The sequence below is a fragment of the uncultured Allofournierella sp. genome (assembly GCA_944382705.1).
In the GTDB taxonomy this organism is placed as follows: Bacteria; Bacillota; Clostridia; order Oscillospirales; family Ruminococcaceae; genus Allofournierella.
Genome location: CALWNE010000009.1, coordinates 1 through 56190, shown reverse-complemented (window position 1 = coordinate 56190; position 56190 = coordinate 1). Strand labels below are relative to the sequence as shown.

Below are 56190 nucleotides of genomic sequence, written 5' to 3'. Positions count from 1 at the left end.
CCAAGGCTGGTAAGATCGAGTACCGTCTGGACAAGCAGAACATCATCCATGTGCCCGTAGGCAAGGCCAGCTTCGGCGCTGAGAAGCTGGAGGAGAACGTTCGCACTCTGATGGAAGCCATCGTAAAGGCAAAGCCTGCCGCTGCGAAGGGCCAGTACATCAAGAGCGCTACCGTGGCTACCACCATGGGCCCCGGCATCAAGATGAACGGCGCTAAGTTCGGCGGCTAATTCTTGAAAGCCATACAGCGTTTTTGCTGAATTTGTCTAATAACCCGGCTCTGCTTTGGCAGGGCCGGGTTTTAGTATATTAGGTAGCGGAATAGCCGGAGCTGATTTTTTGCAAAGGCTGGTTCCAATTGTGCAGCTATGGGATAGAGTATGAAAGAGAGAACGCAGGATGGCAGAGTTTGACCATGCGTTGCGGAAGCATCTGGACCAACTGCACACCACAAAGCTGGGCGCAGAAAGGGCAAAAACAAATTAATCCCTGGACGGCGACCATGTGGCAGAATGATGCAAAAACAAATGACGCTGCCCCCAAACGATTCTTGCAAGGCGGGCTAAAAACTGGTATGCCCAAACAAAAGAGTGCATGATTGCCGTGAACGCCCACAGCTATCCCATCATTACAGCACACCGAGGCAAATAAACAGGGAATGCAATAAAAATAATTTGAAAAACCAAAAAAAGTTGCAAAAAATCCTTGACTTAACCCCTTAATACATGATACAATACTCTTGCTGTTTTTAAGACAGCAGGTGCTCATTGATTTAGCATAAGAGGCCAAGCCGCCCGCCTGCCGAGAAGCTGCATGAATCTACAACTGTGTATTTTTATGCCCCTTTTTCGGTATGCGCCGGGAAAGGGGCTTTTTACTGCAAGTAGAAATTACGAAGGTTTGAAACGAGGTGAATCGAAATGCCCAGTGCAAAAATTCTGAGCGAGAAGCAAGCTTATGTTGCTGCTCTGAAAGAAAAGATTGCCGCTTCTGTTGCTGGTGTAGTTGTTGACTACAAAGGCATCAACGTAGCCAACGATACCAAGCTGCGTAAGGAGATGCGTGAGGTAGGCGTTGAGTATGCTGTTGTAAAGAACACCATGCTGCGCCTGGCCCTGAAGGATACCGAGCTGGAGGGTGTATGCGAAGTGCTGGAAGGCACCACCGCTATTGCCATCGCCAACGAGGATCCCATGGCTGCTGCCCGCATCCTGTGCAAGTACGCCGATTCTTCTAAGGGCGCTTACAGCGTGAAGATTGGCTACATGGAAGGCAAAGTAATGCCCAAGGAAGAGGTTGAGGCTATCGCTAAGCTGCCCAACCGCGAAGGCATGCTGTCCATGTTCGCCGGCGCACTCACCAGCACCCTCAGCGGTCTGGCTGTTGCTATGCAGGCTTACGCCGACAAGTGCGAAGAGGAGCCCGCTGCTTAATCGCAGTGCTCCTTTATCCGAGCGGTGTGCCTAGCTGCTGCCGCTGAATCCATTTTTAAATTTAAATTAAGTACATTGGAGGTATATCACAATGGCTTCTGAGAAAATCACCAAAATCATTGACGCTGTTAAAGAGCTGAGCGTTCTGGAGCTGAAGGAACTGATCGACACCTACTGCGAAGAGTTCGGCGTTTCCGCTGTTGCTGCTGCTCCCGCTGCTGCCGCTGCTGCTGCTCCCGCTGCTGAGGAGAAGACCGAGTTCGACGTTGTGCTGGCTGAAGTTGGCGCTAACAAGATGGCTGTTATCAAGGCTGTTAAGGAAGCTACCGGTCTGGGCCTGAAGGAAGCTAAGGAAGCAGTTGACGGCGCTCCCAAGACCCTGAAAGAGGGCGCTTCCAAGGCTGACGCTGAGGAAATCAAGAAGAAGCTGGAAGAGGCTGGCGCTAAGGTTGAGCTGAAGTAAGTTCTTCTTAGAATCGTTTGAGCATCTGCATGAACCGGGTGGAAGGCACTATGCCTTCTGCCCGGTTTTATTTTGTTTGTGCCGGTGCAAAGATTGGGGGCTGGCCTTGCCCTGGTGTGCAAAATCGCTGTTTTTTGGGGTGTGGAGTAAAAGCTGCGGTGATGCAAAAACACAACCATAGTCAAAGGGTGCTTCAAGCAAATGCCCCGTTGCGGCCAAGGGGGCAAGAGTGCAGAAACCAGCCAACGATTACAAACAAAACAAGGGCTTGCAGAATGGGCAAATTCGCCCTCTGTAAGCCCTTGTTTTATTGCGCAGGGGAAAGAGAACAGCCCCAGCCGGTGCGCCCCATATGCGGCAGATTCCGGGCCTTTGCGGGTGTGTTTTGTGCAGCATGAGGGCTGTTGCCCCGGTTCTGCCCTTTGGCAAATATCCCGCCCTGCAAAAAACTGCTGGGTGGCTTCCCCAGTAGTGGAGCTGCCAGGTTCCCTCTGATCCTGCCCTGTAAAGCCCAAGGGCCGGTTACTGGGTGGCATCCGGCAGCTGTAAGGGCGGGCCAGAGGCTCTCTGGCACCAAAGCCGCAGCCGCTCCAAACTGCGTACCAGCATAAAGCCGGGCAGGCAGAGCAGCAGCCAGTAGAGGGTGTACCGGGGGCAAATTTGTCCCCAAAGATTGCCCCATTCCTGGGAGTAATCCCACACATCCAGCCCCAACACAACATTGCATAGCAGCCCGAATGCCAGTTCAATGGATGTAATCACCAAAGCACCCACCCCACAGCGGCCCAGCAGGGGCAGGCGGCGGGGCAGGGCTTCATCCAGCAGGCCCAATAGCACCAGGCAAAGCCCGCCTGCCAGCAGCATGGACCAATGAGTACGCCCCCGGTACAGCAGTTCAATCTGCCCGTATCCAAAGGCGCCAATGCAAAATAAAACACACGATTTCCACATACCCTAAAACTCCTTTGCAACTTAGTATGCCCCTGTTTGGGCAGCTTTATTGCAGGAACAGCGGCAGCTGGGCAAAAGTGCGATGAGGGGCAAAGCAAAACCCTCCTCCCTTGCTGGCAAGGAAGGAGGGTTATTTGTTGTGTATCAGGCGGGCATCGATGGCCCCAAAGCTATTTTGTAAGACCCACAGAAGGGGGTGTTGTTTGGGGGAATGAGGGACTCACAAAAATTGCTTTCAGCTTGGACAAGGCCCGTGGGCCGCTGGCAGCAAAAGCTTGTAAAAGGCTCAGGGAGTGGGCTGCTGGGGCCCAGAGGACTGGGCGGGGCTGGTTACATGAAGCTGGGTGAGCATCTGGTGCTGGCAGTCCCACAGCTTTTGGGAAAGGTCCACATAGTAACGGTGGGGGAACTCAAACCGGCGCATTTCCTCCCACAGATGCTCAATCTGGTGGGCGCAGCGCTGGCGAATTTCATGGGTGGTGGGCCGCTGGTACACCAGCTTGCCCTCCTGGTAAATGGGGGTGGTAAGGCAAACGGCGGTGCAGTTGGTGTAGGTACGCTGCTTCCAGGTCTGGAAGGGGTCAAACAGGGTGAGCCCTTCGCCCACTTCTACCTCCTCGTCAAAGACGGTGAGATAGTCCGCCATGGCTTTTTGGGTGTAGTTATCGTAGATGCGCCACACCTTTTTTAACAGGGGAATGGTGAGTTTTTCAATGCTTTCACTCACCTTGATTTTGGGCTGATACTCCTGGCCGTCCTTTACAGCGGCCAGCTTGTATACACCGCCGAACACCGGGTCGCTTTTGGCAGTAATCAGGTTTTCGCCAATGCCAAAGCTGTCCACCTTGGCGTCCTGCAAAATCAGATCCCGCACAATGTACTCATCCAGGCTGTTGGAGGCGCAGATGGTGCAGTCGGGGTAACCGGCCTCGTCCAGCATTTTGCGGGCCTTTTTGGAAAGGTAAGCAATATCGCCGGAATCAATGCGAATGCCCTTGGGCCGCTTGCCCAGGGGTTTGAGTACCTCGTCAAACACACGGATGGCATTGGGTACGCCGCTTTTCATCACATTGTAGGTATCCACCAGCAGCACACAGGAATCCGGGTAAAGCTTTGCGTAGGTTTTAAAGGCTTCGTATTCGCTGGGGAACATCTGTACCCAGCTGTGGGCCATGGTACCGGAGGCAGGAATGCCAAAGTCCCGTGCAGCCATCACACAGCTGGTGCAGGCGCAGCCTGCAATGTAAGCGGCCCGTGCACCGTATACAGCAGCGTCATACCCTTGTGCACGGCGGGCACCAAATTCCATCACAGGGCGGCCCTGGGCACTGCGTACAATGCGGTTTGCCTTGGTGGCCACCAGGCACTGGTGGTTGATGGTGACCAGCAGCAGGGTTTCCAGCAGCTGGCATTCAATGGAGGGGCCTTCTATCGTCACAATGGGTTCCCGGGGAAAGATGGGTGTGCCTTCCGGAATGGCCCAGATGTTGCAGTGCAGGGTGAAGTTGGCCAGATACTCCAAAAAACGCTCGTTGAATACCCCTGTATTGCGCAGGTATTCAATGTCGTCCGGGGTGAATTTCAGGTTTTCCACCGCTTCAATGAAGGTATCCAGCCCGGCCATAATGGCAAAGCCGCCTTCATCGGGAATTCGGCGGAAGAACATATCGAACACGCTGATTTTATCTTGGTAGCCTTCTTCCAGATAGCCTGCGGCCATGGTCAGCTCGTAGAAATCCAGAATGGTGGCAAGGTTGCGTTTTACATCCAGCATAATAATACCCACTCTCTTTTAGGATTGGCCCCTGGGACAGGGGGGAAGGGGCAGGCTGTAAGCCTGCGGGCGTTTGGGGCAGCGTTTACAGGGAACGGCGCCGGGTCCGCTTGGATTTGCCTTGTTTAGACTGAGCGCCAAAAAACAGCACCACATACAGCACCACCGTTGCCGCACTTACGCACAAAAGCACCTTGAAGTAAAGGCTGCCAAAAAACTCGCCAATTTTGGAGATAGTGAACAGCAGCTCATTGCGGGAAAGGTCCCGGTCGGCGGTGAGTTCCACCACGCCGATTACCTGACCGGAGAGAGAGACTGTTACCGTGCCCAACACATCGCCCTTGTGGATGGGGGCAGAAACGGATTCCGGCAGCTGGAAGGTTTTTTGGGTAACGGTCTCATCTGCACCCAGGGGCAGAATGGTCATCATGTCATCGGCGGGATACAGCATGACCGTATCTGCATCGGTGGAGTACTTCACCTTTACCTCTGCCAGGGGTTCGCCCACCTGCATGGCAGGCTGAATGGCAAAGCTCTCGTACACCCAGTCCATCACCTGGGCGGTTTCAATCAGGGCGGGGCGTTTGGTGGGGTAGCCGTAGGAATCCAGGCTGATGGGGCTGTTGAGCACCACGCTGATGTAGGTCTCGCCTGTTTCGGGGCTTACATGCCAGCTGGCAAAGTTCTGCCAGTCCTCCAGGGTTCCGGTTTTACCGCCCTTGCAATAGTCCCGGTAATACTCTGCGCCCAGCTGCTGATCTGCCATGCGGTTGGTGCTGAACAGGTTGTAGGTTCCGGCAGCGTAGCGGGTGCTGCCGCCGTCCTGGCCCATGTCAAATTTCAGGGTGGACATGGCTTCTTTCAGCACATCAAAGCTCATGGCGTAGCGCAAAATCAGGTACATATCCCGTGCGGTGGTCACATTCTCCAGACTCATGCCCACCGGGTCCACAAAATGGGTGGAGGTGCAGCCCAGCTCCTTGGCCTTGCTGTTCATCTGGTACACAAAGTTGCTGATGCTGCCGCCGCTTACCGTGTTGGCAATAATCATGGTGGCATCCGCCGCACTGGGCAAAAGGCTTGCGTACATCAGGCTGCGCAGGGTGTGGGGTTCCCCCATGCGGATGTCCGCCGTGGCCATGCCCTGGCCATAGAGGGTATCCCGGATGGAGGAGGTAAGCTCGCCTTTTACGGTATCCAGCTGATCGCCGCATTGCTCCACCAGCAGAATGTTGGCCATGAGCTTGGTAAGGCTGGCAGCGGGCAATACATCCTCGCTGTTGTAGTCGTATACAATGATGTTGGTATCGGTGTTTACCACATAAGCCCCCTTGGCTTGCAGCTGAAAGGGTGCCTCAAAACCCGCTGCGTGGGCGGGTGTGACCAACACACTGACCATCACCAGAAAGCAAACAAACGAAGCAGTGATTTTTTTCATGTGGACTTTTCCTTTTGAAAGCATTAAAATAAAAGATACGAGCCTTGGCCCCCAAAGCAGAGGCAGACCGGCCCGTTTTGCAGAATACGAGAAAGCGCACCCCAACAAAAGCAGGGGGGAGCACTTATCCCATATTATAGCATTGTTTCGGGGGTTAATAAAGTATTTTTAACAGGAAAGGTGGCAGGTCCAGCTTGATTTATGTCACAGGAGACATCCACGGAGAGTTGGAGCGATTTAAAGAGAAACCCTTGCGCAAGCTCACCAAAAAAGACACCCTGGTGGTGTTGGGGGATTTTGGATTTTTGTGGACCGGCAGCAAGCAGGAGCAAAAAAAACTGCGCTGGCTGCAAAAACGCCGCTATCAGCTGCTGTTTGTGGATGGATGCCACGAAAATTTCGACCTGCTGAGCCAGTACCCCTTGGTGGAGTATGCGGGAGGCATGGCCCGGCATCTGGGGGGGAATTTGTACTACATTCAGCGGGGCAGCGTGCTGAACATTGAAGGCAAGCGGCTGCTGTGCTTTGGCGGCGCAGAAAGCTGGGATAAGGAAGACCGGGACGAGGGCGTGAACTGGTGGCGGCAGGAGCTGCCCACCAGCCAGGAGCTGGAAGGCTGTGTAAAAAATCTGGATGCCTGCGGCTGGCAGGTGGACTACATCCTCACCCACGATGCACCCCTGCGCATTCTGGAGTTTGCCCAGTGGATGCAGGGCCAGCCCAACTGGCTGCATACCTTTTTTAACCAGATTATGGATAAGGCCCAGTACAAAAAGTGGCTGTTTGGCCGGTATCACAAGGACCGGAGCCTGGGCAACAAGACCCAGGCGGTGTTCTGCGATCTGATTGCGCTGGAGCAGTAAGGCTGTGCCTTTACAGCATGGGCTGCCGGGTCCAGATTCAAACCAGAAGTCCCTGCAAAGCAACAGGATAAAAGCCCTCATCCGGTGGAGTTTTCCACAGGATGAGGGCTTTTGTGTTGAAAACCGGAGCCGCCGTTAGTTGAATGTAGTGCGCTCAAACAGGTGCTGTACCTGAGCGGCCAGCACAGCGTGTTCCGGAGCGGCCAGTTTGGGGTCCTGCTGCAAAATTTCATGGGCACATTGCTGGGCCGCTTCCAGGGTGCGGGTGTCGTTCATTAAATCGGCCAGCTGCAAGGTGGGCAAGCCATGCTGCCGGTCTCCAAAAAAATCACCGGGGCCCCGGTGCTCCAGGTCATACCGGGCAACCTCAAAGCCATCCTGGGTATGGCACAAAAAACGCAGCCGGTCCCGCACCGATTCGCTGCCGTGGTCGCTTACCAGAATACAGTAGGCTTCGCCGCCGCCCCGGCCCACCCGGCCCCGCAGCTGGTGCAGGGCAGAAAGACCGTACCGCTCGGCATTTTCAATGACGATGACGGTGGCATTGGGCACATCCACACCCACCTCAATAACGGTGGTGGAAACCAGTGCATCCAGCCGGCCGGCCTTAAAATCTTCCATGACCTGGGCTTTTTCCTTGGGTTTGAGTTTTCCGTGCATCAAGCCAATGCGCCGGTGGGGCAAAAGAGCCTGGGCTACATCGGTAAAATAGGTGGTAACAGCATGAAGCTGGTCGGCGCCGGGCATCTCGCTTTCGCTCTCCTCCACCAGAGGGCACACAATGTAAGCCTGGTGGCCCAGGTCCATCTGCTGGTCAAGAAAGTGGTACATATCCTGCCGCTTTTTGCCGGTGACAGCGTAGGTTTTTACGGGTTTGCGGCCAGGGGGCAGCTCGTTCAGGATGGAAATATCCAAATCGCCGTACATCAAAAGCCCCAGCGTGCGGGGGATGGGGGTAGCACTCATAACCAGCACATGGGGTGCATGGGATTTATCCGCCAAAAGCCCTCGCTGGCGCACGCCAAAGCGGTGCTGCTCGTCCACCACGGCAAAGCCCAGCCGGGCAAACTCCACCCCGCTGCCAATAACGGCATGAGTGCCCACCACCAGATGGGCCTGGCCGGTGGCAATGGCTTGCAGGGTAGTGCGCCGCTGGGCCGCTTTCATGCCGCCGGTGAGCAGGGCCACCTGAATGCCAAAGGGGGCCAAAAAGCCTTGCAGGGTGGCGGCGTGCTGGCTGGCCAGAATCTCGGTGGGGGCCATCAGGGCGCTTTGGTAGCCGTTCTGGGCGGCCATGTATACCCCGGCGGCAGCCACCAGGGTTTTGCCGCTGCCAACATCCCCCTGGAGCAGCCGGTTCATGGGCTGCTTGCCGGTCATGTCGGCGCAGATTTCCTCGGCGGCCTTGCGCTGGGCACCGGTGGGGCTGAAGGGCAGACTTTCCCAAAAGGAGGTAAGCCCGGTGGGCCGCATGGGTGCACCGGAACGGGTCATGCCACGGCTTTTGAGCAGGCTCAGGCCAATCTGCAGGGTAAACAGCTCCTCAAACACCAGCCGGCGGCGGGCGGCGGCCAGGGCTTGGGGAGAGGCAGGCTTGTGAATGTTGCGCACGGCGGTCCATTTATCCGGCATACGGAACCGGGGCAAAAAATCCTCCGGCAGGGGTTCCGGCAGAGGGTCGGCCACGGCCAGCGCACTCTGTACACAGCGGGCAATCTGGCCGCTGCCCAGCCCCTCGGTTTGGGGGTAGATGGCTACCAGGGGGGTGCGGTCCACCTCTGCCTGGGTGCGGACGGTGGGGTTTACCATCTCCCGGCGGGTGAGGGTGCCTTTCACCCGGCCTTCAAAGTAGTATTCCTGGCCCACCAGCAGTTTATCTGCCGCAAACTGGGTGTTGAACCAGGTGAGGGAGAGGGCGGCGGTGTCGTCTGCTGCCATTACCTGCACCATCACCCTGCCGCCTGGCAGGCGCACGGCGCCCTTTTTGGTCATAACAGTGGCCTTAACCACCGTGTCGGTGTCGTAGGGGGCCTGGGCTACCGGACTGGGCTGGGTGTAATCCACATACCGGCGGGGATAATGGCAAAGCAGTTCCTCCAGGGTAAAAACACCAAGCCGCTCAAACCGCTGGGCGGTTTTGGGGCCAACACCTTTTACATACTGTACCGGGGTATCGCCACGCATGAACGCTCACTCCTTTCGGGGATAAAACAGCCCCCGGCTTCGGGCAAAGCCGAGGCCGGGGGCTGGCAGATACAAAACGAATTACTCCACGCTGATCATGTAGTAATACACCGGCTGACCGCCGTTGATGAGGGTAACCTCCACATGGTCGCCCAGCTTGGACTGCACCAGCTCCAGAGTGCGCTGTGCGTCTTCCTCGCTTACATCGCAGCCGGAAATCAGGGTCACAAAGCTGGTATCCTTCTTAACCATGCTCCGTGCCAGACGGCAGGTGACCTTGTCAATGTCGGTACCCAGCTGCACGATTTTGCCGTTTTCCATGCCCATGATTTCGCCCTTTTTGATTTTGTGGCCGTCAAAATCGCTGTTGCGGGCGGCGAAGGTCACAAGACCGGTGCTCACCTGCTCGGCAGCCTGCATCATGGCAATGGCGTTGGCGTCAATGCCAGCGTCCGGGTCAAAGCTCAGCATGGCGGTAATGCCCTGGGGCACGGTGCGGGTGGGCAGCACCACAATGCGGCGGTCGGCCAGATTCTGGGCCTGTTCCGCAGCCATGATGATGTTTTTGTTGTTGGGCAGCACAAACACGGTTTTGGCCGGTACGCTGTGCACAGCAGCCACAATGTCCTCGGTGGAGGGGTTCATGGTCTGACCGCCGGATACCACGGCGTTAACGCCCAGGTCCTGGAACACCGCAGCCAGACCCGCACCAGCGGCAATGGCCACAAAACCATATTCCTGTTCCGGGTCCACCGCTGCGTACACAAAGGGATTGGAGGGTTCGGCCTGCTCGGCCTCCTTCTGCTTTTCCAGGCCCTTGCCCTGCTTCTGGCGGGCCAGGAACTGCTCGTGCATATTCTCAATCTTAAAGTCGGTAAGGTAGCCGTACTGGATGGCATGGCTCAGGATTTTGCCGGGGTCGGCGGTGTGCACATGGCAGTTGATGACATCGTCGTCCTCAATGACTACAACGCTGTCGCCGTTGCTCTCGCAGAAGGCCCGCAGCTTATCGCTGGAGACACCGGGGTTTTTGTTCACCAGGAACTGGGTGCAGTAGCCGTTCTTGATGTCCTCTACCTTCATCAGGTCGTCGCTGAACACGCCCTTGCCGGCAGCGTCGCTGGAGAGCTTTGCCTTGTTCTGGGTGTTTTCTTCGCAGGCAATCACCTCGCCGCCTTTGAACACCACATCCATGCCCTCAAAAATTACCAAAAGACCCTGACCGCCAGCATCCACTACACCGGCCTTTTTCAGCACGGGCAGCTGGTTGGGGGTGTTATCCAGCGCACGCTGGGCAGCGGCCAGCACCAGAGTCCACAGCTCGTTCACATCGGCAATGCCGCTGGCAGAAGCTTCCTCGCTGGCCACACGGGCCACGGTGAGCATGGTGCCCTCGGTGGGCTTCATTACAGCCTTGTATGCGCCCTCCACGCCCTTTTCCAGTGCCAGCACCAGGTCGGCAGCATTGGCGGTCTGCTTGCTTTCCAGAGCCTTGGAAAGACCACGGAACAGCAGGCTGGTAATAACGCCGGAGTTGCCCCGGGCGCCCCGCAGCATGGCAGAAGCGGCAGTTTTGGCAGCATCGGCCACGGTGCAGTCATCGGCCAGGGAGGCCAGCTCCCGTGCAGCTGCACTCACAGTCATGCTCATGTTGGTGCCGGTATCGCCGTCCGGAACAGGGAACACATTCAGTTCGTCCACCCGGCTGCGCTGGTTGGAAATGTTGTTGGCGCCGGAAATAATGGCATCACGCAGGATTTTGCCTGTAATCATAATTGTTGTACACCTCATGTAAAAAGTTCAGTTTGGGGAACGGCTGCTGCCGTTCCGGCGGGCAGGGGATGGTTAGTCCGCCACAATGTCATCCACCGAAACCTCAATGCGTGCCACAGACAGACCAGTGGCATTTTCCACCTCGTGCTTTACCTTGTGGGCAATGCTCTGCACCATGCTGGCAATGTTCAGACCATAGGCCACCTTGATGTGCAGCTCAATGGTGAGCTGGTTATCGTGCTGGGTTACCCGCACGCCTTTTTCAGGGAAATCATGGCCAAATACCAGGCTTTTCAGGTCGTCGGCGTGGCCGCCGGTGGCCATACCGGCCACGCCATAGCAGCTGCGTGCCGCATAGCTTACCAGTTCGGCAAAATAATCCGAAGTCATGCTGATACTGCCCAGAGGGGTTTTCAGTGCGATCATAGAGTACCGCTCCTTTCCAGAGTTGCCGGGCCGCAGGCCCAAACAAAAAATCAAGTGCCCTGGTCGAACCGGATGTTCTCCAGGGAATAAAACACATCGCTCAGTGAGCAGTCCACGCCGGAAACCCACCGGTCGTGCACCACGGTACCACTGCGCCACAGCAGGGGCACCAGAGGCATTTCGGCGGCAAAGGCCTGTTCAAAGGCGCCCGCAGCCGAAGCATCCGCCTTGAAAGCGGCGTATGCAGCAGCCAGTGCATCGCTTTGCACAATGCCCCAGCTGGCCTGCCCCTGATGGAAAAAGGGGCTCATATCCATATTATTATACAACTTGACCTCGCCAATGTACAGGTCAAAATCACCAGCCGCGATTTTTTCACAATAAGCGGTAAAATCCGACTGTTCCTCCAGCACGGTGTAAATGCCGCAGGCGGCCAGCTGTTCCTTCAGCAGGCTGGCGGCATACCGCTTGTAGGTGCTGCCGGAGTACACCAGCAGCCGCAGCTCCAGCCGTTTGCCGTCGCTGGTTTGGTAATAGCCGGTTTGGGGGTCCTTTTGGTAGCCCCACCCGGTGAGGATTTCATCTGCCTGCTGGGCAGTAAGTTCCTCCTGAGCCAGAATAATATGCTGGCTGCGTACACAGTCGTAATAATCGTTGATGATGCCGGTGGCAGGGTATGCCCGGCCGTAAAAACTCTCCTCGGCCAGCTGCCGGCGGCTGATGATTTTGCTCAGGAATGCCCGGCCCTCAGAGGTGGTGAGCAGCAGGGATTTTTGGTCGCCCGGTGTGCCGTTAACCCCTAAAAACACCAGGTTGTTGGTTTTGTAGTAGCTGGTACGGCTGGATACGCTGGAGCTGGACTGGGCGGTTTCGCTGGCGGTGTACAGGTTAATGCGGCCCATGGACAGGCCGGACACCATTTCGTCGTAGCCGCTTACCTCCACCAGCTGGATGGTATCGGGGCCGGCGGTATCCAGGGTGGCATAGCTGTTTTTTACCAGGGTGGAGGAATCCGCCCCATAAGTATAGCGGCCGCTTGCAGTGGGCTGGGAAAGGCCGGTTTCCGCAGCTTTCAGCACCGGAATATCACAAAGGTAGGCAAACAGGGAGTCCGGGCTGGAAAGCTGCACCAGCACGGCATCCCCTTTTGCCTCCACCGCCTGCACAGCGGCAAACCGGGCTGCATATCGTGTGCTGGTACGGGCTGCTTGCAGGCTTGCAGCCACATCCTGGGCGGTAATGGGGGTTCCATCGGCAAACTGGCAGCCGCTGCGCACAGAAATGGTCACCGTGTTGCCGGTGCACTGCACCGAGCTGGCAATGCGGTAATCCAGCTGCATATTGGGATCAATCTCCACCAGTTTTTCAAACAAAAGGCTGGCATTCTGGGCCACCAGGGTGGAGTCGGTAAGATAAGGGTTATAGCCGCTGCCAGGAGTGTGACCCAGCACCAGGGTGTTGTGACGCTGGGGAGCGGCAGAGGGGCTGGGGGCGGCACTGACCACCGGGGCCGTGCTGCTGTCACTGGAAGGGGAGCCGGAACAGCCTGCCAAAAGCAGGGCGCAGAGCACCGCACACAGAGCGGTCTGGTTCCAACGGCGGGGCATATACACACATCCTTTGCAAGTGGGATATAATACAGTACAGCATAGCATAAAACGGCTGTTTTGACTAGCCAAAACCCAAAAAACAGCAAGGCTGTGCCGCAGCAAAGGGGTTTGCTGTTGGGGCAGCACACCCCGCAATACAGGCCCAAAGGCTCCGGCGGTACAGGGGGACAAAATTTTCCGCAATGGTTTTCCAAAATATCCGCTGGTGCACCAAAGATTGACCGTGCTTTGCGGTTCGTTCCACAAAAATTTCCGGCACACTTCATCCCCTTGGCGTAATGCGGCGCTGCCTGTGGGAAAGAAAGCAAAGGATACTCGACTTTATTTCATAAGTTTTTCATATCCTTTGCCGTGGGATGTGCTACAATACAGAGGGTACCCCGGCAGCAGAGCAGCCTGCACCGGGAAACCCAACGGCTTTGAGCCAGTCCGGTTAAATGACCGGTTCAATATAGAACAAAAAAGTGAGGTTATCGCTGTGAATCTGCTGTTTTTTTTAACGCCAAAACAGGATGTAGCCTTTTTGTACGATGATTTTACCCTGCGTCAGGCTTTGGAAAAGATGGAATACCATCGCTATTCCACCATCCCGGTGCTGAACCGTGCCGGAGAGTATGTGGGCTCCATGACCGAGGGTGATCTGCTTTGGGGCATCAAAAACCAGGGCATCCGGCTGGAGGATGCAGAGGAAGTGAGCATCCGCAGCATTCCCCGCAAGCGGGATTACAAGCCGGTGTCCGTTACCACCAAGATGGAGCAGCTGGTGGCTGCCGCCATGACCCAGAACTTTGTGCCGGTGGTGGATGACAAAAAGAGCTTTATCGGCCTGGTAAAGCGGAATGCCATCATTCAGTATTGCTACGACCGATACCGTGCCTGCACACCGGAACTGAGCCCTCTGGAGGCAGGCGCCCACTCAGGAATCAACTAAGGAGGTACTACCATGAACCAGTACGAAATGATTCAACCCAGCCAGATTCAGGGCAATCCCTTTGCACTGCTTGGCAGTCATTGGGCCCTGGTAACCGCAGGCACCCAGCAGGATTTAAACACCATGACCGTGAGCTGGGGCGCCTTGGGCGTGATGTGGGGGCAGGATGTGGTGCAGATTGTGGTGCGCCCCCAGCGGTATACCAAGGAATTTGTGGACCGCACCGGCCGTTTTACCCTGAGCTTTTACGGCCCCGAGTACCGCCAGGCCCTGGCCCATCTGGGCAAGGTGAGCGGCCGGGAGGAAGATAAAATCAAAACCGTGGGCTTTACACCCAAGATGTTTGGCCAGGCCCCGGCCTTTGAGCAGGCAGAATTGGTGCTGGATTGCCAGGTGTTGTATACCCAGACCATCGACCCCGCCGGTTTTATGCCCGGCACCGACTGCGACGAAAAATGGTACCCAAATAAGGATTACCACATCGTGTATGTGGCCCGGATTGGGGGAGTCTGGCAGAAAAAGGCTGGCCTGTAAGGCTCGCTAAAGCCCCATCAATCAAAAAGCACCCGGCTTGCAGCAGCCGGGTGCTTTTTTTGCGTTTTAAAAGTCCGTATTATAGGACATTGTTTGTGGTATGCTGGATACATAACACAAACCAGCCAACGGCATACAGGGCCAGGCCAGCCCACGGAAAGCAGGGTGGGTGCACAGGGAAGGAGAGGCAGAACAGCTATGGAATTTGAAATTCGCAGCGTGGGCAGTCATGTGGAGGTATACAGCCGCAGCGGAGTATTTTTGTTTTCGGCAGATACCGCACGGGAGGCCCTGGAGGAACTGGGCCAGGCAGGCTGAGCCGCAGATAAAAAAGCAGGAGCCTTTTGCAAGGCTCCTGCCAAAACAGGGAATATAGCTTGAATCAAACATAGAACAGCATGGTGCTGTAACTGGGCAGGGGCCAATGCTCCCGGCCGCAGATGGACTCGGCGGCATCGGCGGCGGCCCGCAGGTCTGCCATGGCAGGCAGTACCTGGTTGCGGTAAGCCCGGCCAGCTTCCAGCGAAGTCTTGCAGGCTTCGGCCTTTTCCACACAGGCTTCCAGGCGGTCGGCTGCATCGCTCATGGCATCGGTGTAGTTGGTCAGCTGGCGCAGCACCTTTTCCTCTGCCTTGCAGCTGATGCCAGGGCAGGCCTTCTGCTTGTGCACAATGCCGGTGGCAATGGTGTCCATGTAGCTGCTGGCGGCAGGAATCAGCTGGCGGCGGGCCATTTCCAGCATGGTAACGGCTTCGATGTGGCGCAGCTTGGCGTAATGCTCCAGCTTTACCTCGTAACGGCTGCGGCACTCGGCTTCGCTGAGAACGCCCATCTGCTCAAACAGCTGGATGTTCTTGGGAGCCACGATGGCACCCAGGGCCTCAATGGCGCTGGGCTCGTTATACAGACCCCGGCGGGCTGCTTCTTCCTCCCACTCACGGCTGTAACCGTTGCCATTGAAAATTACACGCTTGTGGTCCCGAATGGTGCGCTTGATGAGGGAAACCACAGCCTTGTCAAAGTCCTCAGCCTGTTCCAGCTCATCGGCATAGCCCTTCAGCTCCTTGGCAACGGCGGTGTTCAGAATGGTGTTTGCATCCGAGATGTTCACCGAGGAACCGGGCATACGGAACTCAAACTTGTTGCCGGTGAAGGCAAAGGGGCTGGTGCGGTTGCGGTCGGTGTCATCCTTGGCGAACTGGGGCAGTACCTCTACACCCAGGTCAATCTTGGCAGCAGCGGGAGCTACATACTCGCTGTCCGAAGCGATGGCATCCAGAATGCCTTCCAGCACCTCACCCATAAAGATGGACACGATGGCGGGGGGTGCTTCGTTGCCGCCCAGACGATGTTCGTTGCCAGCACCCGCAATGCTCATGCGCAGCAGGTCGTGGTATTCGTCCACAGCCTTGATGATGGCGGCCAAAAAGATGAGGAACTGGAGGTTGTCCTTCGGGGTATCGCCGGGGTCCAGCAGGTTCATGCCAGGGGCGGACAAAGACCAGTTGTTGTGCTTGCCGCTGCCGTTTACCCCTTCAAAGGGCTTCTCGTGCAGCAGGCAGGCCAGACCGTGCTTTTGGGCCAGCTTCTTCATCATTTCCATGGTGAGCAGGTTGTGGTCCACAGCCACATTGCAGCGGTCATAGATGGGAGCCAGCTCGTGCTGGCAGGGAGCTACCTCGTTGTGCTTGGTCTTGGCAGGTACGCCCAGTTTCCACAGCTCCTCATCCAGCTCCTTCATAAAGGCCGAAACCTCAGGCCGCAGGGCACCAAAGTAGTGCTCCTCCATCTCCTGGCCCTTGGCGGGGGTGGCACCAAACAGGGTGCGGCCGGTGAGAATCAGGTCCTGGCGGGCAGCGTAGTGCTCCTGCTTGATGAGGAAGTATTCCTGCTCAGGGCCAACGGTTACATCCACATGGCTGACCTCTTTGCCAAACAGGGCAAGCACCCGCTTGGCCTGCTGGGTAACAGCTTTCATGCTGCGCAGCAGGGGGGTCTTTTTGTCCAGTGCTTCGCCGGTCCAGCTGCAAAATGCGGTGGGAATGCACAGGGTGTTGTCCTTAATAAAGGCATAGCTGGTGGGGTCCCAGGCAGTGTAGCCACGGGCCTCGGCAGTGGCCCGCAGGCCGCCGTTGGGAAAGCTGGAAGCGTCGGATTCGCCCTTTACCAGCTCCTTGCCGGAAAACTCCATAATGGCGGTGCCATCCCGGTTGGGGCTCAAAAAGCTGTCGTGCTTTTCGCTGGTCATGCCAGACAGGGGCTGGAACCAGTGGGTGTAGTGGGTAGCGCCTTTTTCCATGGCCCAATCCCGCATAACACTGGCAACCACATTGGCCAAATCCAAATCCAGGGGTTGGCCCCGCTGCACCGTTGCCTTCAGGCTTTTGTAGGTTACGCTGGGCAGGCGTTCCTTCATTACATGCTCGTTAAACACGAGTGAGCCGTAAATTTCTTTGGTGTTAGCTGGTGCCATAACATATCCTCCTAGGTAACGGCAGGGCCTGGCAGGCCCCCAATATAGCATGGCTGGCCAAACCGGCTGCCATGCAGAGCGTTCATTTAACATACAAATTATAAGGGCAGTCCGGGGCCGAAGTCAATTAAAAAGCAAGCAGCTTTGGCTACTTTGTTCAGTTCACAAAGGCGGGCAGGGCCGTTGCAAAAATTTGTTGTATAGTGTGCTAAATTGGCACAACCGTATACAGGGCAAAAAAGAATCAGATAACCTGGAACAGGAAGAATTTCAGGTAGTTGGTTTCCTCCACATTCCACAGGATGGGATGGTCCGGGGCCTGCTGGCGCACCTCAATCTGGCGCAGCTGCCGGTGGGCGTCTGCGGCGGCGCTTTTCAGCATCCGGATAAACATCTCCTCGCTGGCAAAATGGCTGCAGCTGGCGGTGGCCAGATAGCCCCCCCGGGGCAGCAGCTTCATGGCCCGGTAGTTGATCTCCTTGTAGCCCCTCATGGCGTTTGCGGCGGTTTTGCGGGCTTTGGTAAAGGCTGGCGGGTCCAGAATAATAAAGTCGTAGTCATGGCCCTGTTCCAGGCTGGGCAGCAGGTCGAACACATCGGCACATACAAAGTCCATCCGGTCTTCCAGGCCGTTGCGCTGGGCGTTGCTGCGGGCGGTATCCACTGCCAGCTGGCTTACATCCACGGCGGTTACATGGGCGGCTCCGCCCATGGCGGCATTCAGAGCAAAGCTGCCGGTGTGGGTAAAGCAATCCAGCACACGCTTGCCTCGGGCCAGCTTGGCCACTGCAAGGCGGTTGTATTTTTGATCCAGGAAAAAGCCGGTTTTCTGGCCGTTTTCAAAATCCACACCGTACTCCACTCCATTTTCCACAATGGTGGTAAAGGTGCTTTCGGGGCAGCTTTCGCCGGGCAGTGCAAACCAGCCCTTGTATTCGGTCAAACCTTCCCGCTGGCGCAGGGCCACATCGTTGCGCTCAAATACACCCCGGATGCGCTGGCCGTCCTTACGCAGCACATCCACCAGCAGCGGGAACAGCAGCTCCTTGAGCTGTTCCATGCCGTAGGAGAGGGTCTGGGTCACCAGAATGTCCCCAAAGCGGTCCACCGTCAGGCCGGGGAACTGGTCGGCCTCGCCAAAAATCACCCGGCAGCATTCCAGGTCCTGGGGGCCCATGACGGTTTTGCGGTACTCCCAGGCATACTCCAGCCGGCGGCGCCAAAAGGCCTGGTCAAACCGGTCGTTGGCGTTGCGGCTAATCAGCCGGATGCGGATTTTGCTCTGGTGGCTCAAAAAGCCGGTGCCCAGCCAGCGGCCTTTGCTGCTGAGCACATCCACCAAGCTGCCGTTGGCAGGCTCGGTGTCCGGCAGCTGGGTCAGTTCGTCGGCATATACCCAGGGGTGGCCGTTCAGGATGCTCTGTTCGGCTTTTTTGGTAATGGTATAGGCGGGGTAGGGGCGCAGTTGTTTCATGGCAGTTCCTTTCCTGATGGGTTTCAAGTAAACAGGCAGCGCAGCAGTGCGCTGTAACATCTCGATAAAAACAGCTTATTATAGCACAGCTGCCCCCCGTTGCGCCAGTGGCTGGGGCCAAAACCTGCGGCTGGCGGCAACACCGCCCCGGCGGGGTGTGTTATAATAGACAAAAAAGCCGCCGGTCACCACCGGTGAGATAGGAGCAAATCCATGGAAATCGAACGCAAATGGCTGGTGGAAGGCTGGCCTGCCCAGCTGAACCCCCAGCGCACCATCCGCATGGCTCAGGGCTATGTGGCCACCCGGCCCACCGTGCGCATCCGCAGCGAGGAGCAGGACGGCCACACCCAGTATGTACTGTGCTTTAAAGGCAAGCCAAGCCCGGACGGACTGGCCCGCCAGGAAATCGAAACCCTCATTGAGCCGGAACTTTTTGCTCAGCTGGAGCAGTTGATTGGTCAGCCCCTGATCCAAAAGGAGCAGCGGCAATATGCCCTGGAAGGCGGCCTGATTCTGGAGGTGAATGAGGTGGATGCAGGCCAGCCAGGTGCCTTTTTTTACGCCGAGGTGGAGTTTGATACACAGGAGCAGGCCCGCAGCTGGCAGCCCCAGGGCTTGCTTGCCCAGTACCTGACCCAGGAGGTTACGGGAACGCCGGGCCAAAACATGGCCGCATACTGGAACGCAACCCGGATGCAGGGGGAATAAAAAGAAAACGCCCAGGCAGAAGGGTTTTCAACAAATATACGAAAAGTATTCCACGGTTTTCGACAGGTTTTCAACATTGGAAGAAAAAACCAATCTGTGGAAAACTAAAATCTAAGGCAAAATCGTAAAGATTGGGCAAAATTTTTTTAAAAAAGGCTAAAAACACAAAATATAGCGGCGGAAAATCGCCACAATGCAACAGCCCCCGGCAGGGATTTCACCTGCTGGGGGCTGTTTTAAGTGGGTTTTCAACACGAAAATGTGGAAAGTGTTGAAAGTTTAATAGGGTGTTTTTTGTCGAATCCGCCCCAATTAGGGCAGAGTGTCCCGGTTTGCGCTGCTTTTTACCACATTCTGCGTCAGGGATTGCCAGCCTTCCAGTGTTAGCAGGGCACTTTTGCGCTCAAGGCCATAGGCATAGCCGGTGAGCTGGCCGCTGGCGGCCACCACCCGGTGGCAGGGGATAAACAGGGGCAGGGGGTTGGTGTGGCAGGCCCGGCCCACCGCCCGGCTGGCCTTGGGGCGGCCCAGCAGATGGGCAATCTGGCCATAGCTGCGCACCTGACCGGCGGGAATTCTGCGCAAGGCTTGCCAAACCTGCTGCTGAAAGGCGCTGCCTGTGGGAGAAATGGGAACATCCTCCAGAGCGGTGCCGTCTCCCGCAAAGTAAGCAGCCAGCCGCTGCTGCGCCAGCTCCAGCACGGGGGTGCATTGCTGCTGGCCCTGGGCTGGGCAGGGGCTGTCCCAACAGGCGCGCACAAGGGCGCCGCCCTCCTGCCAGAGTGTCAGCTGCCCAAGAGGTGTTTCAACAAACCAGTAATAAAGCATAGGCGGCTTACCGGCCGTTCTGGGCAAACAGTGCCCCCAAATCCGCCAGAATGTCCTGGGGCAGCATACCGTACTGGCCCAGGCGGGCGCTGCACCGGTCGGCTGCGGCGCCGTGGAGCCATACTGCGCAGAGTGCCGCCGAAAGGGGCGAAAGGCCCTGTGCCAGCAGCGAGGCGGTCATGCCTGCCAGCACATCGCCGCTGCCGCCCCGTGCAAGGCCTGCATTGCCGGTGGAGTTGGCGTATACCTCACCCCCTGGCCCGGCCACGATGGTGCGGTGCCCCTTGAGCACCACCACGCACTGGTTGGCCCGGGCATAGCCAGCGGCAATGCTCTCCCGATTGGCGTTTACCTCGGCAGTGGTCAGGCCGCAGAGCCGGGCCATCTCGCCGGGATGGGGGGTTAAAATCAGCCCCCGGTCCACCGGGCGGGGCAGCTGTTCCATCTGGGCGGCGGCGTTCAGGCCATCGGCATCCAACACCACGGGGCAGCCGGCTCCCGGCACCAGCAGTTCCACCAGCTGGCTGGTGTGCTGGGTGCAGCCCAGGCCCGGCCCCAGCAACAAAGCGTCGGCACAGCGGGCCTGCTGAAGAATGCGGTTGCCCTCGGCTCCGTAAATGCCGCCCTCGCTGCTCTGCTTGCAGGGCAGGAGTACGGCTTCGGGGCAGTGGATTATCACAGCCGAGGCCACCGGCTCGATGCAGGCCACCGTAAGCACACCGCAGCCGCTGCGCAGTGCGCCCATGGCCGCCAGCACAGCGGCTCCCCGGTAGTTGTTGCTGCCGCAAACGGCCAGCAGCTTGCCATAGGTGCCCTTGTGGCTATCGGCCCGGCGCTGGGGCAAAAGCTCCCATACCAGGCTCTGGGTAATCTCCTTTGCCATGGATTCCAATCCTCCTTGCGGCACACAGCCGCTTTTATGTTGGGCAGCAACGGCGGAGCCTTTTGGCGCAAATGGTGCGGCGCTGCCCTTGCATCCGATACTATTTATTATAGCATACACAATCCAGCCAGGGCAGAAGCTTGCACAAACCAATCTTCTGCGCTACAATGAAAAAACAGTTCAACAAAAAAGGAGCAACACCCCATGAACCGGGGACAGGAAATGTTTTTGAATTTTATTATGCAGCATGTGAAGGAAGACAGCCAGCAGACTGCCCGCCAGCTGCTGGAGGAAGCCTTTGCCAAGCAGCAGGATGGCAGCTTTAGCAAAATGTACCTGATGACCTTTATTCCCCGTATGCTGGCTTGCATCAAGCCGGAAAGCGTGGAGCAGGTAAAGCAGGTTATGACAAACTTCAAGCCCTGAACCAGCGAGCAAGCCCGGCCTTTAAGCCGGGCTTGTTCTGCATTTAGGCCACAGAGCCGCCATACAATAAACAACAAAATCAGTCATTGCACAAAACAGGAGGAATCTGCCATGAACCAGCAACTGGAGGAGATGATTGCGGACAGCCGCAATCTGGTGTTTTTTGGGGGAGCCGGAGTGAGCACCGAAAGCGGTATTCCGGATTTTCGCAGCGTGGACGGGCTGTATCATCAACAGTGGAACTGGCCCCCGGAGCAGATTTTGAGCCACGAGTTTTTTAACCAGCATCCGGAGGAATTTTATCGGTTCTACCGGGCCAAACTCCTTGCGTTGGATGCAAAGCCTAACCCTGCCCATCTTCGGTTGGCCCAACTGGAACGGGAAGGCAAGCTGCGGGCTGTGATTACCCAAAATATAGACGGTCTGCACCAGGCCGCCGGCAGCAGCCGGGTGCTGGAGCTCCATGGCAGCATCTGGCGCAACCATTGCACAAGCTGCGGCAAGGCCTGGGGCATCCAGGCTATTACCCAAAGCCAAGGGGTGCCCCGGTGCAGCTGCGGGGGCATAATCAAGCCGGATGTGGTGCTGTATGGGGAACCGTTGGATGACCGGGTCATCCGCCAGGCAATCAATGCCCTGGAAGGGGCGGACTTGCTGATTGTTGGCGGTACCAGCCTGACCGTTTATCCGGCAGCTGGCCTGCTGGCCTATTATGGCGGCAGCAAGCTGGTGGTAATCAATAAAACGCCCACCAGTGCAGACCGGCGGGCAGACCTGGTTTTGACCCAGCCCATTGGCCAAGTATTAAATAAATAAAAGTAAATTATGAATAAAAGTGTAATTTTTTGTTGAAAACAACCAGAGACCTTGCTTTATTTCGGTATTGTGATTATAGTTAAGATAAAGAATTATATGCAGTGCCAATGAGACGCTGCCCTCACAGGAAAGGAGGTCGTAGCTATGAAAGCGACTGGAACATTGCAGCAATCAGCAAAAGCTTTTTTGGTTTGTTTAATCGGCACCGAATCGGTGCGGGATGGAATTACAGGACGCCCCTATCACCCGGTGGCGCCCTGTCTGCATCAGTTGGAGCGGGTGGCTCAGCTGGTGGTAATTACCGAGTACAATGTGCGTGCAGCGTCCAGCGAGTAGAGCTTGTATCAGCTGCCAGCCTGCCAGCCGGTCTGCCTTAAACGGCGCACCCTGGAACATCTGGTGGGGGAACTGGCTTACGGTTACGACCGGCGTAGGGTTCTGGTAATTGGCAGCGGCCCAAGAGCGCTGTCTGCCGCCCAAAGCAACCAGCTGTTGTTTTATCCCATTTTGCCCCGTAAGGAGGAGCGCAGCTGGGCCCGGCTTCAGGAGGAAGGCATTCCCAAATTTCTTCACGGCACCTTTCAGGGCTATTACCAGCAGGCACTTCTGGCTGCGCACCAGTCCTGTTTGCCGCCGGGCTATCCTTCCAAGGTAAACCCTGGCTGACCAAAATAAAAAGCAAAGGGCACGGCCTTGTTGGCCGTGCCCTTTGCTTGAATGGAAGAAGTTGGTTTTAAGCCAGCTCCTGCACCCGAACCAAAAAGAAATACCGGATGGAGCCCCGCCAGCCAAAGCTGCTTTCCACCTGATACAGATACAAGCCGGGGCTGCTGGGGGCAATCAGCTGGCCGTCGCTTACATCGGCCAGCTCCACAAAATGCTCCAGCTGGGGGTCACTGGCCCGTTGCAGCCGCAGGCTCTTGGGCTGCATGGAAAACTCCAATTCCAATACGCTGTTGGGCGGCACTTCCACCGGGTAGATTTTTTGCCGGATGGACTCGCTGGTGTAGGCAGGGGTATCCTTGGCTACGGTGGTTAAAAAGTTCCACTCATAACCGGCCCTAAAAATGGTGCTCTCGTTCAGCCGCAGCTCGCCGTTTACCACAATGCCAAAGGTGGGCAGGGCCTGTTCGGGGTCCTTAACATCCATGTTTTCCCGAATCATGACCGAGATAAAGATGGCCGCCGTCATCAGAATGGCACCAGTAATCAGTTTTTTTACAACCTGTTTGGGATTGTGCATGCAAACGCTCCCTCTTTCCTGCCGCCAGGGGCAGTGGATTTGCTTTTTATTATATACGATGCCGGGCCAAAAATCCAGCGCAGCAATGCCCGGCAGCCTTGCCCAATGCAAAAAAACAGGCTACAATAAAACCCAAATCAACAGCAAGGAGTGGAGCGACGGATGAAAATCGTGGTGTTGGACAGCTACTGTGTCCATGAAGGGGACCTGAACTGGCAGCCTTTGTATGAGCTGACCCAGGATATAACCCTTTATCCCCGCACCCCACAGCAGCAGACGGCGGCCCGCATTGGGGATGCGGACTATGTGATTGGCAACAAGTGCATTGTGGATGAGGCCCTGCTGGCCCAGTGCCCCAACTTAAAATGGATTGGCCTTACAGCCACCGGCACCGACCGGGTGGATCTGGAAGCCTGCCGCCGCCGGGGAGTAGCGGTGGCCAATGTGCCGGGATACTCCACTTACAGCGTGGCCCAGCACACCTTTGCGCTGCTGCTGGAAATCACCAATGGCACCTCCCGGCGGGCTGCCAGCCTGCGGGATGGATATTGGCAGACGGATATTCCTGCAAAGTATGGCATACAGCCCCACCAGGAGCTGCATGGCATGACCTTTGGCATTGTGGGCTATGGAGATATTGGCCGGGCAGCGGCCAAAATTGCCCAGGGGTTTGGCATGGAGGTGCTGGTTTACACCCGCACCCCCCGGCCCCAGGAGCCGGGCGTCCGGTTTGTGGACTGGCCGCAGCTGCTAAAACAGAGCGATGTGGTAAGCCTGCACTGCCCAGCCACCCCCGAAACCAGAGGAATGGTGGATGCACAGGCACTGGCTGCCATGAAGCCGGGGGCCATTCTGCTGAACACCGCCCGCGGCCAGCTGGTGGATGAACAGGCGGTGGCGCAGGCCCTTGCCAGCGGCCAGCTTGGCTGGTATGGGGCGGATGTGCTTTGCTACGAGCCTGCCCAGCCAGGCGAGCCCCTTTGTGCCCAGCCCCATGCACTGCTTACGCCCCATGTGGCCTGGGCCACCACCAGTGCCCTGGATCGGCTGGCCCAGGAAGTGTGCGAAAATCTCCAGGCATTCAGCCAGGGAACACCCCGCAATCTGGTGACCTGAAATCCTAGGCCCTTTTTATAGGTATTAATAGGCAATGCCCCCCTCTTGCAGCGAACATAGCTGCAAGAGGGGGGCATTTGTGTTATCTGGTCTCTGCGCCGGATTACGCTGGGGGCACCAGATTGCCCTTTGCCTTCATGCGGGCCAGCAGGAAGGCGGCCAAAAGGCAGACCAGGGCCGAGGTGATGGGCCCATTCAGCCAGATGCCTTCCAGCCCCATGGGCCAGAGCACCGCCAGCAGCACCACCGGCAGGGCAAAGGCGTTGGCCACCGACAGAATGGAAGCGGGCACGGGCCGGTCCAGCGCAATCAAAAAGCTTTGGATGGCAAAACCGAACCAGCGGGTAAGATAGGTCAGGCTATAAATGGCCATGGCGTGGCCGGTTTGAGCCAGCAGGGCAGGGTCACTCTCCTTTAAAAACAGCTGGGCGATGGCCTGGGGCCAGAACAGCATTACCAGGCTGCCTGCAATGCACATACCGGCACTTACCACCAGGCAGCAGCCCGCCAAAGCCTTGACCCGGTGCACCTTGCCTGCGCCCCAGTTGTAGCCAATGGCAGGCTGGAGCGAGTCGCAGGTTCCGTACAGCATCTGCTGCAAAATATCCCCCGCATACAGCAAAATGCCGTACACCGTAACCGCCCCTTCACCGCCCATAAACAGCAGCACGCTGTTCATGGCAATGGAGGTGAGGCGGGCGGCAATGCTGCTTAAAAAGTTGGGGCTGCCGCTGGCAATTATCTGCCGCAGCATGGCCCAGTGAAAGTGGGGTTTGCAAAACCGAAGCACCAGCTTACCCTGCATAAAGGGATACAGGGCCACCAGAGCGCATACCATCATGCCCAGACTCACCGCCAGGGAGGAACCGCCGATGTCCATTTGAAATACCCCCAAAAACAGGTACTCCAGCCCCAGAATCAGCAGCGACATCAGGATATTCAGCAGCATACTGCCCCGGATTTGCCCGCAGATGCGCAAAAAGTTATCCACCGCAAAAATAATGGTGGTAAAGGGGGAGCACACAGCGTACACCCGGATATAGCGCACCGCCAGCCGGGCCAATTCGCCCTTTGCGCCCACCCAGCCCATGAGAGCAGGGGCGGACAGATACATCAAAGCGCCCATCAGCAGGCCGGTTGCAAAAATCAGCAGGCAGGCACAGGTAAAGTAGTTGCTGGCCTTTTGCTCCTCCTTACGGCCGAGGGAAATGGAGATGGGCACCGCAGCACCAACACCGATTAAATCCGCCAGCGAAAAATTAATGACCACAAAGGGAAAGGCCAGATTGAGGGCGGCAAAAGCAGTTTCGCCCAGCAGCTGGCCCACAAAAATACCGTCAAACAGCCCCCACAGCGAGGAGGCAATCATGCTGATGGCACCGGGGATAGCCAGCGTTAAAAACAGACGGAAGGGGGGCGTATGGGTGTAAAGCTGAAAGCTGTTCATGGTGTGGGGTCCTCCTTGGTAAGCTGGGGCAGCAGCTGCTTGAACTGGCCGCAATACAGGTGCAGCAGCTGCAAAAATTGGGGCAGCTGGCTGCCCATGTTCCCCAGGGCTTGCTGCTCCAGTGCCGCCACACGGGCCACGGTGTTTGCAGCCAGGGTCTGACCCTGAGGGGTGAGATGCACCTCCTTGCTGCGGCGGTCCTGCGTGCAGGGCCGCAGTTCCACCAGCTGCTGCTGTTCCAGCTTTTTAAGGGCGGAGTTCACCGTCTGAGCAGGCAGGGAGGTGGCGGCAATCAGCTGGGTTTGGGTGAGGGGGGCATGGTGCAGCCACAGGGTATACAGCAGCCAAAAGGTACTTTCGGGCAGCCCCAGCATTCGGCCTGCCTGTTGGTAGACATGGCAGATTTCGTTCATAACGCCGTCAAACTCCAGCAAAAGGCGGTGGGCCTGTTCCATAATGCAGTCTCCTTTTTTGGACAAATAAGTTAAATCATCCGATTTCGGATTGTATTATAAATCCGAAATCGGATGAAGTCAAGGGGGACACCGGGTGTGCAGCAGTGTTGTAAGCTCTTTTGGGATGTGGTAGGATATACCATGAAAACAAAGGCAATGCTCCCTTTGCAGGGAGAGGAACAATCACAACAAGAGAGGGGCAAAGAGCATGAGCGGCATTCTGGAACCATTGCGCCGGCAGCTGGCACAGCTGAAGGAGGAGCAGGAATTTGATGAGATGTTCAAATTACTGCGCCGGTATGTGGATGACGGCTTGGCTCAGGGGCGGTTTTCCCAGGAGCAGGTGGCTCAGGATTTGGAGCTTGCACTGGAAATTGCCTATGCAGACTTGAACATCAATCAATATGAGGCTTACCATCAGGCCATCTTTTGGCTGGAACGGGTGGAACAGCAGGCCCGCCAGGCAGGGGAGGGCCGCTGGTTCTACCGCCTTTCGGTGGCTTATACCTACATCGGCAAGCTGGAACAGGCTTTGCAGATTTCCCAGGAGGGGGTAAAGGCGGCGCCCGGGTATGTATGGGGCTGGCTCCATCTGGCCGCTCTGCTGGCCCACGATGGGCAGCGCCAGGCAGCTTTGCAGGCGGTGGAAACCGGCCTTGCCCTAAGGCCCCAGGACCCGGAGTTCTGCCAGCTGCGTCGGCAGATTATGCAGGGGGAAAGCCTGGAACAGATGCTGAGCGATGCTCCAAACCCGGAGGAGGAACCTGCGCTGCCCCAAAAGCCTGGTTCGGAGGGCTGCCGCAGCGAGCAGGAAATCTCGGTGATGTGCATCTGCTGCGATGCGCAGCGGCTGGAACAGGTAAAACAGGCGCTCAAGCTTGAAAAATGGGAGTTCGATGGGATGTACTGCACCTTTGCAGTGCCCTACGACCATCGGATGATTGAGGGCAATTTTTCCATGAACGAGGCAGGGGCCTCCAAGTTTTCGCCCCAGTGGATGGCACGGCTGAGAGAGCAGCTGCCCCGGCTGGACCAGCTGGCTGGCCAGAAGGTGGCCCAGGAGCATCCCGACTGCCGGGTGGAGCTGGGACACCTGATTTTTGAGCGCAGCGGCTGCTTCTGCCTGGGCTACCATGTGGGGCGAAGCCGGGAACAGCGGCTGTTTGCCTACCTGCGCTTTAACCCTCAGTTTGAGCCGGAACAGGAGCTGGAATACACCGATTACTCCAGCAATTACAACCAGGAGCAGGGGGAGAGGGAGATTCCCCTGCACAAATATACTCCCCAGGAGCGCCGCCGACTGGAACAGCACATCCGCAGCCAGATTGGAAGCTGGAGCCGCCTGCTGGAGGAGGAATTTCCCCAGGGGGTGCAAAGCGATGTGCTGGTGCTGGAGCCTACCCGCCGGCGGCCCTATTACACACTGGTAACGCTGGGCATGGGGGCCGCTCGTATGAAGGTGCCCAAGGAGCTGGCGGACTGCAAGGTAGACCGGGCGGAGCTTTTGCTGCGTCTGCCCCCAGACTGGAAGCTGGACAGCAGCGAACAGCGTTGGCAGTGGCCCATTCAGTGGCTGCGAATGCTGGCCCGGCTGCCGCTGGAACAGGACACCTGGCTGGGCTGGGGCCATACGGTGCCCAATGGACGGCCCTTTGCCAGCAACACCCAGCTGTCCGGCATGGTGCTGATTGCCCCCCTGGAACTGCCGGAGGGGGCGGCGGTCTGCCCCATGGAGGATGGCAGCGAGGTGAACTTTTACCAGGTAATCCCCATCTATGACGAGGAGATGGACTACAAGCTGGAGCACGATGCCCAGGCCCTGCTGGCCCGGCTGGAGCAGCAGGGTGTGCTTTCCACCGGCTGCGTGGAGCTGCAGCGGCCCAACACCTGCTGCCAGCAGCAGGACCTGCCCACCGACCCCCAGCTGCTGGAACAGCTGGCCATCTGGCATGACAATGAGCAATACAAGGATATTGTGGATGCCATCGAACAAATCCCCAGCGAGCAGCGCAGCTACCTGCTCATTGGCCAGCTGGCCCGTGCCTACAACAATCTGCAGCAGTACCACCGGGCCATTGATCTGCTGCTTTCGGTGCAGCAGCGGGGCAAAAGCGACCCGCTTTGGCATTTCCGGCTGGGGTTTGCCTACTACTACACCAACCAGGAGGCCAAAGCACTGCAAGCCTTCTGCCGGTCCGAAGAGCTGGCACCCGGCTCGGAAGATACCCAGCAGTTTATCCGCTGGTGCCGCAGTGCGCTGGCCCTGCCGGTGAGCGTAAGGCCCTTTAAAAGCCGTAGCCAGGCATTTTGGCAGGCCTTTGCCAGCCAGGAGCAGACCCTGCGCACCCTGCTGGGCCACGGGCAGCAGGGCCAGGCCATGCGGCAGCTGGGCCAGCTGCTGCAAGACCATCTTGGCTGGGTGGATTTTATAGTGGAACCCATGGAAAACAGCCGCTTTTTGCTGGCTATCAGCATAGGGCACCACCGTTTGGAAGCCATGAAATACCTGTTCTGGCGGGACCAGGCTCCCCAGGCACTGGCGGCCTGCTGGGAATTGCAGGTAGGGCTGCCCCCAAAAACCGGCACAGATTGGAAGATACAGTACCAGGGCTGCACCCTGGCCTGTAATCTGGGCCAGGTTTGGTGGGAAGGAGACCCGAAAGAGGAGGTTGGCATCAGTCTGTACCACCCTCAGCTGATGAATCTGGAACCTGCTGCCCAGGAGCAGGCCGCATGGCTGCTGCTGGGTGCTGCTCTGGGCCAGACCGTCTGCACAGGCATGGTGGATGAGGTAACGGTGCTGGCTGAGCCTGTGGAAAAAGGCCAGGGATGCGCCCTTTATCAGCTGCAAGGACAGATGGAGCGCCAGATGGGCCAGCAGCTGTACAGCCGGATGCAGGACGCCCGGCGGCTGGCCTTTGATTTGTGTGGCTACCGCTGCAACCCCAGCACGCGAGAGGACTTTTTGCTGCGGCAGGACATCATTGTGGGCAGCAACCTGTGCAGCGAGCTGGTGCGCCAGTACTATCAGGATATGGATGAGTGCATGGAGCAGCAGCAGGCCTCCGGCGCCATCTGCGGCTTTTTTTACTACGACCAGACCAATGTGCCGGAGCAGGAGCTGGTGGAGCTGCGCACTGCCATCGAATACAAACTCCAGCAGCGCACTGCCCACTGTATGCAGCTGCTGGGCGGTGCCTGCGGGCTGAAATACGCCTATATGGACTGTATGTGTTTTGATCTGAAAGAGTGCCTGGATGCAGCAAGTGCTTTACTGAATGAGTACGATTTCCCGGAAATCGGCTTTCATGTGTTCCGTATGCGGTGCGGCAGCGTAAACCTGAAGGACCGCTAATCTGCCGCTGCGGCCTTGCTCCAGGCAAAAAACCACACAAAAAAGGCACCTCCTGGGGGAGGTGCCTTTTTTGCGCAGCAGCAAAACAATGCGGTTATTTGAGTTTTTCGCTGTTAATCATGCCGCCAAATACCGTCATGAACAAAATCTTGATGTCCAGCCAGAGGGACCAGTTTTCGATGTACCAGATATCGCAGCGGATGCGGCCCTCAATGGAAGTATCGCCCCGGTAACCGTTTACCTGGGCCCAGCCGGTAATGCCCGGCCGCACCTGGTGTTTGACCATATACAGGGGCACGGTTTCCTTAAATTGCTCCACAAAGTAGGGAACCTCCGGCCGGGGGCCAATCAGGCTCATGTCACCCTTCAGCACATTAAAAAACTGGGGCAGCTCGTCGATGCTGGTTTTGCGAATCAGGCTGCCAAAGGCGGTTTTCCGGTCGTCCTTATCCCGGCTCCAGCCGGTGTCCTGCTGGGTGTTCACCCGCATACTGCGGAACTTGTACATGGTAAAGTTTTTTTTGTTCAGGCCCACCCGTTCCTGGCGGAACAAAATTGGCCCAGGGCCGGAGAGTTTTACCCCAATGGCAGCAATCAGCATAATGGGGCTGGTAACAACAATCAAAATCAGGCTGCCCACAATGTCCATGGTGCGCTTGAGGGCGGCGTTAAACAGATTGTCCAGCGGAATAGCCCGGATGTTAATCATCTTAACCCCGCCAATGATGTCGATGGTGGGGTGAGCGGGGATATAGTCGTTGTAAAAGGGGATGATGCTGGTGCGGGCGCCGCCCTGTTCGCACCAGCTGATGACCTGGGCCATAAACTGGTTTTCGTGGGGTTCCAGGGCAACAATCACCTCATCCACCTGGGGGCCGCTGAGCAAACGAGGCAAATCTTCGTAGTGGCCCAGGTGCTTGCCAATGCCGTCCTTCTCGCTCAGGCTTACATAGCCCATAATGGAGTAGCCGTACTGGGGATTGGCCCGGATGGTGGCGGCGTACTCCTGCGCCAGGCGGCCGTTGCCCACAATCAGCACATGCTTTTGGTTGTAGCCCAGCATACGGAAATGGCGCAGTACCGTGCGCAGCACCACCCGCTTGGCCACCAGCAGGATGGTGGACACAAGATAGAACACCACCAGCACCCCGCGGGAGAAATCCATCAGCCGAAACAGATACAGCACCAGGGTAATCAGCAGCATACCCAAGGCATTGGCCTGCATGAGGGCTGCAATTTCTCTGCTAATGCGGGAAAAACGGAAGGAACCGTAAAGCCGAAAGCTGTAAAACAGCATGACCATTACCACCGAGTAACCCAAAGCGGCCACAACGGTGGAGGAGCGCAGCAGTAAAACGGCCGGGTTAGCAAGATTTTGCCGATAGACACCCAGCCACAGCCACACCGAAAACAGGTAAGAAAAAAACAGCAGCCCCATGTCGATCAGGCAGTTGATGCAGTTTAGGATGGGTTGATTTCGCTTAATCATGAGAAAGGGATTACACTCCTTATAAATGCAAGTCTGGCAAAAAGGTCAGACTTTGTGGGGATATACCTTTCTTCTATTATAGCTGTCAGACGGCAAAAGTCCATCCTAAACGCATTACAGAAAAATGAAAAAAGAGGGCCAGAGCAGTGGCTCTGGCCCCCTTTTGCATGAATGGCCTCAGTCAATCACAGTTTGGGTGCGGCCGATGGAAACCACCGAAGAGGTGATTTTTTTCCAGGTGTTGCATCCACAAATGCCGTCCGCCGTCAGGCCTACCCGGCGCTGGTAGGCAATCAGAGCGTTCTCGGTGTTGGCGCCGAACTTGCCGTCCAGGGTTTTGGTGCTGTAGCCCAGGGCATTGAGGGCGTCCTGCAAAATCAGCACATAGGTGTTCACACAGCCCCGGCGTACCGTGGGGTAACCTGCGGTGGTGCCGCTGCAAGCGGGGGTGCCGTAGCGCCGGTCAAAGTGGACCCAGGTGGGGGTCATGCTTTGGGGTTCCACATAGCCCCAGGCACCGGTGTTTTTAGCAGCGGTCCAGATGGCGTTGCGGGCGGCAGAACCCTGGGTCTGGCCCACATCAAAGGCCACACCGGCATAGTGCTGGCTGCGGGTGCCGTGGCCTCCTTCCCAAATGCGCTTGAAGGCATACCCCACATGGATGCTCTTGCCATAGCTGCGGCGGGTCAGGTTCCAGGCTTCCATTGCGGCAACGGTGGTCCACAGAGTGGGGCTTTTGCTGCTGCCCCGAAACTCCTTTACCTTCAGGGTGGTGCCGTAGGAATAGGGCATGGATTCGTTTTCGTCCCGGTTATAGACCATCATCTTGTTGGTGTAGGCATCGTATACAAAAATCTTTGCCATAAAGCAGTCCTCCTTTTTAAAAGTTACAGCAGTTCAAAAATACGCTGCCAGGTGGTTTCGTCCACAACACCGGTCACAGGCAGGCCCAGTCCCTCCTGGAACTGGCGCACCGCTTGCTGGGTGTCGCCATCAAAAATGCCGTTGTCCGGCACAAACTGAGAAGCGCAGTACCGAATGGCAATGCCATTCATGGCTTGCTGCAATTCCATGACCGCATTGCCTGCGCTGCCTAGACCCATTACATAGCCGGGGTACAGGCCGGTGCTTTGGGCGGTGGCTTCTTCACTGCCCCTGGCGGCCAGGCTCAGGAAGGTGGCGGTGAGTGCGTTCCAGTCAAATTCGGTTACACGGCCGGTTACGGTTTGCTGGAACTCCTTCTGCCAGCTTTCCACGCTGGCTTTGGTGACAGGGCCAAACTGGCCGTCAATGGCACCGGGGCTCTGAACGGTATCGTAAAAATAAGAGATGTATTCCAGCAGATACTGAATGTACGAAACACTCAGGCCGTCCACCCCTTCCACCAGCTCAAAGCCGGGCCAGGGCAGAAGCCTGTAAGCCAAAAACAGGCCGTCCGAGCTGCGGAGCTTTTGGGCCTGGGTATACAGGGCGCTCCAGGTGGCAGGGCCGATGACGCCATCCACCGTGAGGCCAAACAGGCTTTGGAATGCCTTCACGGCCTCGGTAGTGGCAGGGCCATACACCCCGTCGATGGAAATTTCCGGGATTTCGTGGTAGTATACACCCAGCAGTTTCAGATAGAACTGAGCTTCCCGCACAGAACTGCCGGTGCTGCCTTCCCGAAGGGGAGAACCGGGGTAAGTGCCGGGGCGGTCGTTGGGGGAGAGCAAATCCTCCGAGATGTCGCCGTATATCTCGTACATCTTTTGCCAGGTGGTGGGGCCTACCACACCGTCTGCGGTCAGGCCAAATTCCTTCTGGAATGCCTTTACCGCAGCGGTGGTGGCACTGCCAAAGATGCCATCCACCGTAACATCAGGAATGGAGCTGTAGTTGTAGGAGGCAATGCGCAAAAAGAACTGTACCCGGCGCACACTGTCCCCTCGGTCGCCCTGACGCAAAGGAGTGCCGGGGTAGCCGTTGGTGGAGGACTCCACATCGCTTTCCAGCGAGTTGTAGGCTTTTACAAGGGCATCCCAGGTGGCAGGGCCTACCACGCCGTCCGCTGTGAGGCCGTACTTGGTCTGGAAGGATTTTACCGCTTGCTGGGTGCCGCTGCCAAACACGCCGTCCACGGTGGGGCTTACCAAATCGCTGTTGAATTCTGCCAGCTGCTGGAGCCAGTACTGTACTCGCTCCACGGCGGTGCCGGTGCTGCCAACCCGCAGGGGAGTGCCGGGGTAGGTGGTGCCGTTTACATCGGACTCACCGGTGGGCAGCTCGCCTTCGCTGGTAAGTTCTGCCAAATCCTTAACCGAGGCATAAATGTAGCTGATTTTGTACCAGGTGGCCCGGCCTACCACGCCATCCTGGGTAAGGTTGAACTGCTTTTGGAACGCTTTAACCACGCTTTCGGTGGCAGCGCCAAACACGCCGTCGGTGCCAGGGTTGCCAAAGAAGGGGTAGTCCTTGGCAATGCGGGTGAGCTGCCGCTGGATAATGCGCACATTGGTGCCGGTGTCGCCTCGGCGCAGGGGGGTACCGGGGTAACTTTCCGTCACCTCCTGAATGTTGTTGGTGCGCACAATTTCGATGTTATTGCCGTAGTAATATTTCAGGATTTGCAGGGCGTTTTTGCCCTCGTTGGCCCGGTCTACCGTACCCCACTGCTTCATGCCGGCACAGGTAACGGACTTGCCGTCGCAGTACTCGGTGTAGTAGGGCTCTATGGTGCCGGTGCGGCGTACATAGGTATTGAAGATATCGTCGGTGATCTGTTCCATCACGCTAAAAATATTGCGGCCGTGCACATAGTACTGGTCGTAGCTGGTGGAGTTGGTAATGTCGAAGGAATAGCCCTTGCTGGGGTACCACTCGGTAAAAATACGGTTGAGGGCCAGGCTGATTTGGGCGTGGATGTTGGCCCGCAGCGCCTGCTCCGGCCAGGTGGGGTATACCTCGCTGGAGGCCACATTGGCAATGTAACTGGTAAAGCTTACCGTTACATTCTGGGCACTCTCCTTGGGCTTGCCCAGGTGTACCGTAATGGTTTTGGGAATGACGGGAACCTCCAGAATACGGGGCTGGCAGGCGGCTACGGGTGCGGTGCTGGACGGCCCTTCCGGCCGGTACAGGGCGTGGGCGGGAATCTCAAAGGTTTCGGTCAAAGGCTGGGGTGCGCCCAGACGCTGGGCGGGCAGCATCTCGATAATGGCCAGGGCGGTTTGGGTGGCAAACACCTGCACACCTTCCATCACCACGGTTTGGTAGCCTGTTTTTTCGGCCTTGATGTTCCACAAACTGTACGGCTGCAAGGTGTTGTTTTCGTCCAGAGAGAGGGCGGGGTCCGGTGCGGGCAGGGATTGCACAGGTGCAATACCCCGGTCGTCGGTTGTAAAGACCGTGGGCTCCTGTCCCTGGGCTGAGAGGGTAATGGTGACCCCCGGCACGGCTGCACTTTGCCGGGCCGCAAAGGTTTGCACCAAAAGAGAACCGATGCACATAGGCGTAAAACTCCTTTCCTGTTGGCAACGCTGCCGGGGTAAAGAACCAATACGGGCAGCGGGGAAAACGCTTCCTGTGACAGGATATTCCAGGCCTGGCAGGAGTGATACTCTTGGAATTTTGGCCGGAGTATACTATACTGGTGCTATTGGACTAATTTCATCAAGGAAGGAGCTTTTATCATGCAGCATACCATGGAAAATGAATTTTTAATTGTTACCGCAGATACCTTTGGTGCAGAGCTGGTGAGCGTGGTGGACAAGGCCACCGGCGCCCAGTTGCTGTGGCAGGCAGACCCGGCTGTGTGGGGCCGTCATGCCCCCATTCTGTTCCCCTACTGTGGCCGCTTGAAGGACGGCTGCTACAGGCTGGATGGCCAGCAGTACACCGGGGGTCAGCACGGCTTTGCACGGGATATGGAGCACGATTTCCGGCCCAGTGAGCCGGGCAGCCTGTGCTTTGTGCTGGAATCCAGCCAGCAAACCCTGCAAAAGCTGCCCCGGGCGTTCCGTTTTACCACCCGTTATATTTTGGAGGGGCGCACGGTGCGCCACCAGGTAACGGTGCAAAATCTGGATGCAAAACCCCTGCGGTTTGGCTTAGGGTACCACCCTGCCTTTGCCCTTCCCTTCGATGACCAGCACACCACCCAGGATTACGAGCTGCGCTTTGATGCACCCCAGACTCCGGTGGTGATTGAAACCGGCGCAGACACCGGCCTGGTAACTGGCGAGACCCGTGTGCTGATGGAACAGCAGGCTGCCATTGCCCTGGAGGACCGGATGTTTGACAACGATTCCATCTGCATGAGCCAGATGAATGCCAAGAGCCTGAGCCTGGTGGAGAAGGATACCGGCCGGTGCATTACCGTAGGGCTGGAAGGCTTTCCCTACACCCTGATTTGGAGCGCAGCAGGGCAGGCACAGTTGCAGTTTGTGTGCATTGAACCCTGGCACAGTCTGCCGGATACCACCACTGCAAACGGTGATTGGCTCCAAAAGCCCTGCGCTGCCCAGCTGGAAGCAGGCCAAAGCTGGACTACCCACCTGGATATGACCTTTAACCGCTGATTTTTACTTGATTTAGGAGAACCAACCATGAGCATTTCCCCCTTTGAACGCCGTACCGCTCTGCTGCTGGGCCAGCAGGGCATTGAAGCTTTGCACCAGGCCCATGTTATTTTGTTTGGCGTGGGCGGCGTAGGCGGCTATGTGGCCGAAGCGCTGGCCCGCAGCGGCGTGGGCCGCCTGACCCTGGTGGATGACGACACCATCGCCCCCAGCAATGTGAACCGGCAGCTGATTGCCCTCACCACCACCGTGGGCCAGAACAAGGTGGAAGCAGCACGCCAGCGGATTCTGGCCATCAACCCAGAATGCCAGGTGGAGACGGTACAGCTGTTCTACACGCCGGAAACGGCTCATCTGGTGGAGTTTGCCGGGGCCAGCTATGTGGTGGATGCGGTGGACACCGTGAGTGCAAAGCTGGAAATCATTGGCCGGGCCTATAAAGCAGGTGTGCCGGTGATTTCCAGCATGGGCACCGGCAACAAGCTGCACCCGGAACTGCTCACCCTCACCACCATCGAAAAAACCACCGGCTGCCCGCTGGCACGGGTAATGCGCCGGGAGTGCAAGGTGCGGGGCTACAAAAAGGTGCCGGTGGTCTACTCGCCGGAAAAACCCTGCACCCCCATTGCGCTGAACGATGAGGGCGAGGCACTGGCAGGCGGCGGCCTGCGGCCGGGCAACCCCAAAAAGCAAACCCCCGGCAGCGTGAGCTTTGTGCCGGGCGCAGCGGGCCTGATTATTGCAGGCAAGGTGGTCCGGGACCTTACCGGGCAGGATTGAACCAATCCGACGGCCAGCAGGCCGCCGGTGGCAGATAAACAAAAAGGAGAAGCAGCCATGAAGTACGATTTTACCAGTATTTTGGAACGCAGCGGCAGGGATGCCATTGCAGTGGACGCGCTGGGCAAAGCGGGCGGATTTGCCCCCGGTGCCCCCAAAGAGGGCTTCGACGCAATTCCCATGTGGGTGGCGGATATGAACTTTGCCACCGTGCCCACCGTGGCCGAGGCCATGATTCGGCGGGCGCAGCATCCCGCTTACGGCTATTTTGCTCCCAGCAAGGAATACCATCAGGCAATTTTGGACTGGCAGCGGGACCGGAACGGGGTTTCGGATTTAACCCCCCAGAACATTGGCTACCAGAACGGAGTGCTGGGCGGCGTGCTCAGTGCGCTGGGCGCCGTCTGCTCCCGGGGGGATAAGGTGCTGGTGCATTCTCCCACCTATGTGGGCTTTACCAAAAGTCTGGTCAACCAGGGCTATCAGATTGTTCACAGCCCCCTCTGCCGGGATGAGCAGGGCGTCTGGCGCATGGACTATGACCAGATGGAACAGGCACTGGCCAGCGGGCGTATTCATGCGGCGATTTTGTGCTCTCCCCATAATCCCTGCGGCCGGGTGTGGGAACGCTGGGAGCTGGAAAAGGCAATGGAATTGTTTGAGCGGTACCAGGTGTATGTGGTATCGGACGAAATCTGGTCGGATATTCTGCTCAATGGTGCCAAGCACATCCCCACCCAGCAGGTGAGCGAGTACGCAAAGCAGCACACAGTGGCCCTTTACGCCCCCAGCAAAACCTTCAATCTAGCAGGCCTTGTGGGCAGTTACCACATTGTGTACAACAGCTGGCTGAGAGACAGGCTGAACCGGGAATCCAGCCTGAGCCATTACAACACCATGAATGTGATGAGTATGCACGCTCTAATTGGTGCATACAGCCAGGAGGGCCGCCAGTGGGTGGACGAGCTGTGCCAGACCCTGAGCGGCAACATCAACTGGGCCTATGACTTCATCCGCCAGAACTTCCCTGGAGTAGAGCTGGCAAAACCCCAAGGTACCTACATGCTGTTTTTGGACTGCACCCAGTGGTGCCAGCAGAACGGTACTACCCTGGAACAGCTGCTGAAGGCAGGATGGGATGTGGGGGTAGCCTGGCAGGACGGCCGCCCCTTCCATGGGCCCTGTTCCATCCGGGTGAACCTGGCGCTACCCCTGAGCCGGGTACAGGAAGCCTTCCGCCGGATGCAGGCGTATGTATTTGTAAAGCAGGAACACTAAAAAATCCCCGCCGCTTTCCGGTGAAAGCGGCGGGGATTTTGTTGTGCTGCAGCAAGGGATAACTCAGGCAGTTTGCCGGGAGGCCTGTACCAGGCTCATAAGATAGCCTGCAAGGCAGCCCACCAGGGCGGGCACAACCCAGCCAAGAGCCAGGTCATACATGGGCAAAGCCTGCACCAGCTTAGTAACAAGCGGCAGGGCAATCCTGGCTTCATCCAGAGCATAGACCACACTGGCAAAGGCGGTAAAAGCCACGGTGAAGGGGTAGCACAAGGGGGCATTTTGCCACAGCTTATGGGTAAGCCCCAGCACAATGAGGGCAATGGCTACCGGGTAGATGGCATTGAGTACCGGGATGGAAACAGCCAGGATGGCATCCAGCCCCAGAATGGAAACAAAAAAGCTGATTGCTGCAAATACCACTACCCAGGCTCGGTAAGACAGCCGGGGGAACAGCTTATAGAAATACTCACTGCAGGAACTCAAAAGGCCAATGCAGGTGTTCAGGCAGGCAATGACGAACACCACACCCAACAGCACCGAACCAATGGGCCCATACACCCAGTTTACCAGCAGGGTAAGTACCCCGGCACCGTTGGTGTACTGGCCAAGACCGGCACTAACAGCACCCACATGGCCCAGAGCCACATACACCAACAGCAGCACGGCGCCGGCAATCCAGCCCGCCTGAATGGTGTTGCGCACCACCGAGCGGGGGTCGGTAACGCCTTTGGCCTGGATGTTCAGGCTGATTACAATGCCAAAGTTCAGGGCTGCAATGGTATCCATGGTGAGGTAGCCATTCACAAAGCCTGCGGGCAGGGCACTGGCGGCGTATTTGCCCACCGGTGCGCCGTAGCTGCCCGGCGGATTTAAAAGGCAGCCAACCACAACAAAGCCAATGAGCAGCAGCAGGCAGGGGGCCAGAAAGCGGCCCAGGAAATCGGTGAGTTTTTCGGGGTTAAAGGCCACCAGCATTGCCACCGCAAAGAAAGCCAGCGAGTAGGCCCAGATTGCCCAGCCAGGTACATGAGAAACAAAGGGGGTAACCGCCATTTCAAAAGAGGTGGAGGCGGTGCGGGGAATCGCAAGCCCCGGCCCTACCGAAAGGTAGGCCAGCAGAGAAAACCACCAGGCAAATTTACTGCCCACCCGGCCAGCCAGCTGATTGAGCCCTCCGGCCTTGGCCACTGCCAGTACGCCCAGGATGGGCAGACCGATGGCGCTGATGCAAAAGCCTGTCATGGAAAGCCAGAGCGCTGTGCCGGACTGAGCACCCAGCAAGGGCGGAAAAATCAAATTGCCTGCCCCAAAAAACATGGAAAACAGGGTCAGGCCAACCCATAGTTTATCTTGAATTTTTAGTGTTTGCATACCATACCTCCAGGAAGCCAGCTGCCCCAAAACCGACAGCAAAACCGGCTGTCCAGTCTTGGAAGGGCAAGCTTCCCTAAAAAATATTGTTTTTCAGTGTAGCACATGAGGGGGGCTTTGTCCAGCGAAGATAGAAAATCCAGTTAATATACCAAATTAGTAGACTTACCAGCGGCTCAGTTTGGCCAAACAACAAAAAATCCCCGTGCCATTGGCACGGGGAAAAGGGACGCAGGCCCAAATCAATAAGCCTTGCCCCAGTAAACCATCAGGTTGGCGGGTTTGCCGCAGCAGGGGCACACATCGCTGAGGGTTTCCTGCTGGAAGGGCATGCAGCGGCTGGACAGGCCAGCTTCTTCCTTCATTTTTTCTTCGCATTCCAGGCTGCCGCACCACATGGTTTTCACATAGCCGTTGCCAGCCTCGGCCAGCTGCTTGACCTCTTCCATGGTGGTGGCAGACCAGGTGCGATTTTCCCGGTTGGTGAGGGCACGCTGGTACAGGTTCTGGGCCAGCTCGTTCAGCAAACGGGGGATTTCGGTTTCCAGGTCATCCAGGGATACAAAGTATTTTTCGCGGGTGTCACGGCGCACCAGCACACACTGGTTCTTTTCCATGTCCTTGGGGCCGATTTCCAGGCGCAGGGGCACGCCCTTCATCTCCCACTGGCTGAACTTCCAGCCGGGGGAGTTATCGCTGTTGTCCAGCTTGGTGCGCACAAAGCCGCTCAAACGCTGGGCCAGCTCGGCGGCCTTCTCGTTTACACCGGGCTTGTGGGCAGCAATGGGCACAATCACAACCTGGTAAGGTGCAATGGCCGGGGGCAGAATCAGGCCCTCGTCGTCGCCATGGGTCATGATGATGGCGCCTACCAGACGGGTGGAAACACCCCAGCTGGTCTGGTGGGGGTACTGAAGGGTATTGTCACGGCCGGCAAACTGCACATTGAAAGCACGGGAGAAGCCGTCGCCAAAGTAATGGCTGGTGCCGCTCTGCAAAGCCTTGCCGTCGTGCATCATGGCCTCGATGGTGTAGGTGGCTTCTGCACCGGCAAACTTCTCCTTATCGGTCTTTTTGCCCTTTACCACAGGAATCATCAGGTGATTTTCGCAGAAATCAGCGTAGGTGTTCAGCTGCTGCTCGGTTTCCTCAATGGCTTCCTGAGCGGTCTCGTGGATGGTATGACCCTCCTGCCACCAGAATTCACGGCTGCGCAGGAAGGGACGGGTGGTTTTTTCCCACCGTACCACACTGCACCACTGGTTGTACTTCATGGGCAGATCACGCCAGGAGTGCAGCACATGGGCGAAGTGGTCGCAGAACAGGGTCTCACTGGTGGGGCGCACGCACATACGCTCCTCCAGCTTTTCGGAGCCGCCGTAGGTAACCCAGGCTACCTCAGGGGCAAAGCCTTCCACATGGTCTTTTTCCTTTTGCAGCAGGCTTTCGGGAATGAACATGGGCATGGCCACATTTTCGTGGCCGGTTGCCTTGAACATACCGTCCAGAATCCGGGTGATGTTTTCCCAGATGGCGTAGCCGTAGGGGCGCAGAATCATGCAGCCCTTTACGGTGGAGTAGTCCACCAGTTCAGCCTTCAGGCACACATCGGTATACCACTGGGCAAAATCCTCATTGATGGGGGTAATGGCCTCCACCAGCTTTTTTTTCTGTTCGCTCATTGCTTACTTCCTTCCTCTTTATAAGGATTGCTGGGCACAGACCGCAAGGGCCTGAATGAAAAATAAGCCTCCCGCGTTTTCGGCCGGGCCAAAAGGCCCAGCCTTGGCCGGGGAGGCAGCAATCATGCTTGTTGGCAATTACAGATTGTCGTCGATAAAACGCACAACATCACCCACGGTGTGGAAGTTCTCGATGTCCTCATCGGGAATTTCTACGCCGAACTCGTCTTCCAGAGTCATTACCATATCCACCACATCCAGGCTGTCGGCTTCAAAGTCCTCCAGAATGTCGCTGTCCATGGTGATTTTTTCTTCATCGATATCCAGCTGCTCCGCCAGCAGTTCACGGACGCGCTCGAAAGTATCCATACTTTAAACTCTCCTTATATTGGCCCAGCCCATGGGGGGGCGCATTGAATTACTATACATTTTATATCGTATCCGCTACACCTTGTCAAGTGTTTAAAAGGGGAAATTTTGTGCCTGTAAGCGGGATTTTGTCCCGGTGGAGGCTGTTTCTTTTTATGGGGGCATATGCTATGATAGAAAACAAGATACACCCACCCAAAGTGGGCAAGAAAGCACCATGCAGGCCCCGGAGTCTGCGGTTTTTGAAAGGTGGTACAAGGCAATGCGGTTGGAATTTACAAAAATGCAGGGCTGCGGCAACGATTATATTTATCTGGACTGTTTGCAAACCATGGTGGAGCAGCCTCAGCAGCTGGCCATCCAGCTCAGCGACCGGCATTTTGGCATAGGTGCAGATGGGCTGATTTGCATCTGCAAAAGCCAGCAGGCAGATGCCTATATGCGTATGTTCAACAGCGATGGCAGCGAGGGCGGTATGTGCGGCAACGGCGTGCGCTGTGTGGCCCAGTGGCTGTATGAGCGGGGGTTGGCCGGGGAGGAAATCCGGGTGGAAGCTGCGGGCGGCATCAAGGTGCTGCGCCGCCAGGGCGAAGGGCTGTGGCAGGTGGATATGGGCCTGGCAGTGCTGGACCCCTGCCAGATTCCCGTGGAGGGTTTTGGTACAGAGCCGGTACTGGGTGCTGCGCTGATGGTGGAGGGCACTGCCTGGACCGTGAGCTGTGTTTCCATGGGCAACCCCCATTGCGTGACCTTTGTGGACCAGGACCTGGCACAGCTGGAGCTGGAAAAAATCGGCCCCTGTTTTGAATCGCACCCTGCCTTCCCCCAGCGGGTGAACACCGAGTTTGTGCGCCAGGTGGCAGACCATCACCTGGCCATGCGAGTGTGGGAGCGGGGCAGCGGTGAAACGCTGGCCTGCGGCACCGGCGCCTGTGCAGTGGGTGTGGCAGCAGTCATGCAGGGCATCTGCCAGGCAGACCGGGACATCCGTGTTGATTTGCTGGGCGGCAGCCTGACCATCCGGGTGGAGCAGAGTGGCCGGGTTTGGATGACCGGCCCAGCCCAAACGGTATTTGAAGGCAGCATTACGGTGTAATGCACAAAAAATAAACAAATTAAGCCCAGGCACTTGCGCCGGAAAAGTTCGGTGCTATAATAGGAAAAAAGCCGCCCGGCTTCTGGTAAAACCCTAAGCCGGGGGTCCTTTGCGTACAACCAAAGAGGGCCGACGGTAAAGTGAGGGGAAAGACCATGGAAGAATTGATGGAATTGTTGAAGGACCGTCCTGTGATGTACCTGGCCACTGTGGAAGGCTACTATCCTCGTGTGCGCCCGGTCAACCATTACATGATATATAAAGGTCTGCTCTACCTGGCCCTGTGCAAGGATAAGGAAGCTTATAAACAGCTGCTGGATAACACCAACCTGGAGCTGTGCGTTGCACTGGACGATACCCGTATGCTGCGCATTCAGGGCACGGTAAACTTTGACCGCAACCCGGAGACTTATGAGGCGGCTTACATGGCCATGCCGGATTTGAAGGACGCCTACCCGGAAGATACAGGCAAGCATCTGGCTTTGGTGTACCTGGACCATATCAGTGCAGTGCTGTTTGACCGGCAGGATGAGGGCAAGGTACTGGCTCATTTTTAAGAGGGCTGCCTCAGTATAGTGGCTCCTATTCAACAAAAGAATATCTGGTCTGGCTGTAAGGTAAAAATGCCCCGCGGCCAGACCGTTTTTTACAGCAAAAGAAAAAGGCCCGGATTTGCGCATTTTTTGCGCAAAACCGGGCCTTTGTTGCCATAAAATCCCGTTCCAACAAAAACCGCCCTCCTGGACGGGTTGTCCAGAAGGGCGGTTTGCCTGTTTGCACTGCCAGTTATTTGCAAGGGCAGAAGGCTGAAAACAGGTTAGGGAGATACATAATTCAGGGGGTCTACCTTGGTGCCGTTGAGACGCACCTCAAAGTGCAGATGGTTGCCGGTGGAAAAGCCGGTACTGCCAACACCGCCAATATACTGACCCTTGGTAACGGTTTGACCGGCACTGATGGCCAGAGTGCCTGCACTCATGTGGGCGTATACGGTGGCCAGGCCGTCCCGGTGGTTGATAAGAGCCCAGTAGCCGTAGCTGCTGCTGTAACCGGCCAGCAGCACCGTGCCGCTTTCTGCCGCACGGATGGGGGTCTTGGCGGGGGCGGGAATATCAATGGCATAGTGGGGTTTTGTGTCAAAATCCCGGATTTCGCCAAAATAGCTGGAAAGACGGGAGTAGCCGGGCAGAGGCCAAACCATGGAAACGCCCTGGTCCGGAGCCTTGGAAGGCTGGGGCGTAGGGGTGGGGCTGGCGGTGGGAGCCGGGGTAGGTGTGGGGGTAGCCACCGGGGTGGGGCTGGGGGTAACGCCTGGCTCCTGGTCAGAGCTGCTGTCCGACTCGCCTTCAGAGACAGAGGGTTCCGGGGTGGGAGTAGCTACCGGAGTGGGGCTGGGGGTGGGTTCCGGCGTGGGGGTAGGCGTAGGCTCTGGCGTAGGTGCAGGGGTAGGGGTAGCCTTGGCGGCTTCCTCCAGTGCCTTCCGGATCTGCTCCTCATAAAGGGCATCGGCCTGCTCCAGCTCCTCCTTGCGGCGCTCGTACTCCGCTTTCAGCTGCTCGTATTCCGCTTCGCCATCGGAAATTTCCTGGTTCAAATTCTTCAGGTGTTCCTGGTAGTTCTGGCGGCTTTCCTCCAGCTCCTGCTGGTTTTGGGTAACCTCGTTTTTCTTGGTGTCCAGTTCGCTGGCCAGACTGTTTAATTCCTCATGCTCCTGCTCCAGCTGGGTCAGAATGTCCACCGAATGGCTGCTGATTCGCTGCAAGATAGAGGGGAAGGTGAGCAGGTCGTAAAAACTTTTTACATTGGCAATCAGGGCCACACTGCCAGAGTCGTGCATCATTTGCAGGGCCCGGAGCTGTTCCTTGTATTCCTCCAGATGGGTGTCATACTCCTGCTGCTTCTGGTTCATCTGGCTTTGGGTATCCACCAGCTGGTTGCCCAGCTCGGTCTGCTGGTTGGATAAATTGTTGATTTGTTCCAGAAGCTGCTGGGATTTTTGCTCGGTAGCATCCTTGTCCTGCTGGTTCTGGTTTAGAGTATTCTTGCTCTGCTCCATATCCTGCTGGGCGCTGTCCACCTTGTTTTGCAGCTTGTCCAAATCCTCTTGGGTAATGGTAGTATTTGCAGCAAGTGCCGTAAAACTGGCCAGCAGGCAGAGTGCCAGCAGCGCAGCGGTAATTCGTTTTACAAAAAAAGACATAGGGCGACTCCTCTCAAGGGGGGCTGACTATGAGCGGCAGAGAAGGCCAGCTCATTGCAATCTATTTCCAATATACCACGGATTGGTGCTTGCTTCAAGCAAAATTCGGAGGAAGCTATTTCCATATAAAAAATCGCCCTCCCCATACGGGGAAGGCGATTTTTTTAGCGGGAAAGCAGCAATCCAGAAAAATGGCGGCAGGGCCAAGGCCCCGGCCGGTTGCCTGGTTGGGTGATGAAAAACAAACACCGCTGCTTCCTGTACAAAAATGACTTACAGCAGAATGCTCTTGCCGGTCATCTCCTCGGGCTGGGGCAGGCCCAGCAGCTGGAGCATGGTGGGGGCAATGTCAGCCAGAACGCCGCCCTCACGCAGGGCTACATCACCGGCACCGGCCACCAGGAAGGGCACGGGGTTGGTGGTGTGAGCGGTGAAGGGAGAACCGTCGGCTTCGTACATCTGGTCGGCGTTGCCATGGTCGGCGGTGAGCAGCACCTGACCCTGGGCAGCCAGCACAGCGTCCACAACCTTGCCTACGCAGGTGTCCACAGCTTCCACAGCCTTGACGGCGGCATCAAAAATGCCGGTGTGGCCTACCATGTCGCAGTTGGCAAAGTTCAGAATGATTACATCGTACTTGCCGCTCTCAATGCGCTTTACACACTCGTCGGCAACCTCAAAGGCGCTCATCTCGGGCTGCAGGTCGTAGGTAGCAACCTTGGGGCTGGCAATCAGGGCACGGTCCTCGCCCTCAAAGGCAGCTTCCACACCGCCGTTGAAGAAGAAGGTCACATGGGCGTACTTCTCGGTTTCGGCAATGCGCAGCTGGGTTTTGCCGCACTTGGCCAGGTATTCGCCCATTACATTGGTGAGCACCTGGGGCTTGAAGGCCACTTCCACATTGGGCATGGTGGCATCGTACTGGGTCAGGCAGACATAGTGCAGGGGGAACAGGCCCTTCTTGCGCTCAAAGCCGTCGAAAGCAGGGTCCACCAGGGTACGGGTGATTTCACGGGCACGGTCGGGGCGGAAGTTGAAGAAAATCACACTGTCGCCCTCGCTGATGCGGCCACCCTCGCAGGTAACAGCAGGCACAACGAACTCGTCAGTTACGCCGTTGGCGTAGCTCTTTTCCATCACTTCCACAGCGGAGCCATGGTCGCCCTCGCCGTCCACAAAGGCAGCATAGGCCTTTTCCACACGGTCCCAGCGGTTGTCACGGTCCATGGCGTAGTAACGGCCAGCCACCGAGGCAATCTTGCCCAGGCCCAGGCTGTCCAGCTTGGCCTGCAGTTCTTCGATGAAGCTCTTGCCGGAACCGGGGGCCACATCACGGCCGTCCATGATGGCGTGAACATACAGCTCGCTCACACCCAGGTCCTTGGCCAGGTCCAGCAGACCGAACAGGTGCTGAATGTGGCTGTGCACACCGCCGGAGGACAGCAGGCCCACCAGATGCAGAGCCTTGCCGTTTTCGGCAGCGGCTTTCATGGCGCCCACAATGGCCTCGTTGCTGCGGATGGTGCCATCCTGGATGGCCTTGGTGATGCGGGTCAGCTCCTGGTACACAATGCGGCCGGCGCCAATGTTGGTGTGGCCAACCTCGCTGTTGCCCATCTGGCCCTCAGGCAGGCCCACATCCATGCCGGAAGCACCGATGGTGGTGTGGGGGTAGGTGGCAAACAGACGGTCCAGGTTGGGGGTGTTGGCAGCCAGAATGGCGTTGCCCTTCACATGGTCGGGCACCCAGCCGAAGCCGTCCAGAATGCAAAGCATCAAAGGTTTTTTAGACATAAAACAGTTCTCCTTGGTGAATCAAAAAAAGCAATTACTTGCTGGCAGCAGCCACGATGGTGGCAAAAGCATCTGCCTTGAGGGAAGCGCCGCCAATCAGGCCGCCGTCCACATCGGGCTTGCTCAGCAGTTCTTCGGCATTTTCAGCGTTCATGCTGCCGCCGTACTGGATGGTAACAGTGCGTGCCAGCTCCTGGCCGTACAGCTCACCCAGCACCTTGCGGATGGCAGCGCAAACCTCCTGAGCCTGCTCGCTGGTGGCAGTTTTGCCGGTGCCAATGGCCCAAACGGGCTCGTAGGCAATCACAACATTGGCCATCTGCTGGGCAGTTACGCCGTTCAGAGCAATCTTGGTCTGCATGCGTACCAGTTCTTCGGTAACACCCTGCTCCCGCTGGGTCAGGTTTTCGCCCACGCAAACCAGAACTTTCAGGCCAGCGTTCAGGGCGGCCAGGGTGCGCTTGTTTACAGTTTCGTCGGTTTCGGCAAAGTACTGGCGGCGCTCGGAATGGCCGGTGATTACATACTCTACGCCCAGGTCCACCAGCATGGCAGCGCTGATTTCGCCGGTGTAGGCACCGTTGGCCTCAAAGTGCACATTCTCTGCACCCACATGAATGTTGGTGCCCCTGGTTTTTTCCACAGCGGTGGCCAGGGTGGTGAAAGGAGTGCAGATTACAACTTCACAGTCAGCGTCCTTCACGGCGGGAATCAAGGCGTCAATCAGTTCCACCGCTTCGGTAGCAGTCTTGTTCATCTTCCAGTTGCCGGCGATAATGGTCTTGCGGTTTGCTTTATCCATGGTTCGGTCCCTCACTTTGATGAATTTTGTTGAATGCCAGGGTGAATTACAATGCCAAAAAGGCCCCAGCCGGCCCCGCCCCCAGAGGGGCAGGGCGCTGAGGCACTGGGAAATCAATCAGGCGTTCTGGATGCAGGCGATGCCGGGCAGCTCCTTGCCCTCCAGGTACTCCAGGGAGGCGCCGCCGCCGGTGGAGATGTGGGTCATCTTGTCGCCAAAGCCCAGCTGCATAACGGCAGCTGCGCTGTCGCCGCCGCCGATAACGGTGGTAGCGTCAGCCTCGGCCATAGCCTTGGCAACAGCCAGGGTGCCAGCGGCCAGAACGGGGTTCTCAAATACACCCATGGGGCCGTTCCACACAACGGTCTTGCTGGCCATAACAGCGTCGGCAAACAGCTTCTCGGTCTCAGGTCCGATGTCCAGACCCATCTGGCCGGCGGGCATAGCGTCGGCAGCAACCATCTGCACCTCGATGGGAGCGTCGATGGGGTTGGGGAAGGAAGCAGCCACAGCGGTGTCAACAGGCAGCAGCAGCTTTACGCCCTTGCTCTCGGCCTTGGCCATCATCTCTTTGCAGTAGTCCAGCTTTTCGGTGTCCACCAGGCTGGTGCCCACTTCGTAGCCCTTGGCAGCCAGGAAGGTGTAAGCCATGCCGCCGCCGATGATCAGGGTATCTACCTTGTCCAGCAGGTTGCTGATTACATTCAGCTTGTCGGCAACCTTGGCGCCGCCCAGAATAGCGGTGAAGGGACGAACGGGATCGTTCACAGCGTTGCCCAGGTAGCGGATTTCCTTCTCCATCAGGTAGCCAACAGCGGTATCCTTAATGTAGTCGGTCACGCCAGCGGTGGAGCAGTGTGCACGGTGAGCGGAGCCGAAAGCATCGTTCACATAGCAGTCGGCCAGGCTGGCCAGCTCCTGGCTGAACTCAGGCAGGTTCTTGGTTTCTTCCTTACGGAAACGGGTGTTCTGCAGCAGAACCACATCGCCGTCCTTCATGGCGGCAACAGCAGCCTTGGCCTGCTCGCCCACAACGGTGTCGTCGTTGGCAAACACAACGGGCTGGCCCAGCAGCTCGCTCAGGCGCACTGCAACGGGAGCCAGGCTGAACTTCTCCTCGGGACCGTTCTTGGGCTTGCCCAGATGGCTGCACAGAATTACCTTGCCGCCGTTCTCAATCAGCTTTTTGATGGTGGGCAGGGCAGCCACGATGCGGTTGTCGTTGGTGATAACGCCGTCCTTCATCGGCACATTGAAGTCGCAGCGAACCAGCACGCGCAGGCCCTTTACATTCAATTCATCTACGGTCTTTTTACCTAAACCCATGGTGTTTTACTCCTCTCGATTATGAAAGTATTGAAACAGAACCAGCTGCCGTAAGCCGAGCCTTTCCCGCCGGGCAGAGGGCCGCTTTTTCATACTGCCTTTATTATAAACGATAGAGGGCCTGTTCCGCAAGAGCTTTGCTGTTATTGTTTTAACGAAATAGGGCTTATCTGGAGTGGATTTTCCGTCCAAAATGGCCATAAAGAGGGTAAGCTGGCGGCAGGGCTGTCAGCCAACTGCAAAAATTCATAGATTGCACAAACACTTTTGAGGCAATCGTGGTATGATGAAAGCAAAGAAGCTAAGGCAGCACCCCATCATTCCGGGTGGCGGAGTGCGCCGGAACATTGTTTGCGGCAAAAACCAAAAGCGCAGCCAACCCTTGCGGGATTGGCGCACGGTTTGGAACACTGTCACAAGGTGGGTTCGGCGCAATACGCCCCCGGAGCCTTTGGCGTGCATTGCGGGAGCTGCCCCAAAACTTTGAACCAATCATCTCCGGATAGTTCCATGAAAGGAAGGATGCTACCATGCCGGGACTTGCTACCCATTGCGTGTTTGGGGCAAGGGTGCTCAGCCGCCTGCCGGATTGCGAGGTAAAAAGTGCGATTCGGCAGTTTGGCCGGGCCTTTTATCTGGGCAGCCAGGGGCCGGATCTGTTTTGCTACAATTTTTTGCGCCTGGCCCTGCCGGGGCACCGGAACTTGGGGGCCTATCTGCATAACAACCGGGTTCGGGCCTTTTTTGCCGCCGGATTTGTCAGCCTGCCCCCCAAGGGAATCCAGCGGCAAATCTGCCTTGCCTACCTGGCAGGAGCCTACTGCCATTATGTGTGCGACAGCACCTGCCATACCTTTGTTTATGCCCGTACCCAGTATGACCCAAAGCGCACCAGCGTGCGTTACTACGGCCGCCACGCAGCCCTGGAGGCGGACATTGACGCCTGGTATATGCAGCAGCAGCGCTGCCGGTACACCCAGCTGCCCCAGGAGCAGATTTTTCGGCTGCCCGCTGGCCAGCGGCAGGTGATTAGCTGGTATCTGGCCAGGGTGCTGGACCACGCCCTGGGGGATTTGTTTCTGCGCTCCCCCTTTCGGCCCGCTTTTGTGGGGCGGGCGCTCACCATGGCCTCGCTGGAGTCCATGCTGCTCACCGACCCCCAGGCCCAGCGCAAACAAAAGGTGGAAAAATGGGAAAAGAAGCTGATGAAATTTACCCTTCTGTCGGAAAAATTCATCACCGATGGCCCCAGCGCCCACCCAGACCCCATGAACTTTGCCCACAACACCTGGCGGGACCCCTGGAAACCCCATCGGGTGTTTTGTGAGGACTTTCACCAGCTGTTTGAGCGTGGGGTGCGCCTGGCAGTCTGGATGCTGCCCCAGATGGAACAGCCCCAGTGCTTTTTGGATTTGACCGGGGATACCAACTATCACGACGACCGGGTGCTTTCCGGCAAATTTGCCCGGCTGGAGCGGGCCATTGGAGCGGGAGAGAGCGGGGAGCTGCCCAACACCCAGAGCCAGGCGGCAGCCCAGCAGAAAGAGCATATTGATTGATAAAGTAAAGCAGCGGCGCAGCCCCAAGGGCTGCGCCGCTGCTTGCTGTTATGATTTATTTTGCCAGCCGCCAACAGGCGGCCCAGGAGCCAAACTTACCGGCCAGCCGGCTGGTCGGTGGTCATCTCCTTGATGGAGCTTACCAAACCGGCCAGGTTTTGCATATCGCTGGGGATAATCAGCTTGGTGGCGCGGCCGTCGGCCACCTTGGCCAGTGCTTCCAGACCCTTCAGGGCCAGAACCTTGTCGTTGGGGGCGGCCTCGTTCAGCATCCGCAGAGAGTCCGCCAAGGCCTTTTGCACTTCCAGAATGGCCTGGGCTTCACCCTGAGCCTCACGAATGCGCTGTTCACGCACGGCGTCGGCCCGCAGGATGGCGCTCTCTTTTTCGCCTTCGGCCTTGGTGATGGCGGCGGTCTTTTCGCCTTCCGCAATCAGGATGGATTCACGCTTCAGGCGTTCGGCCTTCATCTGCTTTTCCATGGCGTCCTGAATTTCGGCCGGGGGAATGATGTTCTTTACCTCCACCCGGTTTACCTTAATGCCCCACTTATCGGTGGCTTCGTCCAGAATGGCGGTAATCTTGGTGTTGATGACATCACGGCTGGTGAGGGTGTGGTCCAGCTCCATATCACCGATGATGTTGCGCAGGGTAGTGGCGGTAAGGTTTTCGATGGCGGACATGGGCCGCTCCACGCCGTAGGTGTAAAGCTTTGCATCGGTTACCTGGAAAAATACCACCGTGTCAATCTGCATGGTAACATTATCCCGGGTGATTACAGGCTGGGGCTTAAAGTCCACAACCTGCTCCTTCATGCTTACACGCTTTACCACACGCATCAGGAAGGGGGCTTTGAAATGCAGGCCCGCCGTCCAGGTGGAGTGGTAAACACCCAGCCACTCCAGCACATAGGCGTTGGCCTGGGGCACAATGCACACACAGCTGGCCAGCACCAGCACAATAATAACCAGGATGGGGAGCAAAATCATCAATACAGGCATAGTTGGTACCTCCTTTAAGCAGTCAGAGGGTCAAAGTTTTTGCCGCCGGTGCAGCAAAAACGCTTATACATGGGTTGTTTGCTGGCAGGGTTCCACCGTAAGGGTGGTGCCTTCAATGGCCAGTACCCTGCATTGGTCGCCGGGAGCGAGGGGATGCTGGCACACGGCGTTCCAGTCCACGCCGTCCAGCCGTACCCGGCCGGGCTTTTGGGGGGTGATGGGTTCCAGAACCTGTGCGGTGCGCCCCAGGTTTCGTTCCAGATCCAGGGGGGCAGCAGGTTTGCGGTGCCGTGCATTGGCCAGCAAAGGCTTTGCTGCAACCAAAGCTGCCAGGCTAACCAGCAGAAAAATCAGTACCTGGTATACCAGGTTTTGGGTAAACAAGCTGGCCAGCAGTGCGGCCAGGGCCCCGGCAGCAAACCAGATGGTCACCAGGTTGAGGGTGGCGATTTCCACCACAACAAAAAATGCCAGCAAAACAGTCCAGACAACAAGGGCTGTGGTGGGGTTGATGAAAAGTTCCATGGTGCTCCTCCTCTCTGGCGAAAACTCGCCTGTGGTGCGGGTGCAAGGGCCTGAACAAATTGCTTGCTCCCGGTGTATTCAGTGTACCAGATGCAGCCAGGGAACACAAAGGGGAATAGGGGCCGAAAAAGCCATTTTTGTTATAAAATTAGCATTTTTCCCGGCAAAAGAAACGCCGGGCTCACCCACACGCTTGCCCGCGGGCCCGCACAGGCCCGCAGGTGCCGCCTGGGGTAAAAAACAAAAATCCCCCAGGGCCAGTTGGCCGCTGGGGGAGAAAATCAGCTGTTGTGCGCCTGTCCGCAGGAGCTGCTGCCGCAGCCAGTGCAGCCGGGGCAGCCGTCGCCGGGGGCACGGCCAAAGACCTGCTCGTACAGCTTGAGGCCGGTGGGGGTGATGGCAAGGCCGCCTTCGGCTGTTTCCTTTAGGCTGGTGGACATGGCATCTCCTACTTTTTTCATGGCCCAGATGGTTTCATCTGCGGGAATGGCACTGGGGATACCGGCCAGAGCCAGCTCGGCGGCCACAAAGGCACCTGCGGCACCGGCGGCGTTCCGCTTGATGCAAGGAATTTCCACCAGACCGGCCACCGGGTCGCACACAAGGCCCAGAATGTTTTTGAGGGCAATGGCCACCGCATGGCCTACCATTTCCGGCGTGCCCCCTGCCAGCTCCACCAAAGCGGCGGCGGCCATGGCGGCGGCACTGCCGCACTCGGCCTGGCAGCCGCCCTGAGCACCTGCCACCGAAGCATTGGTGGCAATTACCATGCCCACGGCGCTGGCAGTGAACAGTGCCATGACACACTCTTTTTCGGTACAGCCTTTTTCCTGCTGCATGGTAAGCAGCACGGCGGGCAGAATACCGCAGCTGCCGGCGGTGGGAGCTGCCACCACCCGGCCCATGGCTGCATTCAGTTCGCTAACCGCCAAAGCCCGGTACAAAGCTCCTCCCAGCACACTGCCGGTGAGGGTTTTGCCCTCCTCCACAGCTTTGCGCATTAAAAAGGCACTGCCGCCGGTAAGGCCGCTGGTGCTGCGCAGCTGGGGGTCACACCCCGGCTCGATGCACTGGGCCATTACTTGGTAGGTTTCCTTCATCTGGTCAAACACCTGTTGGGGTGTTTGCTCCAGCTGGTGGGCCTGCTGCTCCAGCACCAGGGCAGAAATGGGCTGCCCGGCCTGCTGTGCAGCCTCCACCAGGGCAGCGATGGAATCGTATTTGAATTCTTGATACATAAAAACCTCCCGGCAATCAGTTGGGCAGCAGCATGGTGGAACTTACAATGTTGGGCAGCTGGGCCACCTGCTGGTTCAGCTGGGCATTCAGGGTGCCGTCCATCTCGATGGTCATTACAGCAAGACCGCCCTTTTTTTGGCGGGACAGCCGGAAATTGCAGATGTTGGCCTGCTGGGCTGCCAGCACTTCGGTCACAGCGGCAATGGTACCGGGGGTGTCGTGATGGAGCACAATCAGGGTGGCATACTGGCCGGTAATTTGCACCTCCATGCCATTGACGGCGGTAACCAAAATGCTGCCGCCGCCGATGCTGGCCCCCTGTACCGAAACCTGCCGTCCCGCTGCATCGGTGAGGGTCACCACGGCGGTGTTGGGGTGTGCCTGGTCCAGCTCGATGGTCTGCACCGTAATCTCCAGGCCCTGTTCCCGGGCCAGGTTGGGGGCAAAACGGATGCGCTCATCGTCCGGCGCCATGTCCATAATGCCTGCAATAAGGGCCTTGTCGGTGCCGTGGCCCTTGTAGGTTTTGGCAAAGCTGCCATGGAGCTGAATCAACGCTTTGACGGCAGGCTGGCCCAGCAGGGTGCGGGCAATGCGGCCAATGCGCACGGCACCGGCGGTGTGGCTGCTGGATGGGCCAATCATAACCGGGCCCAGAATATCAAATACATTCATGTGAGGGGAATCTCCTTAACAAAAAAGCCCTGCCCCTGACGGAGGGGACAGGGCAAAAAATGGAATGGTTCAGTGGGTGGAGGCCGCTGCCCCTGGGGCGGGTGCCTGGGTAAGGGCAGGGGTATCTTCCAGCACAATGGTGAACCCATAGGGATTTACTTCGGTGATTTTGCCAAAGGCTTCCACCGCAATCAGCCGGGCAGACCGGTTGATGATGATGTCGGCACTGGTGGTTTTGCCGCTGCGCCGGTAGTGCAGCAATCCATCCTGTGCGGTAATGATTTGCAGAACTCCCTCTGCAAAGGCATCGCATTCTCTGCGCAGGGCACCCAAACGCTCCAAAACGGGGCGCAGCCGGTCCTCGGTGGAGTCCCACTCAAAGAAAGCCCGGTTGAAGGGGTCCCGGTAGCCCTGCATGGCAACTTCGTCTCCATAGTAGATGGAGGGAACGCCGGGCAGGGTAAAAATCATGGCATAAGCCAGCCGCATCAGCTGAATCCCGTGTTCGTACCGGTCCCGGCTTACCCGGCGGCCGCTCTGCCAGTAACGATCCTTGCCGTCTGCCGCATCGTCGGCAATGGCGGTCATGGCCCGCTCGGTGTCGTGGGTGCTCAAAAAGTTCATTAGGGTGTGCAGGGCGGGGGCAGGGTAGTGCTCACACACAGCCATCAGGGCTTCGGCGGTGTCCTGGGCGCTGCGGCCCCGCACAAAATCCAGCACGGCATTGCGGAAGGGGTAGTTCATCACTGCATCCAGCCCCTTGCCCAGCAGGTAGGTGCGGCGCACGCCGTAGGCTTCCTTGGTGGTGGCGTCCTCCCACACCTCGCCCAGCAGGTAGGTATCCGGCCCGTGGGCCTTGATGGCCTTGCGGATGTCCTGGATAAAATCATCCGGCAGCTCGTCGGCCACATCCAGCCGGAAGCCGGAGGCCCCCAGCTTCATCCAGGTGTCAATCACGCCATTTTCGCCGCAGATGAACTGCCGGTAGTCCGGGTTCATCTCATTTACCTCCGGCAGGGTATCGAAGCCCCACCAGCTGCGGTAGCCGCAGGCATAACGCTGGTCAAAGTCGTACCAGTTGCGGTAAGGGCTGTTGGGGTCATGGTAGGCTCCGCCCACGCCGTAGCGGCCCTCCTTGTTAAAGTACACACTGTCCGACCCGGTGTGACTGAACACGCCGTCCAAAATAATCCGGATGCCATACTCCCTGGCCTCGGCGCAAAGCTGGCGGAAATCCTCGTTGGTGCCCAGCAGGGGGTCTGCCTTCAAGTAGTTGGCGGTGTTGTACCGGTGGTTGGAATGGGCCTCGAAGATGGGGTTCAGGTAAATCCAGCCCACATTCAGCTTGGCCAGGTAGGGCAGCTTTTGCCGAATGCCTGCAAAGTCGCCCCCAAAATAATCCATATTCAGGTAGCCGCCCTGTTCGTTGGGCCAGAAATAGGGTTCGCCCTTTTTGTCTGCCCGGTATACCCGGTCTGCAAAGGGCATGGGTTTGGAGGGGTTGCCTTCACAAAAACGATCCGGGAAAATCTGGTACAGAACACTGCCCTTGAGGGAATCCGGGGTGGTGAAGTCCGCCTCGTATACCGTGAGCTGCCACCAGGCACCTTGCTCCCAGCCCAGCACGGCTTCGCCCAAGGAGCCCCGGAACAGCTTGCGAAAATCGGAATATAAATCGAAATAATAGAAGTACAGGCCCACCTCAGGTAGGGTGAGACTGAGGGTAAAGTGGTTAATTTCCTGCTGGCAGCCGGTAAAGGTCATGGGGTAGTGGACCGGAGTTTCCCCATCCCGCACCAGCACCAGGTGGGGTTGTACAAAGCCATAGTTATAAGGGATAGTTAAGGAAAAAGACACCGGCTGCCCTGCTGCAACGGCACCGAATGGGGTTTTATAGGCCGGGTCAAAGCTGTTATATAAACGATCCAAATACAACACTCCTATGAGCGTGCTGCCCGGTCCTTATGCAAGACCGGGCAGCACAGTAATGGCCAGGGATTTATTTAACAGGGTTTGCATGCCAGATGGTATGGGCGTAGTCCAGTACCGAGCGGTCGGCGCTGAAGATGCCGCTGTTGGCGATGTTGGCCAGGCTCATCTGGTTCCAGCGGGTGCGGTCGGCATAAATGCTTTGTACATCCGCCTGGGCACGGCGATAGTCCTTGAAGTCTGCCATCACCATATAGGGGTCGCTGGTGCGCAGGTTGTTGACCACCTCGTGGAAGCTTTCGCCATTCCAGCCCTTTTCCAGGAAGTCCAGCACCTCCATGGCCACTTCATCGTTGTGGATGAACATGCTGGGATGGTAGCCCATGGCTTTGAGGGCATCCACTTCGTGGGTGCGCATACCAAAGATGATTTCGTTTTCCTCGCCGGCAGCCTGGGCAATTTCCACATTGGCGCCGTCCAGGGTGCCCAGGGTAATGGCGCCGTTCATCATGAACTTCATGTTGCCGGTGCCGGAAGCCTCGGTGCCAGCCAGGCTAATCTGTTCGCTCACCTCACTGGCGGGCATCAGACGCTCGGAGAGGGATACATTGTAGTCCTCCAGATAGATAACCCGCAGTTTTTCCCGTACAGCGGGGTCGGCGTCGATGAATTCGCCCAGCTTGCAAATCAGGCGAATCATCTGCTTGGCCATGTAGTAGCCGGGGGCTGCCTTGGCTCCAAACAGGTAGGTTTTGGGGGTGAAGTTTGCACCCGGGTTATGTTTCAGGTACAGGTACTGGGCGGCAATGTTCAGGGCATTCAGATGCTGGCGGTTGTACTAGTGCATTCGCTTGACTTGGCAGACACAGTTGGAGTAAGGGCTGACGACGTTCCCGTGGGTTTTGTGTA

Annotated in this window: 51 protein-coding genes, 1 pseudogene and 1 other annotated feature (1 of these 53 only partly in view); of the genes and pseudogenes, 22 read left to right on the top strand and 30 right to left on the bottom strand. The window is 57.3% G+C overall.

Annotated features, from left to right (window positions below):
* The 5 genes from rplA to rplL all read left to right on the top strand — a co-directional run.
* On the top strand, positions 1–230 hold the 3' end of the coding sequence (rplA, locus tag ACH2EM_RS01170; protein ID WP_395150203.1) for a 50S ribosomal protein L1. Its footprint begins 466 nt before the window's first position; the window shows 230 of its 696 coding nt (coding positions 467–696); the start codon falls outside the window, past its left edge; its stop codon occupies positions 228–230.
* A 179-nt stretch (positions 231–409) separates the two neighbouring features.
* Positions 410–598: a hypothetical protein gene (locus tag ACH2EM_RS01165; RefSeq protein ID WP_395150202.1), complete on the top strand. Its 189-nt coding sequence runs from the start codon at positions 410–412 to the stop codon at positions 596–598.
* A complete protein-coding gene (locus ACH2EM_RS01160) occupies positions 547–651 on the top strand; it encodes a DUF3781 domain-containing protein (RefSeq protein WP_395150226.1) in 105 nt (34 codons plus the stop codon). The genes ACH2EM_RS01165 and ACH2EM_RS01160 overlap by 52 nt, the downstream gene beginning before the upstream one ends.
* A 78-nt stretch (positions 652–729) precedes the next feature.
* Positions 730–886: a sequence feature (ribosomal protein L10 leader region), on the top strand.
* A gap of 34 nt (positions 887–920) precedes the next feature.
* Entirely contained in the window at positions 921–1433 is a 513-nt protein-coding gene (gene rplJ / locus ACH2EM_RS01155) for a 50S ribosomal protein L10 (RefSeq protein WP_395150201.1), read from the top strand.
* A 91-nt stretch (positions 1434–1524) separates the two neighbouring features.
* Positions 1525–1896, top strand: coding sequence for a 50S ribosomal protein L7/L12 (gene rplL, locus ACH2EM_RS01150; protein WP_395150200.1), 372 nt, complete (start codon positions 1525–1527; stop codon positions 1894–1896).
* A 522-nt stretch (positions 1897–2418) separates the two neighbouring features.
* Here the strand turns inward: rplL and ACH2EM_RS01145 are convergent.
* From ACH2EM_RS01145 to ACH2EM_RS01135, 3 genes are all read right to left on the bottom strand, one after another.
* Entirely contained in the window at positions 2419–2847 is a 429-nt protein-coding gene (locus ACH2EM_RS01145) for a hypothetical protein (RefSeq protein WP_395150199.1), read from the bottom strand.
* A 286-nt stretch (positions 2848–3133) separates the two neighbouring features.
* Positions 3134–4621 carry a nicotinate phosphoribosyltransferase gene (locus tag ACH2EM_RS01140; RefSeq protein ID WP_395150198.1) on the bottom strand — a complete coding sequence of 496 codons (1488 nt, stop codon included), beginning with the start codon at positions 4619–4621 and terminating at the stop codon, positions 3134–3136.
* Between the two features lie 85 nt (positions 4622–4706).
* The gene (locus tag ACH2EM_RS01135; protein WP_395150197.1) at positions 4707–6059 is read right to left on the bottom strand and encodes a D-alanyl-D-alanine carboxypeptidase family protein; all 1353 of its coding nucleotides are present in this window, start codon (positions 6057–6059) and stop codon (positions 4707–4709) included.
* 194 nt (positions 6060–6253) lie between these two features.
* Between ACH2EM_RS01135 and ACH2EM_RS01130 the strand changes: the two genes are divergently transcribed.
* A complete protein-coding gene (locus ACH2EM_RS01130) occupies positions 6254–6922 on the top strand; it encodes a metallophosphoesterase (protein ID WP_395150196.1) in 669 nt (222 codons plus the stop codon).
* 135 nt (positions 6923–7057) lie between these two features.
* Here the strand turns inward: ACH2EM_RS01130 and recG are convergent, their stop codons facing one another.
* From recG to ACH2EM_RS01110, 4 genes are all read right to left on the bottom strand, one after another.
* Complete coding sequence (gene recG, locus ACH2EM_RS01125; protein WP_395150195.1) at positions 7058–9106, bottom strand: ATP-dependent DNA helicase RecG; 2049 nt, start codon at positions 9104–9106, stop codon at positions 7058–7060.
* An 81-nt stretch (positions 9107–9187) separates the two neighbouring features.
* Positions 9188–10879, bottom strand: a complete 1692-nt coding sequence (locus ACH2EM_RS01120) for a DAK2 domain-containing protein (protein ID WP_395150194.1) — start codon at positions 10877–10879, stop codon at positions 9188–9190.
* 72 nt (positions 10880–10951) lie between these two features.
* A complete protein-coding gene (locus ACH2EM_RS01115; RefSeq protein WP_395150193.1) occupies positions 10952–11305 on the bottom strand; it encodes an Asp23/Gls24 family envelope stress response protein in 354 nt (117 codons plus the stop codon).
* 50 nt (positions 11306–11355) lie between these two features.
* On the bottom strand, positions 11356–12912 hold the full coding sequence (locus tag ACH2EM_RS01110) for an ABC transporter substrate-binding protein (protein WP_395150191.1): 1557 nt from the start codon (positions 12910–12912) through the stop codon (positions 11356–11358).
* Between the two features lie 481 nt (positions 12913–13393).
* Between ACH2EM_RS01110 and ACH2EM_RS01105 the strand changes: the two genes are divergently transcribed.
* Entirely contained in the window at positions 13394–13846 is a 453-nt protein-coding gene (locus ACH2EM_RS01105; RefSeq protein WP_395150190.1) for a CBS domain-containing protein, read from the top strand.
* Positions 13847–13858: 12 nt separating this feature from the next.
* Positions 13859–14380: a flavin reductase gene (locus ACH2EM_RS01100; RefSeq protein WP_395150189.1), complete on the top strand. Its 522-nt coding sequence runs from the start codon at positions 13859–13861 to the stop codon at positions 14378–14380.
* Positions 14381–14762: 382 nt separating this feature from the next.
* Here ACH2EM_RS01100 and ACH2EM_RS01095 read toward each other — a convergent pair whose 3' ends face one another.
* Both ACH2EM_RS01095 and ACH2EM_RS01090 read right to left on the bottom strand, forming a co-directional pair.
* Entirely contained in the window at positions 14763–16853 is a 2091-nt protein-coding gene (locus ACH2EM_RS01095) for a glutamine synthetase III (protein ID WP_395150188.1), read from the bottom strand.
* A gap of 244 nt (positions 16854–17097) precedes the next feature.
* A complete protein-coding gene (locus ACH2EM_RS01090) occupies positions 17098–18327 on the bottom strand; it encodes a class I SAM-dependent rRNA methyltransferase (protein ID WP_395150186.1) in 1230 nt (409 codons plus the stop codon).
* A 213-nt stretch (positions 18328–18540) separates the two neighbouring features.
* Between ACH2EM_RS01090 and ACH2EM_RS01085 the strand changes: the two genes are divergently transcribed.
* Positions 18541–19038, top strand: coding sequence for a CYTH domain-containing protein (locus tag ACH2EM_RS01085; RefSeq protein ID WP_395150185.1), 498 nt, complete (start codon positions 18541–18543; stop codon positions 19036–19038).
* Positions 19039–19350: 312 nt separating this feature from the next.
* Here ACH2EM_RS01085 and ACH2EM_RS01080 read toward each other — a convergent pair whose 3' ends face one another.
* Together ACH2EM_RS01080 and ACH2EM_RS01075 are read right to left on the bottom strand one after the other, a co-directional pair.
* Positions 19351–19797, bottom strand: coding sequence for a methylated-DNA--[protein]-cysteine S-methyltransferase (locus tag ACH2EM_RS01080; RefSeq protein ID WP_395150183.1), 447 nt, complete (start codon positions 19795–19797; stop codon positions 19351–19353).
* 76 nt (positions 19798–19873) lie between these two features.
* The gene (locus tag ACH2EM_RS01075; RefSeq protein WP_395150182.1) at positions 19874–20749 is read right to left on the bottom strand and encodes an NAD(P)H-hydrate dehydratase; all 876 of its coding nucleotides are present in this window, start codon (positions 20747–20749) and stop codon (positions 19874–19876) included.
* Between the two features lie 204 nt (positions 20750–20953).
* Here ACH2EM_RS01075 and ACH2EM_RS01070 point away from each other — a divergent pair, with 204 nt between their 5' ends.
* The 4 genes from ACH2EM_RS01070 (at position 20954) to ACH2EM_RS01055 (ending at position 22657) form a co-directional block, all read left to right on the top strand.
* Positions 20954–21175, top strand: coding sequence for a hypothetical protein (locus ACH2EM_RS01070; RefSeq protein WP_395150181.1), 222 nt, complete (start codon positions 20954–20956; stop codon positions 21173–21175).
* Between the two features lie 111 nt (positions 21176–21286).
* A complete protein-coding gene (locus ACH2EM_RS01065; protein ID WP_395150180.1) occupies positions 21287–21991 on the top strand; it encodes an NAD-dependent protein deacylase in 705 nt (234 codons plus the stop codon).
* Positions 21992–22135: 144 nt separating this feature from the next.
* The gene (locus ACH2EM_RS01060) at positions 22136–22327 is read left to right on the top strand and encodes a hypothetical protein (RefSeq protein WP_395150179.1); all 192 of its coding nucleotides are present in this window, start codon (positions 22136–22138) and stop codon (positions 22325–22327) included.
* A 3-nt stretch (positions 22328–22330) separates the two neighbouring features.
* Positions 22331–22657, top strand: coding sequence for a hypothetical protein (locus tag ACH2EM_RS01055; RefSeq protein ID WP_395150178.1), 327 nt, complete (start codon positions 22331–22333; stop codon positions 22655–22657).
* A 67-nt stretch (positions 22658–22724) separates the two neighbouring features.
* On the opposite strand, the gene ACH2EM_RS01050 is transcribed toward ACH2EM_RS01055, so the two are convergent.
* Entirely contained in the window at positions 22725–23234 is a 510-nt protein-coding gene (locus ACH2EM_RS01050; RefSeq protein ID WP_395150177.1) for a hypothetical protein, read from the bottom strand.
* Between the two features lie 162 nt (positions 23235–23396).
* Here ACH2EM_RS01050 and ACH2EM_RS01045 point away from each other — a divergent pair, with 162 nt between their 5' ends.
* The gene (locus tag ACH2EM_RS01045; RefSeq protein ID WP_395150176.1) at positions 23397–24350 is read left to right on the top strand and encodes a D-2-hydroxyacid dehydrogenase; all 954 of its coding nucleotides are present in this window, start codon (positions 23397–23399) and stop codon (positions 24348–24350) included.
* A gap of 103 nt (positions 24351–24453) precedes the next feature.
* Here the strand turns inward: ACH2EM_RS01045 and ACH2EM_RS01040 are convergent, their stop codons facing one another.
* Both ACH2EM_RS01040 and ACH2EM_RS01035 read right to left on the bottom strand, forming a co-directional pair.
* Positions 24454–25797, bottom strand: a complete 1344-nt coding sequence (locus ACH2EM_RS01040) for an MATE family efflux transporter (RefSeq protein WP_395150175.1) — start codon at positions 25795–25797, stop codon at positions 24454–24456.
* Positions 25794–26252 (bottom strand): MarR family winged helix-turn-helix transcriptional regulator, encoded by a 459-nt coding sequence (locus ACH2EM_RS01035; RefSeq protein ID WP_395150174.1) that lies wholly within the window; start codon positions 26250–26252, stop codon positions 25794–25796. The genes ACH2EM_RS01040 and ACH2EM_RS01035 overlap by 4 nt, the downstream gene beginning before the upstream one ends.
* Positions 26253–26460: 208 nt before the next feature.
* Here ACH2EM_RS01035 and ACH2EM_RS01030 point away from each other — a divergent pair, with 208 nt between their 5' ends.
* Positions 26461–29607: a suppressor of fused domain protein gene (locus ACH2EM_RS01030; protein WP_395150173.1), complete on the top strand. Its 3147-nt coding sequence runs from the start codon at positions 26461–26463 to the stop codon at positions 29605–29607.
* Between the two features lie 94 nt (positions 29608–29701).
* Here the strand turns inward: ACH2EM_RS01030 and ACH2EM_RS01025 are convergent, their stop codons facing one another.
* The 3 genes from ACH2EM_RS01025 to ACH2EM_RS01015 form a co-directional block, all read right to left on the bottom strand.
* Positions 29702–31096, bottom strand: a complete 1395-nt coding sequence (locus ACH2EM_RS01025; RefSeq protein ID WP_395150172.1) for an undecaprenyl-phosphate glucose phosphotransferase — start codon at positions 31094–31096, stop codon at positions 29702–29704.
* 177 nt (positions 31097–31273) lie between these two features.
* On the bottom strand, positions 31274–31960 hold the full coding sequence (locus tag ACH2EM_RS01020; RefSeq protein ID WP_395150171.1) for a peptidoglycan-binding protein: 687 nt from the start codon (positions 31958–31960) through the stop codon (positions 31274–31276).
* Between the two features lie 23 nt (positions 31961–31983).
* Positions 31984–34581 carry a peptidoglycan-binding protein gene (locus tag ACH2EM_RS01015; protein ID WP_395150170.1) on the bottom strand — a complete coding sequence of 866 codons (2598 nt, stop codon included), beginning with the start codon at positions 34579–34581 and terminating at the stop codon, positions 31984–31986.
* A 183-nt stretch (positions 34582–34764) separates the two neighbouring features.
* Here ACH2EM_RS01015 and ACH2EM_RS01010 point away from each other — a divergent pair, with 183 nt between their 5' ends.
* From ACH2EM_RS01010 to ACH2EM_RS01000, 3 genes are read left to right on the top strand one after another with little or no spacing between them, the layout of a single operon-like run.
* Positions 34765–35652, top strand: a complete 888-nt coding sequence (locus ACH2EM_RS01010; protein WP_395150169.1) for an aldose 1-epimerase family protein — start codon at positions 34765–34767, stop codon at positions 35650–35652.
* Between the two features lie 27 nt (positions 35653–35679).
* A complete protein-coding gene (locus ACH2EM_RS01005) occupies positions 35680–36432 on the top strand; it encodes a ThiF family adenylyltransferase (RefSeq protein ID WP_395150168.1) in 753 nt (250 codons plus the stop codon).
* Between the two features lie 57 nt (positions 36433–36489).
* Entirely contained in the window at positions 36490–37710 is a 1221-nt protein-coding gene (locus ACH2EM_RS01000; RefSeq protein ID WP_395150166.1) for a MalY/PatB family protein, read from the top strand.
* Positions 37711–37773: 63 nt separating this feature from the next.
* Here the strand turns inward: ACH2EM_RS01000 and brnQ are convergent, their stop codons facing one another.
* The 3 genes from brnQ to acpP form a co-directional block, all read right to left on the bottom strand.
* Positions 37774–39084, bottom strand: a complete 1311-nt coding sequence (brnQ, locus tag ACH2EM_RS00995) for a branched-chain amino acid transport system II carrier protein (protein WP_395150164.1) — start codon at positions 39082–39084, stop codon at positions 37774–37776.
* Between the two features lie 242 nt (positions 39085–39326).
* Positions 39327–40766: a proline--tRNA ligase gene (proS, locus tag ACH2EM_RS00990; RefSeq protein WP_395150163.1), complete on the bottom strand. Its 1440-nt coding sequence runs from the start codon at positions 40764–40766 to the stop codon at positions 39327–39329.
* Between the two features lie 138 nt (positions 40767–40904).
* A complete protein-coding gene (gene acpP / locus ACH2EM_RS00985) occupies positions 40905–41135 on the bottom strand; it encodes an acyl carrier protein (protein ID WP_395150162.1) in 231 nt (76 codons plus the stop codon).
* Positions 41136–41397: 262 nt separating this feature from the next.
* Between acpP and dapF the strand changes: the two genes are divergently transcribed.
* Entirely contained in the window at positions 41398–42231 is an 834-nt protein-coding gene (dapF, locus tag ACH2EM_RS00980) for a diaminopimelate epimerase (RefSeq protein ID WP_395150161.1), read from the top strand.
* A 155-nt stretch (positions 42232–42386) separates the two neighbouring features.
* A complete protein-coding gene (locus ACH2EM_RS00975) occupies positions 42387–42788 on the top strand; it encodes a pyridoxamine 5'-phosphate oxidase family protein (protein WP_395150160.1) in 402 nt (133 codons plus the stop codon).
* Between the two features lie 260 nt (positions 42789–43048).
* Here the strand turns inward: ACH2EM_RS00975 and ACH2EM_RS00970 are convergent, their stop codons facing one another.
* Complete coding sequence (locus ACH2EM_RS00970; RefSeq protein WP_395150159.1) at positions 43049–44431, bottom strand: murein hydrolase activator EnvC family protein; 1383 nt, start codon at positions 44429–44431, stop codon at positions 43049–43051.
* A 29-nt stretch (positions 44432–44460) separates the two neighbouring features.
* Between ACH2EM_RS00970 and ACH2EM_RS00965 the strand changes: the two genes are divergently transcribed.
* The gene (locus ACH2EM_RS00965; protein WP_395150158.1) at positions 44461–44703 is read left to right on the top strand and encodes a hypothetical protein; all 243 of its coding nucleotides are present in this window, start codon (positions 44461–44463) and stop codon (positions 44701–44703) included.
* Between the two features lies 1 nt (position 44704).
* Here the strand turns inward: ACH2EM_RS00965 and gpmI are convergent, their stop codons facing one another.
* From gpmI to ACH2EM_RS00950, 3 genes are all read right to left on the bottom strand, one after another.
* On the bottom strand, positions 44705–46225 hold the full coding sequence (gene gpmI, locus ACH2EM_RS00960) for a 2,3-bisphosphoglycerate-independent phosphoglycerate mutase (protein ID WP_395150157.1): 1521 nt from the start codon (positions 46223–46225) through the stop codon (positions 44705–44707).
* A 34-nt stretch (positions 46226–46259) separates the two neighbouring features.
* A complete protein-coding gene (gene tpiA / locus ACH2EM_RS00955) occupies positions 46260–47027 on the bottom strand; it encodes a triose-phosphate isomerase (RefSeq protein ID WP_395150156.1) in 768 nt (255 codons plus the stop codon).
* A gap of 117 nt (positions 47028–47144) precedes the next feature.
* Complete coding sequence (locus tag ACH2EM_RS00950) at positions 47145–48353, bottom strand: phosphoglycerate kinase (protein WP_395150155.1); 1209 nt, start codon at positions 48351–48353, stop codon at positions 47145–47147.
* 530 nt (positions 48354–48883) lie between these two features.
* On the opposite strand from ACH2EM_RS00950, the gene ACH2EM_RS00945 reads away from it, so the two are divergent.
* Positions 48884–49912 carry a zinc dependent phospholipase C family protein gene (locus ACH2EM_RS00945; protein WP_395150154.1) on the top strand — a complete coding sequence of 343 codons (1029 nt, stop codon included), beginning with the start codon at positions 48884–48886 and terminating at the stop codon, positions 49910–49912.
* A 95-nt stretch (positions 49913–50007) separates the two neighbouring features.
* Here the strand turns inward: ACH2EM_RS00945 and ACH2EM_RS00940 are convergent, their stop codons facing one another.
* The 6 genes and pseudogenes from ACH2EM_RS00940 to ACH2EM_RS00915 form a co-directional block, all read right to left on the bottom strand.
* Positions 50008–50901, bottom strand: a complete 894-nt coding sequence (locus tag ACH2EM_RS00940) for an SPFH domain-containing protein (protein ID WP_395150225.1) — start codon at positions 50899–50901, stop codon at positions 50008–50010.
* A 75-nt stretch (positions 50902–50976) separates the two neighbouring features.
* Complete coding sequence (locus ACH2EM_RS00935) at positions 50977–51438, bottom strand: NfeD family protein (RefSeq protein ID WP_395150153.1); 462 nt, start codon at positions 51436–51438, stop codon at positions 50977–50979.
* A gap of 281 nt (positions 51439–51719) precedes the next feature.
* Positions 51720–52676: an L-serine ammonia-lyase, iron-sulfur-dependent, subunit alpha gene (gene sdaAA, locus ACH2EM_RS00930; protein WP_395150152.1), complete on the bottom strand. Its 957-nt coding sequence runs from the start codon at positions 52674–52676 to the stop codon at positions 51720–51722.
* 16 nt (positions 52677–52692) lie between these two features.
* A complete protein-coding gene (gene sdaAB / locus ACH2EM_RS00925) occupies positions 52693–53352 on the bottom strand; it encodes an L-serine ammonia-lyase, iron-sulfur-dependent subunit beta (protein ID WP_395150151.1) in 660 nt (219 codons plus the stop codon).
* Positions 53353–53421: 69 nt separating this feature from the next.
* Positions 53422–55281, bottom strand: a complete 1860-nt coding sequence (locus ACH2EM_RS00920) for a glycoside hydrolase family 13 protein (protein WP_395150150.1) — start codon at positions 55279–55281, stop codon at positions 53422–53424.
* A gap of 70 nt (positions 55282–55351) precedes the next feature.
* A pseudogene (locus ACH2EM_RS00915) lies at positions 55352–56190 on the bottom strand (glycogen/starch/alpha-glucan phosphorylase); the annotation flags it as partial.

Excerpts from the sequence above, each read along its gene's own strand:
- rplJ (WP_395150201.1), top strand. The coding sequence starts at position 921 with ATGCCCAGTGCAAAAATTCTGAGCGAGAAGCAAGCTTATGTTGCTGCT.
- rplL (WP_395150200.1), top strand. The coding sequence starts at position 1,525 with ATGGCTTCTGAGAAAATCACCAAAATCATTGACGCTGTTAAAGAGCTG.
- ACH2EM_RS01145 (WP_395150199.1), bottom strand. The coding sequence starts at position 2,847 with ATGTGGAAATCGTGTGTTTTATTTTGCATTGGCGCCTTTGGATACGGG.
- ACH2EM_RS01140 (WP_395150198.1), bottom strand. The coding sequence starts at position 4,621 with ATGCTGGATGTAAAACGCAACCTTGCCACCATTCTGGATTTCTACGAG.
- ACH2EM_RS01135 (WP_395150197.1), bottom strand. The coding sequence starts at position 6,059 with ATGAAAAAAATCACTGCTTCGTTTGTTTGCTTTCTGGTGATGGTCAGT.
- recG (WP_395150195.1), bottom strand. The coding sequence starts at position 9,106 with ATGCGTGGCGATACCCCGGTACAGTATGTAAAAGGTGTTGGCCCCAAA.
- ACH2EM_RS01120 (WP_395150194.1), bottom strand. The coding sequence starts at position 10,879 with ATGATTACAGGCAAAATCCTGCGTGATGCCATTATTTCCGGCGCCAAC.
- ACH2EM_RS01115 (WP_395150193.1), bottom strand. The coding sequence starts at position 11,305 with ATGATCGCACTGAAAACCCCTCTGGGCAGTATCAGCATGACTTCGGAT.
- ACH2EM_RS01110 (WP_395150191.1), bottom strand. The coding sequence starts at position 12,912 with ATGCCCCGCCGTTGGAACCAGACCGCTCTGTGTGCGGTGCTCTGCGCC.
- ACH2EM_RS01100 (WP_395150189.1), top strand. The coding sequence starts at position 13,859 with ATGAACCAGTACGAAATGATTCAACCCAGCCAGATTCAGGGCAATCCC.
- ACH2EM_RS01095 (WP_395150188.1), bottom strand. The coding sequence starts at position 16,853 with ATGGCACCAGCTAACACCAAAGAAATTTACGGCTCACTCGTGTTTAAC.
- ACH2EM_RS01090 (WP_395150186.1), bottom strand. The coding sequence starts at position 18,327 with ATGAAACAACTGCGCCCCTACCCCGCCTATACCATTACCAAAAAAGCC.
- ACH2EM_RS01085 (WP_395150185.1), top strand. The coding sequence starts at position 18,541 with ATGGAAATCGAACGCAAATGGCTGGTGGAAGGCTGGCCTGCCCAGCTG.
- ACH2EM_RS01075 (WP_395150182.1), bottom strand. The coding sequence starts at position 20,749 with ATGGCAAAGGAGATTACCCAGAGCCTGGTATGGGAGCTTTTGCCCCAG.
- ACH2EM_RS01070 (WP_395150181.1), top strand. The coding sequence starts at position 20,954 with ATGAACCGGGGACAGGAAATGTTTTTGAATTTTATTATGCAGCATGTG.
- ACH2EM_RS01065 (WP_395150180.1), top strand. The coding sequence starts at position 21,287 with ATGAACCAGCAACTGGAGGAGATGATTGCGGACAGCCGCAATCTGGTG.
- ACH2EM_RS01060 (WP_395150179.1), top strand. The coding sequence starts at position 22,136 with ATGAAAGCGACTGGAACATTGCAGCAATCAGCAAAAGCTTTTTTGGTT.
- ACH2EM_RS01050 (WP_395150177.1), bottom strand. The coding sequence starts at position 23,234 with ATGCACAATCCCAAACAGGTTGTAAAAAAACTGATTACTGGTGCCATT.
- ACH2EM_RS01045 (WP_395150176.1), top strand. The coding sequence starts at position 23,397 with ATGAAAATCGTGGTGTTGGACAGCTACTGTGTCCATGAAGGGGACCTG.
- ACH2EM_RS01040 (WP_395150175.1), bottom strand. The coding sequence starts at position 25,797 with ATGAACAGCTTTCAGCTTTACACCCATACGCCCCCCTTCCGTCTGTTT.
- ACH2EM_RS01035 (WP_395150174.1), bottom strand. The coding sequence starts at position 26,252 with ATGGAACAGGCCCACCGCCTTTTGCTGGAGTTTGACGGCGTTATGAAC.
- ACH2EM_RS01030 (WP_395150173.1), top strand. The coding sequence starts at position 26,461 with ATGAGCGGCATTCTGGAACCATTGCGCCGGCAGCTGGCACAGCTGAAG.
- ACH2EM_RS01025 (WP_395150172.1), bottom strand. The coding sequence starts at position 31,096 with ATGATTAAGCGAAATCAACCCATCCTAAACTGCATCAACTGCCTGATC.
- ACH2EM_RS01020 (WP_395150171.1), bottom strand. The coding sequence starts at position 31,960 with ATGGCAAAGATTTTTGTATACGATGCCTACACCAACAAGATGATGGTC.
- ACH2EM_RS01015 (WP_395150170.1), bottom strand. The coding sequence starts at position 34,581 with ATGTGCATCGGTTCTCTTTTGGTGCAAACCTTTGCGGCCCGGCAAAGT.
- ACH2EM_RS01010 (WP_395150169.1), top strand. The coding sequence starts at position 34,765 with ATGCAGCATACCATGGAAAATGAATTTTTAATTGTTACCGCAGATACC.
- ACH2EM_RS01005 (WP_395150168.1), top strand. The coding sequence starts at position 35,680 with ATGAGCATTTCCCCCTTTGAACGCCGTACCGCTCTGCTGCTGGGCCAG.
- ACH2EM_RS01000 (WP_395150166.1), top strand. The coding sequence starts at position 36,490 with ATGAAGTACGATTTTACCAGTATTTTGGAACGCAGCGGCAGGGATGCC.
- brnQ (WP_395150164.1), bottom strand. The coding sequence starts at position 39,084 with ATGCAAACACTAAAAATTCAAGATAAACTATGGGTTGGCCTGACCCTG.
- proS (WP_395150163.1), bottom strand. The coding sequence starts at position 40,766 with ATGAGCGAACAGAAAAAAAAGCTGGTGGAGGCCATTACCCCCATCAAT.
- acpP (WP_395150162.1), bottom strand. The coding sequence starts at position 41,135 with ATGGATACTTTCGAGCGCGTCCGTGAACTGCTGGCGGAGCAGCTGGAT.
- dapF (WP_395150161.1), top strand. The coding sequence starts at position 41,398 with ATGCGGTTGGAATTTACAAAAATGCAGGGCTGCGGCAACGATTATATT.
- ACH2EM_RS00975 (WP_395150160.1), top strand. The coding sequence starts at position 42,387 with ATGGAAGAATTGATGGAATTGTTGAAGGACCGTCCTGTGATGTACCTG.
- ACH2EM_RS00970 (WP_395150159.1), bottom strand. The coding sequence starts at position 44,431 with ATGTCTTTTTTTGTAAAACGAATTACCGCTGCGCTGCTGGCACTCTGC.
- ACH2EM_RS00965 (WP_395150158.1), top strand. The coding sequence starts at position 44,461 with ATGAGCGGCAGAGAAGGCCAGCTCATTGCAATCTATTTCCAATATACC.
- gpmI (WP_395150157.1), bottom strand. The coding sequence starts at position 46,225 with ATGTCTAAAAAACCTTTGATGCTTTGCATTCTGGACGGCTTCGGCTGG.
- tpiA (WP_395150156.1), bottom strand. The coding sequence starts at position 47,027 with ATGGATAAAGCAAACCGCAAGACCATTATCGCCGGCAACTGGAAGATG.
- ACH2EM_RS00950 (WP_395150155.1), bottom strand. The coding sequence starts at position 48,353 with ATGGGTTTAGGTAAAAAGACCGTAGATGAATTGAATGTAAAGGGCCTG.
- ACH2EM_RS00945 (WP_395150154.1), top strand. The coding sequence starts at position 48,884 with ATGCCGGGACTTGCTACCCATTGCGTGTTTGGGGCAAGGGTGCTCAGC.
- ACH2EM_RS00940 (WP_395150225.1), bottom strand. The coding sequence starts at position 50,901 with ATGATTTTGCTCCCCATCCTGGTTATTATTGTGCTGGTGCTGGCCAGC.
- ACH2EM_RS00935 (WP_395150153.1), bottom strand. The coding sequence starts at position 51,438 with ATGGAACTTTTCATCAACCCCACCACAGCCCTTGTTGTCTGGACTGTT.
- sdaAA (WP_395150152.1), bottom strand. The coding sequence starts at position 52,676 with ATGTATCAAGAATTCAAATACGATTCCATCGCTGCCCTGGTGGAGGCT.
- sdaAB (WP_395150151.1), bottom strand. The coding sequence starts at position 53,352 with ATGAATGTATTTGATATTCTGGGCCCGGTTATGATTGGCCCATCCAGC.